Origin of the sequence: Halalkalicoccus jeotgali B3 (assembly GCF_000196895.1) — an archaeon.
In the GTDB taxonomy this organism is placed as follows: Archaea; Halobacteriota; Halobacteria; order Halobacteriales; family Halalkalicoccaceae; genus Halalkalicoccus; species Halalkalicoccus jeotgali.
Window position 1 is genome coordinate 939,164 of record NC_014297.1, and the last position, 48,928, is coordinate 988,091.

Annotated in this window: 68 protein-coding genes and 1 tRNA gene (1 of these 69 only partly in view); 46 read left to right on the forward strand and 23 right to left on the reverse strand. The window is 65.7% G+C overall.

From position 1 onward, the window contains the following. Positions 1 to 137 precede the first annotated feature (137 nt). Complete coding sequence (locus tag HACJB3_RS04640) at positions 138 to 566, forward strand: VOC family protein (RefSeq protein ID WP_008414435.1); 429 nt, start codon at positions 138 to 140, stop codon at positions 564 to 566. Position 567: 1 nt separating this feature from the next. Here HACJB3_RS04640 and HACJB3_RS04645 read toward each other — a convergent pair whose 3' ends face one another. Continuing rightward, the gene (locus tag HACJB3_RS04645; RefSeq protein WP_013199396.1) at positions 568 to 1,320 is read right to left on the reverse strand and encodes a potassium channel family protein; all 753 of its coding nucleotides are present in this window, start codon (positions 1,318 to 1,320) and stop codon (positions 568 to 570) included. A gap of 133 nt (positions 1,321 to 1,453) precedes the next feature. Here HACJB3_RS04645 and HACJB3_RS04650 point away from each other — a divergent pair, with 133 nt between their 5' ends. Together HACJB3_RS04650 and HACJB3_RS04655 are read left to right on the forward strand one after the other, a co-directional pair. Then, positions 1,454 to 2,551 carry an ABC transporter substrate-binding protein gene (locus tag HACJB3_RS04650; protein WP_049934300.1) on the forward strand — a complete coding sequence of 366 codons (1,098 nt, stop codon included), beginning with the start codon at positions 1,454 to 1,456 and terminating at the stop codon, positions 2,549 to 2,551. A 7-nt stretch (positions 2,552 to 2,558) separates the two neighbouring features. After that, complete coding sequence (locus tag HACJB3_RS04655; RefSeq protein WP_008414439.1) at positions 2,559 to 3,374, forward strand: ABC transporter permease; 816 nt, start codon at positions 2,559 to 2,561, stop codon at positions 3,372 to 3,374. A 1-nt stretch (position 3,375) separates the two neighbouring features. Here HACJB3_RS04655 and HACJB3_RS04660 read toward each other — a convergent pair whose 3' ends face one another. Genes HACJB3_RS04660 through HACJB3_RS04675 form a run of 4 tightly spaced genes read right to left on the reverse strand, consistent with a single transcriptional unit; the run spans position 3,376 to position 6,477 of the window. Next, on the reverse strand, positions 3,376 to 4,161 hold the full coding sequence (locus tag HACJB3_RS04660; RefSeq protein WP_008414441.1) for an ABC transporter permease: 786 nt from the start codon (positions 4,159 to 4,161) through the stop codon (positions 3,376 to 3,378). Then, positions 4,154 to 4,894, reverse strand: coding sequence for an ABC transporter ATP-binding protein (locus HACJB3_RS04665; protein WP_008414443.1), 741 nt, complete (start codon positions 4,892 to 4,894; stop codon positions 4,154 to 4,156). The genes HACJB3_RS04660 and HACJB3_RS04665 overlap by 8 nt, the downstream gene beginning before the upstream one ends. After that, the gene (locus HACJB3_RS04670; protein ID WP_008414444.1) at positions 4,891 to 6,150 is read right to left on the reverse strand and encodes an ABC transporter substrate-binding protein; all 1,260 of its coding nucleotides are present in this window, start codon (positions 6,148 to 6,150) and stop codon (positions 4,891 to 4,893) included. Before HACJB3_RS04670 ends, HACJB3_RS04665 begins: the two co-directional genes overlap by 4 nt. A gap of 42 nt (positions 6,151 to 6,192) precedes the next feature. Then, entirely contained in the window at positions 6,193 to 6,477 is a 285-nt protein-coding gene (locus tag HACJB3_RS04675) for a DUF4242 domain-containing protein (protein ID WP_008414446.1), read from the reverse strand. A gap of 103 nt (positions 6,478 to 6,580) precedes the next feature. Between HACJB3_RS04675 and HACJB3_RS04680 the strand changes: the two genes are divergently transcribed. The 3 genes from HACJB3_RS04680 (at position 6,581) to HACJB3_RS04690 (ending at position 9,238) form a co-directional block, all read left to right on the forward strand. Then, positions 6,581 to 6,937, forward strand: coding sequence for a hypothetical protein (locus HACJB3_RS04680; protein WP_008414448.1), 357 nt, complete (start codon positions 6,581 to 6,583; stop codon positions 6,935 to 6,937). A gap of 46 nt (positions 6,938 to 6,983) precedes the next feature. Continuing rightward, positions 6,984 to 8,054 carry an archaeosine biosynthesis radical SAM protein RaSEA gene (locus tag HACJB3_RS04685; protein ID WP_008414450.1) on the forward strand — a complete coding sequence of 357 codons (1,071 nt, stop codon included), beginning with the start codon at positions 6,984 to 6,986 and terminating at the stop codon, positions 8,052 to 8,054. A gap of 368 nt (positions 8,055 to 8,422) precedes the next feature. Further along, entirely contained in the window at positions 8,423 to 9,238 is an 816-nt protein-coding gene (locus HACJB3_RS04690; protein ID WP_008414454.1) for a DUF4097 family beta strand repeat-containing protein, read from the forward strand. A gap of 24 nt (positions 9,239 to 9,262) precedes the next feature. Here HACJB3_RS04690 and purQ read toward each other — a convergent pair whose 3' ends face one another. Continuing rightward, positions 9,263 to 9,934, reverse strand: a complete 672-nt coding sequence (gene purQ, locus HACJB3_RS04695) for a phosphoribosylformylglycinamidine synthase I (RefSeq protein ID WP_008414456.1) — start codon at positions 9,932 to 9,934, stop codon at positions 9,263 to 9,265. Further along, positions 9,931 to 10,182 (reverse strand): phosphoribosylformylglycinamidine synthase subunit PurS, encoded by a 252-nt coding sequence (purS, locus tag HACJB3_RS04700; RefSeq protein WP_008414458.1) that lies wholly within the window; start codon positions 10,180 to 10,182, stop codon positions 9,931 to 9,933. The genes purQ and purS overlap by 4 nt, the downstream gene beginning before the upstream one ends. A gap of 153 nt (positions 10,183 to 10,335) precedes the next feature. On the opposite strand from purS, the gene HACJB3_RS04705 reads away from it, so the two are divergent. Continuing rightward, positions 10,336 to 11,283, forward strand: coding sequence for a formyltetrahydrofolate deformylase (locus HACJB3_RS04705; RefSeq protein ID WP_049934533.1), 948 nt, complete (start codon positions 10,336 to 10,338; stop codon positions 11,281 to 11,283). Here the strand turns inward: HACJB3_RS04705 and HACJB3_RS04710 are convergent. Further along, on the reverse strand, positions 11,280 to 12,293 hold the full coding sequence (locus HACJB3_RS04710; protein WP_008414462.1) for a phosphoribosylaminoimidazolesuccinocarboxamide synthase: 1,014 nt from the start codon (positions 12,291 to 12,293) through the stop codon (positions 11,280 to 11,282). The two genes, HACJB3_RS04705 and HACJB3_RS04710, sit on opposite strands and share 4 nt — an antisense overlap. Positions 12,294 to 12,421: 128 nt before the next feature. On the opposite strand from HACJB3_RS04710, the gene HACJB3_RS04715 reads away from it, so the two are divergent. Further along, positions 12,422 to 12,655, forward strand: a complete 234-nt coding sequence (locus HACJB3_RS04715; RefSeq protein WP_008414464.1) for a hypothetical protein — start codon at positions 12,422 to 12,424, stop codon at positions 12,653 to 12,655. A 38-nt stretch (positions 12,656 to 12,693) separates the two neighbouring features. Further along, positions 12,694 to 13,440 carry an NAD-dependent protein deacylase gene (locus HACJB3_RS04720; RefSeq protein WP_008414466.1) on the forward strand — a complete coding sequence of 249 codons (747 nt, stop codon included), beginning with the start codon at positions 12,694 to 12,696 and terminating at the stop codon, positions 13,438 to 13,440. Here the strand turns inward: HACJB3_RS04720 and HACJB3_RS04725 are convergent. Beyond that, positions 13,437 to 14,240, reverse strand: coding sequence for an N-acyl homoserine lactonase family protein (locus tag HACJB3_RS04725; protein WP_008414467.1), 804 nt, complete (start codon positions 14,238 to 14,240; stop codon positions 13,437 to 13,439). The genes HACJB3_RS04720 and HACJB3_RS04725 overlap by 4 nt on opposite strands. A gap of 70 nt (positions 14,241 to 14,310) precedes the next feature. Here HACJB3_RS04725 and HACJB3_RS04730 point away from each other — a divergent pair, with 70 nt between their 5' ends. Then, positions 14,311 to 15,270 (forward strand): LLM class flavin-dependent oxidoreductase, encoded by a 960-nt coding sequence (locus HACJB3_RS04730; RefSeq protein WP_008414469.1) that lies wholly within the window; start codon positions 14,311 to 14,313, stop codon positions 15,268 to 15,270. Here the strand turns inward: HACJB3_RS04730 and HACJB3_RS04735 are convergent. After that, complete coding sequence (locus HACJB3_RS04735) at positions 15,267 to 15,917, reverse strand: HAD family hydrolase (RefSeq protein ID WP_008414471.1); 651 nt, start codon at positions 15,915 to 15,917, stop codon at positions 15,267 to 15,269. The genes HACJB3_RS04730 and HACJB3_RS04735 overlap by 4 nt on opposite strands. 105 nt (positions 15,918 to 16,022) lie before the next feature. Here HACJB3_RS04735 and cofH point away from each other — a divergent pair, with 105 nt between their 5' ends. Continuing rightward, positions 16,023 to 17,369: a 7,8-didemethyl-8-hydroxy-5-deazariboflavin synthase subunit CofH gene (cofH, locus tag HACJB3_RS04740; RefSeq protein ID WP_008414473.1), complete on the forward strand. Its 1,347-nt coding sequence runs from the start codon at positions 16,023 to 16,025 to the stop codon at positions 17,367 to 17,369. A 64-nt stretch (positions 17,370 to 17,433) separates the two neighbouring features. After that, entirely contained in the window at positions 17,434 to 17,997 is a 564-nt protein-coding gene (locus HACJB3_RS04745; protein WP_238532827.1) for a metal-dependent hydrolase, read from the forward strand. Here HACJB3_RS04745 and cofG read toward each other — a convergent pair. The 4 genes from cofG to HACJB3_RS04765 all read right to left on the reverse strand — a co-directional run bounded on the left by cofG (position 17,966) and on the right by HACJB3_RS04765 (position 21,914). Next, a complete protein-coding gene (cofG, locus tag HACJB3_RS04750) occupies positions 17,966 to 19,039 on the reverse strand; it encodes a 7,8-didemethyl-8-hydroxy-5-deazariboflavin synthase subunit CofG (protein WP_008414476.1) in 1,074 nt (357 codons plus the stop codon). The genes HACJB3_RS04745 and cofG overlap by 32 nt on opposite strands. A 37-nt stretch (positions 19,040 to 19,076) precedes the next feature. Continuing rightward, positions 19,077 to 19,688 carry a 2-phospho-L-lactate guanylyltransferase gene (gene cofC, locus HACJB3_RS04755; protein ID WP_008414478.1) on the reverse strand — a complete coding sequence of 204 codons (612 nt, stop codon included), beginning with the start codon at positions 19,686 to 19,688 and terminating at the stop codon, positions 19,077 to 19,079. 46 nt (positions 19,689 to 19,734) lie between these two features. Continuing rightward, positions 19,735 to 20,916, reverse strand: a complete 1,182-nt coding sequence (locus tag HACJB3_RS04760; RefSeq protein ID WP_008414479.1) for a tubulin/FtsZ family protein — start codon at positions 20,914 to 20,916, stop codon at positions 19,735 to 19,737. Between the two features lie 128 nt (positions 20,917 to 21,044). Next, positions 21,045 to 21,914: a complex I NDUFA9 subunit family protein gene (locus HACJB3_RS04765; RefSeq protein WP_008414481.1), complete on the reverse strand. Its 870-nt coding sequence runs from the start codon at positions 21,912 to 21,914 to the stop codon at positions 21,045 to 21,047. 91 nt (positions 21,915 to 22,005) lie between these two features. Between HACJB3_RS04765 and tmk the strand changes: the two genes are divergently transcribed. Next, entirely contained in the window at positions 22,006 to 22,584 is a 579-nt protein-coding gene (tmk, locus tag HACJB3_RS04770) for a dTMP kinase (protein WP_008414482.1), read from the forward strand. Here the strand turns inward: tmk and HACJB3_RS04775 are convergent. Next, on the reverse strand, positions 22,581 to 22,892 hold the full coding sequence (locus tag HACJB3_RS04775) for a hypothetical protein (protein WP_008414484.1): 312 nt from the start codon (positions 22,890 to 22,892) through the stop codon (positions 22,581 to 22,583). The genes tmk and HACJB3_RS04775 overlap by 4 nt on opposite strands. Before the next feature lie 71 nt (positions 22,893 to 22,963). Here HACJB3_RS04775 and HACJB3_RS04780 point away from each other — a divergent pair, with 71 nt between their 5' ends. Further along, positions 22,964 to 24,013 (forward strand): thiamine pyrophosphate-dependent dehydrogenase E1 component subunit alpha, encoded by a 1,050-nt coding sequence (locus HACJB3_RS04780; protein WP_008414485.1) that lies wholly within the window; start codon positions 22,964 to 22,966, stop codon positions 24,011 to 24,013. Between the two features lie 11 nt (positions 24,014 to 24,024). Here the strand turns inward: HACJB3_RS04780 and HACJB3_RS04785 are convergent, their stop codons facing one another. Next, complete coding sequence (locus tag HACJB3_RS04785) at positions 24,025 to 24,255, reverse strand: Lrp/AsnC family transcriptional regulator (RefSeq protein ID WP_008414487.1); 231 nt, start codon at positions 24,253 to 24,255, stop codon at positions 24,025 to 24,027. 74 nt (positions 24,256 to 24,329) lie between these two features. Further along, a complete protein-coding gene (locus tag HACJB3_RS04790; protein ID WP_008414489.1) occupies positions 24,330 to 24,734 on the reverse strand; it encodes a DoxX family protein in 405 nt (134 codons plus the stop codon). A 59-nt stretch (positions 24,735 to 24,793) separates the two neighbouring features. Between HACJB3_RS04790 and HACJB3_RS04795 the strand changes: the two genes are divergently transcribed. After that, on the forward strand, positions 24,794 to 25,741 hold the full coding sequence (locus tag HACJB3_RS04795; protein WP_008414491.1) for a VOC family protein: 948 nt from the start codon (positions 24,794 to 24,796) through the stop codon (positions 25,739 to 25,741). Position 25,742: 1 nt separating this feature from the next. Here the strand turns inward: HACJB3_RS04795 and HACJB3_RS04800 are convergent, their stop codons facing one another. Continuing rightward, positions 25,743 to 26,378 (reverse strand): TetR/AcrR family transcriptional regulator, encoded by a 636-nt coding sequence (locus HACJB3_RS04800; RefSeq protein ID WP_008414492.1) that lies wholly within the window; start codon positions 26,376 to 26,378, stop codon positions 25,743 to 25,745. A gap of 126 nt (positions 26,379 to 26,504) precedes the next feature. Here HACJB3_RS04800 and HACJB3_RS04805 point away from each other — a divergent pair, with 126 nt between their 5' ends. The 4 genes from HACJB3_RS04805 (at position 26,505) to HACJB3_RS04820 (ending at position 29,414) form a co-directional block, all read left to right on the forward strand. Beyond that, positions 26,505 to 27,389 carry a fumarylacetoacetate hydrolase family protein gene (locus HACJB3_RS04805; RefSeq protein WP_008414494.1) on the forward strand — a complete coding sequence of 295 codons (885 nt, stop codon included), beginning with the start codon at positions 26,505 to 26,507 and terminating at the stop codon, positions 27,387 to 27,389. A 4-nt stretch (positions 27,390 to 27,393) separates the two neighbouring features. Continuing rightward, complete coding sequence (locus HACJB3_RS04810; RefSeq protein ID WP_008414496.1) at positions 27,394 to 28,389, forward strand: TatD family hydrolase; 996 nt, start codon at positions 27,394 to 27,396, stop codon at positions 28,387 to 28,389. 108 nt (positions 28,390 to 28,497) lie between these two features. Beyond that, positions 28,498 to 29,181 (forward strand): potassium channel family protein, encoded by a 684-nt coding sequence (locus tag HACJB3_RS04815; RefSeq protein WP_008414498.1) that lies wholly within the window; start codon positions 28,498 to 28,500, stop codon positions 29,179 to 29,181. Between the two features lie 2 nt (positions 29,182 to 29,183). Continuing rightward, positions 29,184 to 29,414 (forward strand): Lrp/AsnC family transcriptional regulator, encoded by a 231-nt coding sequence (locus HACJB3_RS04820; protein WP_008414500.1) that lies wholly within the window; start codon positions 29,184 to 29,186, stop codon positions 29,412 to 29,414. Between the two features lie 3 nt (positions 29,415 to 29,417). Here HACJB3_RS04820 and HACJB3_RS04825 read toward each other — a convergent pair whose 3' ends face one another. Further along, positions 29,418 to 29,894, reverse strand: coding sequence for a DUF5813 family protein (locus HACJB3_RS04825; protein ID WP_008414503.1), 477 nt, complete (start codon positions 29,892 to 29,894; stop codon positions 29,418 to 29,420). 37 nt (positions 29,895 to 29,931) lie between these two features. After that, positions 29,932 to 30,189 carry a hypothetical protein gene (locus HACJB3_RS04830; RefSeq protein ID WP_008414504.1) on the reverse strand — a complete coding sequence of 86 codons (258 nt, stop codon included), beginning with the start codon at positions 30,187 to 30,189 and terminating at the stop codon, positions 29,932 to 29,934. Between the two features lie 130 nt (positions 30,190 to 30,319). On the opposite strand from HACJB3_RS04830, the gene HACJB3_RS04835 reads away from it, so the two are divergent. Then, positions 30,320 to 31,672 (forward strand): hemolysin family protein, encoded by a 1,353-nt coding sequence (locus HACJB3_RS04835; RefSeq protein ID WP_008414506.1) that lies wholly within the window; start codon positions 30,320 to 30,322, stop codon positions 31,670 to 31,672. Positions 31,673 to 31,861: 189 nt separating this feature from the next. Here the strand turns inward: HACJB3_RS04835 and HACJB3_RS04840 are convergent. Further along, positions 31,862 to 31,932: transfer RNA gene (locus HACJB3_RS04840), tRNA-Gly, on the reverse strand. A gap of 196 nt (positions 31,933 to 32,128) precedes the next feature. On the opposite strand from HACJB3_RS04840, the gene HACJB3_RS04845 reads away from it, so the two are divergent. Genes HACJB3_RS04845 through HACJB3_RS04970 form a run of 26 tightly spaced genes read left to right on the forward strand, consistent with a single transcriptional unit; the run spans position 32,129 to position 47,929 of the window. After that, positions 32,129 to 32,986, forward strand: a complete 858-nt coding sequence (locus HACJB3_RS04845; protein ID WP_008414507.1) for a putative RNA uridine N3 methyltransferase — start codon at positions 32,129 to 32,131, stop codon at positions 32,984 to 32,986. Between the two features lie 7 nt (positions 32,987 to 32,993). Further along, positions 32,994 to 34,007 (forward strand): 50S ribosomal protein L3, encoded by a 1,014-nt coding sequence (locus HACJB3_RS04850; protein WP_008414510.1) that lies wholly within the window; start codon positions 32,994 to 32,996, stop codon positions 34,005 to 34,007. Positions 34,008 to 34,010: 3 nt separating this feature from the next. Beyond that, complete coding sequence (rpl4p, locus tag HACJB3_RS04855) at positions 34,011 to 34,763, forward strand: 50S ribosomal protein L4 (RefSeq protein WP_008414512.1); 753 nt, start codon at positions 34,011 to 34,013, stop codon at positions 34,761 to 34,763. After that, positions 34,760 to 35,008: a 50S ribosomal protein L23 gene (locus HACJB3_RS04860; RefSeq protein ID WP_008414513.1), complete on the forward strand. Its 249-nt coding sequence runs from the start codon at positions 34,760 to 34,762 to the stop codon at positions 35,006 to 35,008. The genes rpl4p and HACJB3_RS04860 overlap by 4 nt, the downstream gene beginning before the upstream one ends. Next, positions 35,009 to 35,731, forward strand: coding sequence for a 50S ribosomal protein L2 (locus HACJB3_RS04865; RefSeq protein WP_008414515.1), 723 nt, complete (start codon positions 35,009 to 35,011; stop codon positions 35,729 to 35,731). It begins immediately after the preceding gene. Then, the gene (locus HACJB3_RS04870) at positions 35,728 to 36,153 is read left to right on the forward strand and encodes a 30S ribosomal protein S19 (protein WP_008414516.1); all 426 of its coding nucleotides are present in this window, start codon (positions 35,728 to 35,730) and stop codon (positions 36,151 to 36,153) included. Before HACJB3_RS04865 ends, HACJB3_RS04870 begins: the two co-directional genes overlap by 4 nt. Positions 36,154 to 36,163: 10 nt before the next feature. Beyond that, the gene (locus HACJB3_RS04875; RefSeq protein WP_008414517.1) at positions 36,164 to 36,631 is read left to right on the forward strand and encodes a 50S ribosomal protein L22; all 468 of its coding nucleotides are present in this window, start codon (positions 36,164 to 36,166) and stop codon (positions 36,629 to 36,631) included. After that, positions 36,631 to 37,539 (forward strand): 30S ribosomal protein S3, encoded by a 909-nt coding sequence (locus HACJB3_RS04880; RefSeq protein WP_008414518.1) that lies wholly within the window; start codon positions 36,631 to 36,633, stop codon positions 37,537 to 37,539. The genes HACJB3_RS04875 and HACJB3_RS04880 overlap by 1 nt, the downstream gene beginning before the upstream one ends. Further along, on the forward strand, positions 37,539 to 37,760 hold the full coding sequence (gene rpmC / locus HACJB3_RS04885) for a 50S ribosomal protein L29 (RefSeq protein ID WP_008414519.1): 222 nt from the start codon (positions 37,539 to 37,541) through the stop codon (positions 37,758 to 37,760). Before HACJB3_RS04880 ends, rpmC begins: the two co-directional genes overlap by 1 nt. Positions 37,761 to 37,767: 7 nt before the next feature. Continuing rightward, the gene (locus HACJB3_RS04890) at positions 37,768 to 38,115 is read left to right on the forward strand and encodes a ribonuclease P protein component 1 (RefSeq protein ID WP_008414520.1); all 348 of its coding nucleotides are present in this window, start codon (positions 37,768 to 37,770) and stop codon (positions 38,113 to 38,115) included. After that, complete coding sequence (locus tag HACJB3_RS04895; RefSeq protein ID WP_008414521.1) at positions 38,106 to 38,537, forward strand: 30S ribosomal protein S17; 432 nt, start codon at positions 38,106 to 38,108, stop codon at positions 38,535 to 38,537. The genes HACJB3_RS04890 and HACJB3_RS04895 overlap by 10 nt, the downstream gene beginning before the upstream one ends. Next, positions 38,537 to 38,935, forward strand: coding sequence for a 50S ribosomal protein L14 (locus HACJB3_RS04900; RefSeq protein WP_008414522.1), 399 nt, complete (start codon positions 38,537 to 38,539; stop codon positions 38,933 to 38,935). The genes HACJB3_RS04895 and HACJB3_RS04900 overlap by 1 nt, the downstream gene beginning before the upstream one ends. A gap of 4 nt (positions 38,936 to 38,939) precedes the next feature. Beyond that, positions 38,940 to 39,296: a 50S ribosomal protein L24 gene (rplX, locus tag HACJB3_RS04905; RefSeq protein WP_008414523.1), complete on the forward strand. Its 357-nt coding sequence runs from the start codon at positions 38,940 to 38,942 to the stop codon at positions 39,294 to 39,296. After that, positions 39,293 to 40,003 (forward strand): 30S ribosomal protein S4e, encoded by a 711-nt coding sequence (locus HACJB3_RS04910; RefSeq protein WP_013199402.1) that lies wholly within the window; start codon positions 39,293 to 39,295, stop codon positions 40,001 to 40,003. Before rplX ends, HACJB3_RS04910 begins: the two co-directional genes overlap by 4 nt. Next, entirely contained in the window at positions 40,000 to 40,551 is a 552-nt protein-coding gene (locus HACJB3_RS04915) for a 50S ribosomal protein L5 (protein ID WP_013199403.1), read from the forward strand. The genes HACJB3_RS04910 and HACJB3_RS04915 overlap by 4 nt, the downstream gene beginning before the upstream one ends. Continuing rightward, complete coding sequence (locus tag HACJB3_RS04920) at positions 40,544 to 40,717, forward strand: 30S ribosomal protein S14 (RefSeq protein WP_008414535.1); 174 nt, start codon at positions 40,544 to 40,546, stop codon at positions 40,715 to 40,717. Before HACJB3_RS04915 ends, HACJB3_RS04920 begins: the two co-directional genes overlap by 8 nt. Beyond that, positions 40,714 to 41,106 (forward strand): 30S ribosomal protein S8, encoded by a 393-nt coding sequence (locus tag HACJB3_RS04925; protein WP_008414536.1) that lies wholly within the window; start codon positions 40,714 to 40,716, stop codon positions 41,104 to 41,106. The genes HACJB3_RS04920 and HACJB3_RS04925 overlap by 4 nt, the downstream gene beginning before the upstream one ends. A 2-nt stretch (positions 41,107 to 41,108) precedes the next feature. Next, positions 41,109 to 41,693 (forward strand): 50S ribosomal protein L6, encoded by a 585-nt coding sequence (locus HACJB3_RS04930; RefSeq protein WP_008414538.1) that lies wholly within the window; start codon positions 41,109 to 41,111, stop codon positions 41,691 to 41,693. Continuing rightward, the gene (locus tag HACJB3_RS04935; protein ID WP_008414539.1) at positions 41,694 to 42,398 is read left to right on the forward strand and encodes a 50S ribosomal protein L32e; all 705 of its coding nucleotides are present in this window, start codon (positions 41,694 to 41,696) and stop codon (positions 42,396 to 42,398) included. Further along, complete coding sequence (locus tag HACJB3_RS04940) at positions 42,395 to 42,844, forward strand: 50S ribosomal protein L19e (RefSeq protein ID WP_008414540.1); 450 nt, start codon at positions 42,395 to 42,397, stop codon at positions 42,842 to 42,844. The genes HACJB3_RS04935 and HACJB3_RS04940 overlap by 4 nt, the downstream gene beginning before the upstream one ends. Continuing rightward, complete coding sequence (locus tag HACJB3_RS04945) at positions 42,844 to 43,395, forward strand: 50S ribosomal protein L18 (RefSeq protein WP_008414542.1); 552 nt, start codon at positions 42,844 to 42,846, stop codon at positions 43,393 to 43,395. The genes HACJB3_RS04940 and HACJB3_RS04945 overlap by 1 nt, the downstream gene beginning before the upstream one ends. Before the next feature lie 2 nt (positions 43,396 to 43,397). Continuing rightward, entirely contained in the window at positions 43,398 to 44,036 is a 639-nt protein-coding gene (locus tag HACJB3_RS04950) for a 30S ribosomal protein S5 (protein ID WP_008414544.1), read from the forward strand. Next, a complete protein-coding gene (gene rpmD / locus HACJB3_RS04955) occupies positions 44,036 to 44,500 on the forward strand; it encodes a 50S ribosomal protein L30 (RefSeq protein ID WP_008414546.1) in 465 nt (154 codons plus the stop codon). The genes HACJB3_RS04950 and rpmD overlap by 1 nt, the downstream gene beginning before the upstream one ends. A 2-nt stretch (positions 44,501 to 44,502) precedes the next feature. Continuing rightward, positions 44,503 to 45,024 carry an uL15m family ribosomal protein gene (locus HACJB3_RS04960; protein ID WP_008414547.1) on the forward strand — a complete coding sequence of 174 codons (522 nt, stop codon included), beginning with the start codon at positions 44,503 to 44,505 and terminating at the stop codon, positions 45,022 to 45,024. Between the two features lie 3 nt (positions 45,025 to 45,027). Further along, entirely contained in the window at positions 45,028 to 46,494 is a 1,467-nt protein-coding gene (gene secY, locus HACJB3_RS04965; RefSeq protein WP_008414548.1) for a preprotein translocase subunit SecY, read from the forward strand. Between the two features lie 31 nt (positions 46,495 to 46,525). Continuing rightward, complete coding sequence (locus HACJB3_RS04970) at positions 46,526 to 47,929, forward strand: tyrosine-type recombinase/integrase (RefSeq protein ID WP_008414549.1); 1,404 nt, start codon at positions 46,526 to 46,528, stop codon at positions 47,927 to 47,929. Positions 47,930 to 48,283: 354 nt separating this feature from the next. Here HACJB3_RS04970 and HACJB3_RS04975 read toward each other — a convergent pair whose 3' ends face one another. Further along, positions 48,284 to 48,652 (reverse strand): hypothetical protein, encoded by a 369-nt coding sequence (locus HACJB3_RS04975; protein ID WP_008414550.1) that lies wholly within the window; start codon positions 48,650 to 48,652, stop codon positions 48,284 to 48,286. Further along, positions 48,642 to 48,928: the 3' portion of a Holliday junction DNA helicase gene (locus HACJB3_RS04980; protein WP_008414551.1), read on the reverse strand. Its footprint extends 79 nt past the window's final position; only the last 287 of its 366 coding nucleotides appear in the window; its start codon lies off the right edge, out of view; its stop codon occupies positions 48,642 to 48,644. Before HACJB3_RS04980 ends, HACJB3_RS04975 begins: the two co-directional genes overlap by 11 nt.

Consider the following 48,928-nt stretch of genomic DNA (forward strand, 5'->3'; position numbering starts at 1 on the left):
TCGGCTATGTAGGTCGGTACCATATAACCCATACATCGTGTGTGATCGTTCATGGAGAATTATACACGGACGCCATCGTCGGGATCGGGTCCGTCACCGTCGGCGGTCTATTTGTGGGTTCGGCGTCGATACCGGGTATGGACGCTGTCGACCACATCAACGTCGACGTGACCGATCTGGCGAACTGCTACGAGTTCTACCACGAGACGCTCGGCCTCGAACTGCTGCGCCCGCCCGAGGACTTCCAGGGGGCCCACGCCATGTTCCGGGCGGGTTCGACGGTGCTGACGCTCGTCGAAACCGGTCACGCCGACGGCTGGGCAGAGCGGGGTCTGGATCACCCGCTGGATAAGGCTCATATCGCCTTCGAGGCCCCCCGTGGGAAGTACGACGCGCTCTCCGGGGAACTCGACGGTCAGTTCCCCAAACAGGGCCCCTACGACTGGGTGGAGTTCGAGGGGTTCTATTTCCTCGACCCGGACGGCAACCTCCTCGAGGTTATCACCTATGACCCGCCGGCCGGCGAGCGCGAGCGCCCGCTGTTGACCCACGACGACGTCGAGTGAGCTACAGCGACTCGGTCACCCGCTCGCCGCTGACGACCTCCGGGATGACCACCTCGTCTGCGCCCGCCCGCCGGGCCAGCGGTTCGTACATCGCGTCGCCGACACGGACGACGAGGCGCACGGTCGGTGCGATCTGGCCGGCCGTAATCGCGGTCTGGATGTTCGCATTGGAGTCGTCGATGGCCGTCACGAGGGTGCGGGCGTGCTCGATACCCGCCTCGCGGAGCGTCTCCTCGCGCCGGGCGTCGCCCTGTAGGACCAGGACGTCCTCGGCCAGCGCCCCTTCGAACTCCGCCTCGTCGCGCTCGATCACGACGACGCCCTCGCCGTTGCCGTCGAGTCGGTCCGCAATGGTCCGGCCGAAGGTACCGTACCCGCAGATGATCACGTGGTCCCGTGCGTCGTCGATCGCCCTGTCGGTTTGCATGCGTCTGAGTTCCTCCTGTACCTGTCCGCCGAAAGCCGCCGAGAGCACCGTCTCGCCGACCCAGAGTCCCGTGACGACCAGCCCGACGGTCACACCTAGTGCGTAGGCCTTCGTCGCCGTCTCCGATCCGCCCTCCTCGCCGGCGAAGTGCAGTTCGATGCTCGTCGGGTCGGCGAGCCAGAACGTCGCCTCGACCGCGCCGACACCCCCGAGGACGACGAATCCGACCACGCCGGCGACCACCACACCACCGAAAGCCGCAAGCGGCACCACGGCGCGACGGAGCAACGGCCGGTTCGTGAGGGCGACGACGTCCGATCGTGTCACAAGTTACCACACATCCCGGGACATACAAATCTATCCGTCGTGTCATGCTTTGCGAGCGGCATCAGGTTGGTAGTTAAAGGTTTTCCCACATGGTTTATATCGAGAGATTCCCCACTACCCGGTGACAGCTATCATGCAGCATACGAGACGGGCGTTTTTGGGGGCGGCCGGCGCGGCGGCGATCGCGGGCTGTACCGGCGAACGTGATCCGGGGATCGGGGACGACGAAGGATCGAGCGGCGAGGGAGAGGGCGGATCCGGGTCGCCGGACCCCGAGACGACCTCGGTATCGCTCGTGCTCAACTGGCGGATCGGGGGGCTTCACGCGCCCTATTTCGCCGCACAGGAAAACGGCTTCTACGCGGCAGAAGGGTTCGAGAGCGTCGACATCGAGAGCGGGCAGGGATCCGATTTCGCCGCCCAGCAGGTCGGCGTGGGCAACGCCGAGTTCGCGCTCACCAGCAGCGATCAGGTGCTCAACGTCACCAGCAAGGGCCTCTCCCCGCAGTGTGTGGGGGTCGTGATGCAGCGAAACCCGGTCGTCGTCTTCAGTTCGCGCGACTCGTTTGGCGACCCCCTCGAGGGGGCCGACCAGCTCCGCGGGCGCACGCTCGGCAGCGGGCCGGGGATGGTTCGACAGATGACCGAGGCGTACCTCGAGAGCGAGGGCGTCCTCGGCGAGGTCGAGTACGTCGATTCGGGTTTCGATACCGTCCAGCAGCTCCTGACGGGCGAGATCGACGCCGCCGCGGGGGTCTTCAGCGACGTCGTCGATGCCCGACAGCAGGGCTACGAGATCGACACCCTGTCGGTCGCCGAGACGATCCCCTCCTACGGGCACATGATCGCGACCGAATCGGGATTCGGCCGGGAGAACCCCACCACGATCGAATCGTTCCTCCGGGCGACCGCTCGCGGAGCCGTGTGGGCCGACCGGAACCCCGAGGCGGCCATCGACGCCCTCGTCGCGGCCCAGCCGGAACTCAAGGAGGTCCGGGCGAACCAGCGCGAGAAGTGGGAGCTCATGCGCACCGAGTACACCGTCTCGGAGACCGTCCGCGAGGAGGGCTGGGGCGCGAGCGCTCCCAAGCCGTGGCGAGGGACCTACGAGACGCTCGCCGCCGGGGGGTTTTTCGATGACGAGGTCGATCCCGATACGGTCTGGACCAACGAGTACCTCGATACGGGCTCGGAGTACGTCGCCGACTACGCCGACCTAATCGAGGACTGAGCGAGCGATGGTCGACGGCGAACCGGATCGACGCGGTTATCGCGCGGTGTGGGGAGCCACCGGAGGTCCGCTCGTCCGCCACAGCCCAACGGCGCTGCTCGCACGTGCGGGGCCGCCGGTCGCGGTGCTCGTTGCCCTCCTGCTCGCGTGGCAGGCCCTCGTCGTCGTTTACGCGATCCCGGAGCTGATCCTGCCCTCGCCGCTCGACGTCGCCCGCGCGCTCGCCGAGACGTACCCCCGACTGCTCGCGGACGCCGCCGTCACCGCGCTCACTGCGGGGCTCGGGCTGCTCGCCGGTACGGCGATCGGCCTCGTTCTCGCCTTTTCGATGACTGTCTCGCGCTCGCTCGCCCGGACGGTACTCCCGTACGTCGTGGCGCTGCGGATCGCACCGCTGATCGCCATCGCGCCGCTTCTCTTCCTCTGGTTCGGCCGTGGAATCCCCGCGCGGGCGCTGCTCGTGACGTCCCTGACGCTCTTTCCGATGACGATCGCGACGCTTGACGGGCTGCGAAACACCCCCGAGTCGTACCTCGCGTTGCTGGAGTCGATCGGTGCGTCAGACTGGAAGGTTTTCCTCCACGTTCGGATTCCCGCGGCCACGCCGAGCGTCCTCGCCGGCGCCAAGATCGCCGCGACGCTCTCGGTCATCGGCGCGGTCGTCGCGGAGTTCGTCGCGCTGAACGCCGGATTGGGTTACCGGGTGTTCTACACCGCGACCTACCTCCGGACCGCCGAGTCGTTCGCCGCACTCGTCGTCCTCTCGGCGCTGGGCATCGCCTTCTACCTGCTCCCGGTCGCCCTCGAACGGGGCCTGTGGTAGCTCACTCGCTTGCGCTCCAGTGGATCGTCGCCCGCTGGACGAGCGTCACCGCCCCGTAGAGCGCAAGCCCCTCGAGGATGAGAACCGCGAGGGCCGCGAGCATCACGTCGGTCCGGACGTTCTCGGAGGCGATCAGGATCACGAACCCGAGGCCGTTGTCCGCGGCGATCCACTCGGCGATCACCGCCCCGACGACCGACAGCGTGACCGCCTGTTTCAGCCCCGCGAACGCGTCCGGGAGCGCGTAGGGCAGGTCGACGTAGAGTACGCGCCGGATCCGGCCCGCGTTCACCGATTCGAGCAGGTCGTGGTGTCCGGCGGGGGCCTTCGAGAGTCCCGCCGCCGTGCTCAGTGCGACCGGGAAGAAGGCGATCAGCGCGACGAAAACGACCGCCGTGATCGTTCCGGTGCCCAAGTAGATCAACAGGACGGGTGCGATCGCGATCTTCGGGAGGACGCGTGCAGTCACCAGATAGGGATAGATCGCCCGCCGGAACCACGGCAGGTAGGCGACGCCGAGCGCGAGTACGAACCCGACCGCGATCCCGATCATCCCTCCATACGTCACTTTTTCCAGCGTGAACAGCGCGTTTCGGGCGTAGAGTTCCGGGTCGCCCAGTAGCCGGGCCGCCACCGCGTCGGGCGGCGGCAGGAGAAACGACGGGATCCCGGCGACGAGCGTGAGCCCCCACCAGAGAGCGACGGCGACCACCAGCGCCCCGGCCGGGAGGACCAGGTGTCGGGCCCCCGGACGGGTGTGGCGGGCGATCCGGGCGCCCTCACGCATGGTGCTCGTGGAGCGTCCGCCTGACGGCGGCGACCTGTTTCTGGAACGCACGTGAGCCGAGGACCGCCTCGTCGCGGGGGGCGGGGAGGTCCACCTCGACGACCCGCTCGATCCGGCCCGCAACGCCCATCACCACGCAGCGATCCGCGAGGAAAACGGCCTCGGGGACGCTGTGGGTGACGAACACGACGGTCTTTCGCTCGCGGCGCCAGAGGTCGCGGATCTCGACGCCGAGTTCGTCGCGCGTGATCTCGTCGAGTTCACCGAACGGTTCGTCCATCAACAGCACGTCCGCACCGAGGTGGATCGCACGTGCGATCGCCACCCGCTGGCTCATTCCTCCCGAGAGCTCCCGCGGCTTGGCGTCCTCGAACCCCGCCAGTCCGATGCTCGCGAGCAGTTCGCGGGCCTCCTCGCGCTTTGGCTCCTCGCCGGCCATCTCCCGGAGGAAGGTGACGTTCTCCGTGGCGCTCTTCCATGGAAGGAGGGTGTGACTCTGGAAGACGAACCCCAACCGCGCGCCGGCCTGTGCGGCCGAGGGCGGGTCGCCGTCGATCCGCACCGCACCCGCCGTCGGCACTTCCAGACCGCCGATCGCGCGCAACAGCGTCGTCTTCCCACAGCCCGAGGGGCCGACGACGGTGACGAACTCGCCGTCCGCGATACGGAGGTCGACCCCGTCGAGCGCCCGGACGCCCTCGAAATCGACGCCCACTCCGTCGAGGTCGATCACGCGGCCCCCGACTCCGTGAGCAGGCCCCCCTGCTCGAGCGCCGTCCGGAGCCGATTCCACGTCGCCTCGCGCTGCCAGCCCCAGCCGTTCTCCTCGACCGCCTCGTTCGGGCCGAACTCGCGCGAGGCGGTCTCGAACGTCCGGGCGATGCCGTCGGCTGACTCGCCCGACCGGGCGGCGACTCGCTCGGCGGCGGCCGTCGGATCGCGAGTCCCGGCCGCCCACCCGGCGGTCGTTCCGGCCAGCAGGGCCTCGAGGGCCGGCCCGCGCTCGTCGAGTGTCTCCTCGCGGACGACGAGCACCGGTCCGTAGATCGGGAAGTGGTCGGCGACCGCGAGCGTGTCGACGGTCCTCCCCGCGCGCTGTAGGTCGCGCGGGTCCGAAAACGAGCCCGTGGCGACGTCGACCTTCCCCGAGAGCAGTGCATCCCGCTCCTCGCCGCCGGTATCGACGATCCGAACCGAGCCGTCGAGGGCGACCTGATTCAAGAAGAGCCGTCCGAGTATCCCTGTCTCGGACCGGGCGGGCATCCCGATCCGCCGACCGCGGAGTTGAGCGACGCTGGTGAGGGGTTCGCCGAACGTCTCGCGGACCGTATAGAGGACCGCCATCGCGCGCTGGTAGGCGACCGCGATCGACACCACCGGCTGGCCCGCCCGCTGGGCCCGAAGGACCGTCGCGGCGCCGACCAACCCGACGTCCGTTTCGCCCGAGACGAGGGATTCGAGCGCTCGGTGGGACCCCTCGTGGTGCTCGATATCGACTCCGGCGGGCCCTTCTTCCCCCTCGAATGCGGCGTAAAACGGGAGGTGGAGCCCGTTGGGCCGCCAGTTCAGCCCGAAACTGAGCCCGGCCTCGGTTCCCGAACTCGGTTCGGTCGAGCGCTCGAGTCCGTGTCGTTCGCGCGCTCGCTCCAGTAGCGCCGTCGCGTGGTGTCGATAGACCGCCCGTGTCGTGGGCTCGATATCCGCCGCGACCCGCCAGGCCGCCGGCGGCCGTCCGGGTCCGTCGTCGGGGACGGTGGTCCGTTCGACGACGCCGGCCGTCTCGAGGGTCGTTAACGCCGTCGTGATCGCGCCCCGGTTCAGCCCCGTTCCGATCCGCAGCGCCAACTCCGTCGCCGGATCGTCCTCTCTCTCCGAGCGAAGGAGGAGGTACGCGAGCGCGCGGGCCGGGTCGGCACCGATCCCCGGTGCCAACCGGTCGATCATCCCCTGATCGTCCTCGTCGAGCGCCCAGAACTCTCGCGTGCGCATTGATACCGCGTCTTCACCCCCCGTCGATAAAACGGCTCCGCCCTACTCCCCGTCGAGCGAGGGTCCCTTGCGGGCAATCGTGGTCGCGGGCAGACCGGCCCGCTCGGCGTGTTCCTCGACGGCGTCCTCGCTTTCGGCCTCGTAGTGACAGAACGTTCCGACCACGTCACCCTCGGCGTCTGTGAGGACGTCCGACTCGTTCCAGCGGATCTCCGTGCCCTCCTCGCGCATCTCCTCTAACACCCGTCCGGACTCGTCGGCGGCGTCGTCGAGTTCCTGCTGGCTGATCGGCTCGTCGAGCTCCCGATAGATTTCGAACTCTACCATACTGCGTTCTCTCTGTCATGGTTTGTAAGAGTTTCTAATGGTTAAATGGCCGGCACCTCCCGTGGGACTGTTTATGCATCGTGTTGTCCAATCTCGTTGTGATATGCTCGTACATCTCCACCAGTACAAACACGAGGAAGTCGAGTTCGACGACAACCGGACCACCGGCGAGTCCCAGACCGAGGACTCGGTGAACAAGGACGCAGAGGAGTACTTCGGCGAGAACATCCAGGACTTCGACGTCGAGACGTGGGAGACCGTCGAGTACCGGGACGACCCGATCCAGCGTCGAACCTTGACGATCGGCGGGGTCACGGCCGTCTCGGTTCCGCAGGACGACGCCGAGGACGACGACCCGGACCTCCCGGGGCGGACGATACAGGTCCGGACGGGCGGGGACCAAGAGTTCGTTGAGCAGGCCGTCTTCGTCGAAGCCCAAGACGAGAGCCCCGACCAGTAGGCGGGGAGACGAAGCCGCTTTAGGCGGCGGGCGGCTATCGCGTCCAATGAGCAAGCCTACGCCCGAAGTCTACGAGGAGGGCCGCGGGATGGACGCACACAACCAAGTGATGCGTTCGATCCGCGCCGAGAAGGACCGAACCTACGACCCCCACGAGCCCACGCGGGTCTGGCTCGACGAGGACAACACCCCCAACGGGGTCAGGCAGTCGCTGACGATCATCCTCAACACCGGCGGCTGTCGCTGGGCGCGCGCGGGCGGCTGTACGATGTGTGGCTACGTCGCCGAGTCGGTCGAGGGTGGTAGCGTGAGCCACGAGGCGCTGATGGATCAGATCGAGGTCTGTCTGGAACACGAACGCGCGGAGGCCGACGAAAAGAGCCCGCTGATCAAGATCTACACCTCGGGGAGTTTCCTCGACGAGCGCGAGGTCGGGGCGCGCTCCCGGCAAGCGATCGCGGAAACCTTCGGGGACCGCGAGCGCATCGTCGTCGAGAGCCTGCCCGACTTCGTCGAAGCCGAACGGGTCGGCGACTTCACAGAACAGGGGCTCGCAACCGACGTGGCCGTGGGGCTCGAAACGGCCACCGACCGGGTGCGCCGGGACTGCGTGAACAAGTACTTCGAGTTCGCCGATTTCATCGAGGCAAGCGAGGCTGCCGAGGCGGCGGGCGCGGGCATCAAAGCTTATCTACTGCTCAAACCCCCCTTCCTCACCGAAAGCGAGGCCGTCGAGGACATGAAACGGTCGATCCGTCGGTGTGCCGAGTACGCCCACACCGTCTCGATGAACCCGACGAACGTCCAGCGGTATACGATGGTCGACGAACTGTATTTCCGGGGCGGCTATCGGCCGCCGTGGCTCTGGTCGGTCGCCGAAATCCTCGACTCGACGGCCGACGCCGACGCCATCGTCGTCTCGGATCCGGTGGGTCACGGTTCGGATCGGGGGCCGCACAACTGCGGGGAGTGTGACGACCGCGTCCAGCGCGCGATCAAGGACTTCGACCTCCGGCAGGACCCATCGGTGTTCGAGCAGGTCTCCTGTGAGTGTAAGGCGACCTGGGAGGCAGTGATGGAGCGCGAGGCGGGCTATAATATGCCCCTAGCGCGGTGAGTTAACCGCCAACTAAGGACTACTCGGCGGTCATTAACGAAGTACGAAGGGGGCGTAGGGGGACGTACCGTCGGTGACGACGGCGACCCACATGGCATATGAGACAGACGAAGCGGTCGTCCACGCGGACGGCTGGTTCATCATCCGAAACACGGAGAACCCCGCCCAATGGCTCGCGAGTGACGCACCCGTCGACATCCGTCGGTAGGTGTGTCGGGGCTGTACGCGATCGACGCCTCGCTCATCAAACGGGCCGATCTCCCAGAGTAGCCCTCATTGATAGCTCACCGCCCGACGGCCGTCCGGCGGGACTCGACGAGGCCGACGGCCCGAAGAGTAATTACTCCCCCTCGAAACATATTGGGCAGATGGAACGAACCTCCGGTCGACGTGCAGTACTCGGTAGTTGTGGCCTCGCGGTTTCCGCGTTTCTCTCCGGCTGTACCGGCGAACTGACCCTCGGCGGCGACCGGGAGGAGCTGAATCGGACGTTCGAGGCGCCGAACGCGCTCGCCGTCGAAACTGACAGCGGCGCCGTGACCGTCCACCCGACCGGCGCCGATCGGATCGAACTCCACGCGATCAAACGCTCGAAATCGCCGATTTCGGACACCGACGGGACGAGGGTCGAGACGGTCCGCGATGCGGATAGACTCCGAATCGTCGCGGAAACGGGGGGCGGAGCGTGGTTCGGTTCCGCGGGGACGATTTCGCTCGACGTCGGCGTTCCGGCGAAAACGAGACTCGAGCACGCCGCCGCCCAGAACGGCCCGGCCACCGTGACCGACGTGGCCGGCGACGCGCGAATCGAATCGACGAACGGGGCGGTGATCGCTCGCCGTATCGACGGTGCGGTCTCGCTGTCGTCCACCAACGGTGCGATACGCGCACACGAGATCGCGGCACTCGATCGGGCGGAGACGACGAACGGATCGATCGATCTCGCGGTTCCCGCGGTCAGAAGAGACGCCTCGATCACCACGACGAACGGGCCGATAACGGCAGCGCTTGCCCCGGACCTCGACGCCGACGTGATTGCCACGACGACGAACGGCTCGACCGCTACCGACGGGCTCGCGCTGAGCGGAACCGACGACTCCGCCACCGGCACGCTCGGCGACGGAACGTACGAGCTCCTCGTCGAGTCGACGAACGGCACGATCACGCTCGAAGCGCTCGGGTGATCCTGTTCTGTCGGATTCCTCGGTCTAAGCGAACCCGTCGAGGATCCCGCGGCCGTCGGTCCCGCCGACGTCCGCGAGGACGGCGCGTTCGGGATGGGGCATGAGCACCGCGACCGACTCGCGTTTGCCACAGACTCCGGCGACGTTGCCCGTCGAACCGTTCGGGTTCGCCGCCGCCGTCACGCGGCCCGCAGCATCGCAGTACCGAAACAGCACCCGGTTCTCCGCTTCGAGGCGATCCAACTCGGATTCGCTGATCTCGAAGCGTCCCTCGCCGTGGGCGATCGGCAGCGTGATCACCTCGCCCTCTTCGTACCCTCCCGTCCACGGCGTCCCGGCGTTCTCGACCCGTAGGTGAACGCGTTCGCACTGAAAGCGCGCGCTCGCGTTCGTCGTGAAGGCACCGGGGGTGAGGCCCGATTCGCTGCCGATCTGAGCGCCGTTGCAGACCCCGAGGATCGGGACGCCCTCGTCGGCGGCGTCCCGGACCTCGCGTAGGATCGGCGAGCGGGCGGCCATCGCGCCGGCCCTGAGGTAGTCGCCGTAGGAAAAGCCCCCGGGAAGGACGATTCCCGTGGTCTCCTCGGGCAGTCCGTCCTCGTGCCAGACGATCTCGCTTTCGATCCCCATCGCCGAGAGCGCGCGTTCCGCGTCCCGGTCGCAGTTCGAGCCGCCGAACCGGACGATGGTGATCATCGCCGAACGACCTCCACCTCGTAGTCGTGGATCGTCGGGTTCGCAAGCAGGCGTTGGGCCATCTCGTCGGCCCGCCGTTCGGCCGCCGTCTCCGAGTCGGCGTCGAGATCGATCTCGAAGCGGTCGGCCGACCGGAGGTCTTCGAGGTCGAACTCGAGGCGTTCGAGCGCCCGTTTCGTGGTTTCGGCCTCGGGATCGAGAACGCCGCGCTTGAGACGAACGGTCACGATCGCGGTGTAAGCGGCCATACGCGAGAAGCGCGGTCGTGCTCAAAAGCTCTTTCTACTCGACGGGGTCATACACGAACGTGTAGTCGTTCCCGTGGAGGCGGACGGACGGACACGTTTTTGCCCGTGACCCACCGACCGGAGGCTAATGACGCGGACTGTGTGGTGGCGACGATGACGCCGCCGTTGACGGAGATCACGGTCGTCGGCGACGACAAGACGGGGTTGATCGCGCGCGTGACGACGCTGCTGTTCGAGCGCGACATCAATATCGAGGACCTCGATCAAGCCGTCAGGGACGGGCTGTTCCGGATGACGATGCACGTCGACGCGAGCGCGATGACCTGCAGCCGGGCGGAACTCAGGGAGGCCCTCGACGCACTGGGCGAGGACCTCGGCGTCGACGTGCAGGTCCGGTTCCCCTCGGACCGCGAGACACAGGGCATCGCCGTGCTGGTCACCACGGAGAGTCACCCCCTCGAAGCGCTGTTCGAGGCGTGGGCCAACGACGAACTGGGTGCCGACATCTCCGTCGTGATCGGCAATCACCCCGACCTCGAACCGCTCTGTGAGCACTACGGCGTGCCGTTTCACGATATCGGCACCGAGTCGGGGACCGCAAGCGAGGAGCGTCTGCTCGAACTCCTCGAGCGCTACGAGGTCGACCTGATCGTGCTGGCACGGTTCATGCGCATCCTCTCGCCGAACGTCGTCTTTCGTTACGAGGACCGCATCATCAACGTCCACCCGAGCCTGCTACCCGCTTTCCCGGGCGCCGAGGCCTACCGTCAGGCCATCGAGGAAGGTGTGCGCGTCGCGGGCGTGACCGCCCACTACGTCACGACCGATCTCGATCAGGGCCCGATCATCACCCAGCGGGCGTTCAACCTGCCCGACGACACCGATCTCGACGAGATCAAACGCCGTGGCCAACCCCTCGAGGCCGAGGCGTTACTCGAGGCCGTCCGGCTCCACCTGGATAAGGCGATCGCCGTCCACCGCGGGCGCACCGAACTCCGGGGGGCGAGCGACGGGGAGTACCAACTCGGCATGGATCGCGCGGTCGACGAGATAAATCCGGATCGACCGATCGACGGGATCGGGGCGGTGCTAACCGACTAGAGCGACCGGACCCGCTCGATCACCGCATCGATCGGCGGGGCCGCGAACCACTCCTCGTCGGTGTAGGCGTTCGTCCCTGCTGCGTACATCTCGGAGGCCAGATCGACGACTTCTGTAGGGAGGGGCTCGGGATCGCGCCCACAGAGCGCCCGCCAGTCGGCGATGTTTTCGGACTTCGCGTCGTCTTTGGCCGACTCGACCGCCTCGACCCAGTCGGGCTGGGTGCGTTTGTGATACCCTCTGAGGACCTCCTTCGAGAGCTGCTGGCCCGCGTAGGAAAAGCGGTTCTCGTCGAAAGTGCCGACCACGTCCGCGACGCGGACCTCGCCGTCGACGTAACAACACTCGATCTTGCCGTCCTCGTGGACGAACCCGGTCGAGCGCGCCTGTTCGCTCACGACGCGCTCGACCTCGTGGGCGACCGATTCGAGGGCCGCCAGATCCGCTTTTCCAGCTATCGTCTCGGCCTCCTCGCGCGCGAGATATCGGTCGCTTTCCTCGTACTTCGTCGAGAACTCGACGATCGGCTCCTCGAGTTCGACCGGCCGATCGGGCCACTCCTCGAAGTCGAGTCCGTGCTCGCCGGGTTCGCTTCGCCGCCGCAGGCTCGATCCCTCCGGGACCCGGTTCCGAAAGACGATTTCCAGTGGGACGAGGTAGTTCTCGCCCGCCTCGGTGTGGTAAGCGTCGTAGTCGTAGGCGCGCCCCTCGTGGGGCAGTTCGGGTACCTGCACGAGATCGATCGCCATCCGAACGGGTGGGTTCTCGACCTCGGCGAGCGCTCGTGCGTCCTCGCCGACGCCCCGATAGTGGGTCGGCACCCCCGCCGATTCGAGGGATTCGAAGTTGAACGCACCCATCGTACAGAGGCTTGCGCCCTTTCGCGGGATCGCATCGGGCATCCGTCCCCAGTCGAACACCGAGTAGGCGTCCGTGAAGACGAACGCACCCACGCCCGGTTCGGACGCCGTCGGTTCGTGCTCGACATGAAACTCCTTGACGCTCGTCATCGTCTCCCCTCGTTCATGGAGCGAGTCGTTTCGGCCCCGGCATGAACGTTTCCCGTTGATCGCGTTAGCGACGTGCTAATGCTAATTCATGTCTGTATAACTACTATTGGTCATCCCCTCTCGAGCGTATGAACGTCCGGTTCTGCCCCGACTGTGTCTCCCGTGGCGTGGACTGCCCGCTGATGATGTCCGGAGAGTGTACGCACTGTGGCCGCTACGACGCGCCGGTTTCCCGTCAGGTCGCCGACTACGAGTACCGGCTTCGGTTCGCGTGGGACTCGTTTCGGTTCCGACTCGGGATCCCCGCCGCAACGCTCCGCGCCCGCTCGGCCCTCATGCGGTTTCTCGCGTTCCGCCGGTAGATCCGGGTCGTTATTCGCCCGCCCGTCCTACCGGAGTCATGGACGACGCGATCGACCGACTCGCGAGCGCGATCCGTAGAGCCGAATCGACGGTCGCGCTGACCGGCGCGGGCCTCAGCACCGCCTCCGGGATCCCCGACTTCCGGGGCGAGGAGGGGATCTGGAACGCGCAGTTCGATCCCGCGGACTTCCGGATCGAACGTTTTCTCTCCGATCCCGCCGGCTTCTGGACCGACCGGCTGGCTCTTCACGAGGCGATGTTCGGTACGGAAATCGAGCCGAACGTCGCCCACGAGGCGCTCGCAACGATGGAGTCACGGGGACGACTCGACGCCGTAATCACGCAAAACACCGACGGCCTGCACGCCGCGGCGGGTTCTCGGGAAGTGTTCGAACTCCACGGTAACGCCCATAGAGTGGTCTGTATGGACTGTGGGCACAGGGGGGACGCCGAGCCGGTCCGCGAGCGGGTTCGCGGGGGCGAGCGTCCGCCCCGATGTGACTGTGGGGGGCTTCTCAAACCCGACGTGGTGCTCTTTGGCGAGTTGCTGCCCGAGGCGATCATGGCCGAGGCACAGCGCCGCGCCAGGGAAAGCGACGTCTTTCTCGCCGTCGGTTCCTCGCTGACGGTCGAACCCGCCGGCTCGCTTCCGAAGATCGCCGCCCGTGATGGGTTCCTCGCGGTCTGTAACTTCGACCCGACACCCCACGACGATCGGGCGGCTGTCGTCCTCCACGAGGACGTGACCGAAGTCCTACCCGCGCTCGCGGCGCGGCTCGCCTAGCGGAGCCCGCCTTCGAGACGCGAGAGCGAGTCGGGGTCGTGACCGAAAAACAGCGTCGCGTCCTCGCGGCGTTCCAGTTCTTTGAGCCATCGAAGGCTGTCGTACCAGTCCCGTTTGCTCCACAGAAGGGTCGGCCCGAGCGGGAGCCCCTCGGTGTAGTTCTCGGCGACGTAGGCCTGATCGCCCGCGACGATCACGGCCCCGGCTTCGGGAAGCGCCAAGCGAAGCCCCATCAGTCCCGGCGTATGGCCGGGCAGGTGGAGGAATTCGATCCCCTCGACGTGTGTCTCGCGCTCGCCGTGGACGACTTGCCAGTTCAGATCGTGGTCGAAATCCCGAGCGAGATACGCGGGATCGCCCGCGGCGGTCTTCGCGCTGTAGTAGGCGTGTTTCAACTCCTCCTCGTGGACGTAGATCGGGGTGTCGGTACCCGCGAAATTGTGCAGGCCGCCGGCGTGATCCAGATGCAGGTGACTCTGGATCACGGCGTCGATCTCGGGGAGGGAATAGCCCGCCCGCTCTAGATCGTCCTCGAGGGGGTGGTCGTGTGCATCGTAGTGCTCGAAGGCATCATAGAGGTACGCGGGCCAGTAACCGTCGCCGGCCTCGGGATGCGAGCCGGTGTCCCACAGGATCGTCGCCTCGGGGTGCTCGATCACGAGATCGTAGACGGGTGTCTCGACGATCTCGGCGTCGGGGTTCGGGTCGCTCGCACTCGCGAGTTTGTATCCCTCGATCATGTAGTTCTTGTCGGCTCGGACCCGCCCGCGGTCGATCGGCGTGATCGTCGCGTCGATCATACCCTTCGTTGGGACGAGGCGGGCTTATACCCACCTCGGGGTTCATGCCCCACCCGACCGAACGGCCGGTATGTCACGCGGCGTCTTGATTCCCGAAACCGACCCAACCCCCGACTTTGCCGACTGGATCGGCTCCTTGGGGTACGACTCGATCTGGGCCAACGAACTCTGGGGACACGACGCGTTCGTCACGCTCGCGGCGATCGCGCCCCACACCGACGCGGCGCTCGGGACCGCCATCGTTAACGTCTACTCCCGGTCGCCGGCGGTACTCGCGGGCGCGGCCTCGTCCCTCTCGACGCTCGCCTCCGGGCCGATCAGACTGGGCATCGGCCCGAGCACGTCCAAGGCGATCGAGGACCTCCACGGCCACGAGTTCGACCGGCCCGTCCGCCGACTGCACGAGACGGCTGAACTCGTCCACGCGTTCACCGCGGGCGAGGGGCGCGTCGAGTACGACGGGGAGGTCATTTCAGTCCGGGATTTCCCGGCACTCGACGGCGATGTATCCGTCTACGCCGCCGCACTGGGTGAGACGAGTCGCCGCGCGACCGGGCGAACCGCCGACGGCTGGCTGCCACACATGATCCCGTTCGACGAGCTGGAAAACGCGTTCGAGACCGTCCGGCAAACCGCCCGCGAGGCCGGCCGGGACCCCGCGCTCGACGTCTCGCCGTACGTCCCCGCGGCGGTCGCCGAGGACCCCGAAGCAGCGCGCGAGGCGATCCGCGGCCACGTCGCCTACTACGTCGGTAGCGGCGAGGGCTATCGCCGGGCGGTCTCGAAACGCTTCCCCGACGAAGCCGACCGGATCGCGACCGCGTGGGCGGCGGGCGAGCGCGGACGTGCCCGCGAGGAAGTCACCGACGGGATGGTCGAGGCGCTCGGGGTGGCAGGAACTCCTGAAGGGGCACGCGAGCGGTTCGAGCGGGTCGCGGGGACGGCCCCGATCACCGAGCCGATCGTCGTGGTGCCCTCGAACGCAGGAAGAGAACTGGCCGAGCGAACGATCGAAACACTCGCGCCCTAAACGAGGGCAGGGATCTCCCGGAGGTCCGCGAGTCGGTGATCGACCGCCGGCCCGTCCTCGGCGCCGTAGATCGCCGTCCGCAGTCCGACCGCCTTCGCACCCTCGATGTCGTGGCGATACCGGTCGCCGACCATCAGCGAGCGCTCGGGAACGGTTTCGGACTTTCCGAGAGCCGTCTCGAACATCGCCGGATCGGGTTTCGTCCACCCGACCTCCTCGGAGATGGTGACCGAGTCGAACGCCTCGCGAACGTCGAACGTATCGAGGATCCGCCGCCCCTCTTCGGCGTCGACGTCGCTGATCACGCCCAGATGGACCTCGTGTCCGGCGAGCGTCTCGACGGCCTCGACCGCTCCGGGGTTCGGTTCGATCGTCTCGGCCAGCACACGCTCGAAAGTCGACTCCCACTCCCCGTCGACGCCGAGCGCATCGATCGCTCGCTCGTAGCCCGCCCGCGCGGATCGGAACTCCGTCCCCTCGCGCTCGCGGAAGTGCGCACCCAACTCCGTGCGCCACGTTTCAAGGGCGCTCTCGGGATCGTCGACCTCGCTGCGGGCGTACAGGTCGCTGACGAAGCGCTCGTGGGCCTGCCGGACCGTGGCCGAATCGAGGAGCACGCCGCCGATGTCGAAGAACACGGCGTCCATGATGAGGGGCTACCGACCATCGGTGCTTATCGCTGTCGATGGCCGAGACTCCCGTCGAGCGCCCCATCGATCAGGTTTTTGTTCCTGCGGGGCGGCCATACGGTGATGGCCGTCACGCCCGCGGTCGAACGGGAGTTCGCGTTCGATCACCGACCGGAGACCGACCAGTCCTTCGAGAACGCGCTCGCGAAGGCACGCGCGGGCGAGCGGCTCTCCGTCGCGGACGCGACCGAACTGCTGACGACCGGATCCGAAAGCGCGGGAATCGACCCCGACCGGAAGGAACTGGTACTGGAGGCGGCCGACACACGGCGCGCGGAGGTCGTCGGCGAGGAGGTCACGTTCGTCACGAACCTCAACAACAACCTCACCACGGCCTGTAATACGGGCTGTCTGTTCTGTAACTTCAAGGACACCGCGAGCAACTTCGAGCGCGGTTCGGACGTCGAGCATCCCGGCTTTACGAAAACTCCAGCAGAGTCCCGGGAGATCGTTTCCGAGGCCCTCGAAATGGGGATCTACGAGGTCTGTTCGGTCTCCGGGCTCCATCCGGCCTTTGCGCTCGACGCCGAGCACCTCGAAATACTGCAAAGCGCGGACGAGGGCCCCGAACTGAACTTCAAGCAGCCCGAGCTCTACGCCACCGATCCGCATACTTACGTCAAGCAGATCGAGGCGATGGCGGTCGGGGACGTCCACGTCCACTCGATGACGCCCGAGGAGGCGTATCACGCCCGCCGGGGCACCGACTGGAGCTACGAGGAGGTCTACGGGCGACTGAAGGAGGCGGGACTCGACTCGGTTCCGGGAACCGCCGCGGAGATCCTCGTCGACGAGGTCCGCGAGGTGATCTGTCCGGGCAAGATCGGCTCCGACGAGTGGGAACGCGCGATCGAGGCTGCGGCGAACGTGGGACTCGATACGACCGCGACGATCATGTATGGCCACGTCGAGAACGAGGCCCACCGGGCGATGCACCTAAAGCGGGTCCGGGACCTCCAGGACCGGACCGGCGTCATCACCGAGTTCGTGCCCCTGTCATTCATTCATCAGTCGACGCCGCTGTACGAGCGCGACGTGGTCACGGGCGGGGCGAGCACCCACGAGGACGAACTCATGATCGCGGTCTCGCGGCTCTTTCTCGACAACGTCGAGAACATTCAGTCCAGCTGGGTGAAGTACGGCGACGAGCAGGGCCTGAAGATGCTCTCGTGTGGCGCCAACGACTTCATGGGGACGATCCTCTCCGAGGAGATCACCAAGCGCGCGGGCGGGGAACACGGCGAGTTCCGGGACGTCTCCGATCTCGTCGAGATGATCGCCTCGGTCGGGCGAGTGCCGGTCGAGCGCTCGACCGACTATCGCGAGAAACGCCGGATCGATCCCGGCGAGGGATCCCACGGGCCGCTGCTGGGCCCGCGGGCCGACGGGTCGCCCATGGTCGTCGAGTGACCGACGCTAGCTAATCACACGCTTCGGAACGCCTATGCCTTCCGCGACGTAGTGTAGGGGGATGATGAACACCACTCACGGCGCCATCGGGGTGGCGATGGCGTCCGTGACGGTCCTCGTGTTGCCGGAGTTCGCGGTCGTCGCCGCCGTCGCCGCCCTCCTCGGGAGTGTCTTCCCCGACCTCGACCTCCTCGTCGGAACCCACCGAAAGACGCTTCACTTCCCGATCGTCGGCTGGGTCCTCGCCCTGCCCGCGACCGTCTGGGCCGCCCTTGCGCCCTCCCTCGTGAGCGTCGGGGCGGCGTTTTTCGCCCTCGGGGCGACCGTCCACGCCGTGACCGACGCCGTGGGCGCGGGCCACGAACTCCGCCCGTGGGAACGGACCTCCCAGCAGGCGGTCTACGCCCACGCGCTGGGGCGCTGGATCACCCCCCGGCGGTGGGTCCGCTACGACGGCGCGCCCGAGGACCTCGCGCTGATGGGTGTGGTCACGCTGCCTGTGCTTGCCCTCTACGACGGGGTCGTCAGGAACGTCATGCTCGCGGCGCTCGGGGTGTCGGTCATCTACACGGCGATCAGAAAGCGCATGCCCGAGCTCACGCCCGACTGGATAAAGGACTCCGAGTGAGTACGTCGATCCCCCGACGCACCCGCTCGGAGATCCACTCCGACTCGACGTAGCGGTCGTAGACCGGCAGGCGCTCCTCGAGGGGGACGCCCGCCCCGTCGGCGATGTCCTCTAGCTCCCTGAGCGCGGGCCAGGCGTAATCGGGGTTGACGTGGTCGGTGGTGACCGGCGAGACGCCCCCTAAATCGTCGATCCCGCAGTCGAGCAACTCCCGTACCGGCGCGAGGTTCGGGGGGACCTGCACCGAGACCTCCTCGGGCAGGGTCGCACGCGCCATCGCGACGGTTCGGCGCATCGTTTCGAGCTCCGGCGAGCCCTCGCGCCACCGTTCGTTGTTCGAGACGGGCTGGACGATTACCTCCTGGACGTGCCCGTAGCGCTCGTGAAGCTCGCGGATCGCGAGCAGACTTTCGGCCCGATCACGCCACCCCTCGCCGATCCCGACGAGGATTCCGGTGGTGAAGGGGACCCCGAGTTCGCCCGCGGTGCGGATGGTCGCGAGCCGTTGACCCGGCGACTTCGCCCGGGGACCGCCGTGGGCCTGCACGTCGGCGGTCGTCTCCAACATGACGCCCATGCTCGCGTTCACCTCGCTGACCGCGGCCATCTGTTCTTCGGTCTGATCGCCGGGATTCGAGTGGGGCAGGATGCCGACGTCGAGTGCGAGGTCGCACATCTCGCGCAGGTAGGCGTGGATCGAATCGTGGCCCCACTCGGCGAGCTGGTCGTGAACCGCGGTGTAGCGGTCGTCGGGATCGTCGCCGAAGGTAAACAGCGCCTCCGTACAGCCCGCCTCGACGCCCCTCTCGAGAATCTCTCGTACCTCCTCGCGAGAGAGGAGCGTCGCCCGACCGGGCGGGTCGTAGTACGTACAGTACGTACACGTATAGCGACAGGCCGTCGTCAGGGGAACGAAGACGTTGCGCGCGAAGGTGAGCGTCGGGGCCGGCGAGACGTCTTCGGGGCCGACGGAGAGCGCCTGATCGATCTCGCGCTCGTCGAATGTGAGATCGACGTCGTGTTCGGCCGCACCCGGGATCATCGTTTCTCACTACTCATCCAGCGACAAAAACCCACGGCTACCGGCCGTCCGGCGCTCGATCGACCGCCAGTCGACTCTCCGTTCGAACCAGGGAGAACCCCGCCTCCCGGAGCCACTGGACTGCCCGCCCCTCGCCGTGGATCAACACCTCGACGAGGTCGGCGGGTTCGTCGATGTCGGTCGCGAGCCGATGGGAGTCGACGACCCCCACCGATCCGATCTCCGACGCGCTCGCGCGGTGTTTGAGAAACGAGCCGCCGTGGTAGTCGACCCGGAACTCGGGTTCCCTCGACAGGAGGGCGTTCGTCCCGCCGCCGCGGCCCGGCGCGAGCACGACGTCGCCGGGGGTCTCGAACAGCCCTTCGATTGTTTCGGCGGTGAGGAGCGGCAGGTCGGCCATCACGACCGCAGTTTCGGGTTCGAGGGCCGCATTGACCGCCTCGGTCAGCGGCCGGTCGTCGACGGTCGCGGGAGTGTCAACGTCGAGGGGAGCGGTCGCGAGCACTTCGGGCTCGCCGCCCGCTTCCCGAACCGACTCCAGTACGTCCCCGAGCATCGCTCGCGAGAATTCGCGTCGCTCCTCGGGATCGAGTGGCCCCGAGAGTCGAGTTTTCGGATCGACCGTGGCAAACGGGACGACGACGCGCATCGCTGGCGAATCGGCCGCGGGAGCTAATAAGGGGGTGGGGTTCGATCTAGAACAGCGGATCGAGTTCGTCGCCGTCGTCGGTGACCAGCCCTTCGAGGTTCGTATCGCGCTCCGAGCGGATGTCCTCGATGTTGTCCTGTGCCTCGACGGCGACCCGCTGGAGGTCGCGGATCCGGGGCACGTCGTTGATGCCCGACAGGAGGAGGACAGCCGAAACCTCCGATGCGCCAGACACGGGGTAGTCACCGCCCCGAACCTCCATGCTACCGGTCTGCTGTTCGATCCACTTCCGGCCGCGTTCGATCCCCTTGCGGTTGAGATACCGGGGCGGACCGGCCATCACGAGCAGGGCGCGTTCGGTCCCCTCGATCTCGCAGGGAAGCGTCAATCGGCCGAGTGCAGCCTTGCGGACCAGACTCGTGATCCGATTTGTCGTGTGAGCGGTATCGATCTCGGGTTCGTTCCCGCCGGTAAAGCGCGAGAGTAACCCGCCGCCACTCGACTCCTCCCGGCTGAGGGCCTCCGATGCGTAGCCCACCGTCGAGACCCCGCCCCCCGAAAGGGTGTTGATGATCTCCGAGGAGTCGACGACGCTCTCTGCGATCTCGTCGCCGGCGCCGACCTCGCCGGCGCCAAAGAGGATGCCAAAGCGGGTAACGATCTCCTCGTTGATCTCACGATAGCCGCCCTCGACGGATTCGCCGGTCTTGCGCCACGAGTCGTTGTCGAAGACCATCAGATTGTCCACCTCGCGGACGAACGTCTGGAACGACCGGGCGGCGTTGAGCGTGTAGATCCCGCCCTCGTCGCTGCCCGGCAGGACGCCGAGCCCGTAGACCGGTTCGGTGTAGATGCGTTTGAGGTGGCGTGCGAGGACGGGCGCGCCGCCGCTTCCGGTCCCACCGCCCATGCCCGCCACGACGAGGAAGGCGTCGATCTCGTGGGTGGGGATCCCGTCGATCGCGCCCTGGATCTCGCCGATGTCCTCCTCGGTGACCTCCGCACCGAGTTCGTTGTCAGCGCCGACGCCGTGGCCCTTTACTCGTGCTTGGCCGATCAGTACGCGGCTCTCTTCGGGGACGTGTGTGAGTCCGAGCAGGTCCGCCTTGGCGGTGTTGACCGCGATCGCCGCACGGACGATCGCACTCCCGGTGCGGTCGTCGTACGCCAGGAACCGATCGACGATCTTTCCGCCGGCTTGCCCGAACCCGATCATCGCGAGTTTCATATTTCAGACAATTCTCCGTTGGACTAAATGGTCGCATCGAGTACATATGTCTTATGATAAAAATAGGATTAAATTAATACTAGATCGATAGTACACGACGGCGAACCGCTCGACCGGGTCGAAACGGCCTATCGACCGTTCAGGTACTCCTCGAGAGTCAGCAAGTCGGCCTCGTTCACGCCGAACGCTCCGAGGTCGTTCTCGCGGGTGGTGTTGTCGAACTCGAGCGACCGGACCTGATCGGTTCCAAAGGGGATGAAGGGCAGCGGGTCGATCGCTGCGGATCCGATCTTGGCGAACGCCATCGGGATCGGGACGACCGTCACCCCGCCGCCCCGGGAGAGTTTCGCCACCTCCGCCATCGTCAGCACCTCGGGGCCGCCGATCTCGTAGGTCTCGCCGACGTGGCGCTCGTCTTCGACGGCGTCGGCAAGCAGCGATGCGATATCCTCGACCCAGATCGGCTGGAATCGCGTCCGGCCCCCGCCGGGCAGCGGCGCGATCACGGGCGGGGTGAGTTTCCGCGTGAACTCGACGAACTCCCCGCCGTCGCCGAACACTACCGAGGGCCGGAAGATCGTCCAGTCGAGCTCCGACGCCTCGACGACGCGCTCGGCCTTGCCCTTCGCGCGGATGTACGCCGTCGGCCCGTCGGGATCGGCACCGAGTGCGCTCATCTGTACCAGCCGCGAGACGCCCGCCGCCTCGGCGGCGTCGACGACGTTTCGCGTCCCGTCGAGGTGGACCGATTCGTGGGTCTTCTCGCCTTTCGGTTCGAACAGCGGCGAGAGCGCGACGAGGTTCACTACCACGTCCTGGCCCGCGAAATCGAGCGTTCCGCGGTCGGTGACGTCTCCCCGTTCGACGGCGACATCCGCCGGGAGGGAACTCGCGTCCGGCGAGCGCGCGAGTGCAGTCACGTCGTGGCCCCGCTGTGCGAGCTTGGCACAGAGATGTCGTCCGATGAATCCCGTCCCGCCGGTTACGAGAACCTTCATATTTCGTATCTGTGTCCGCGCCGTCGTAAACCTACCCCCGTCCGGTCGGCGACTCCGACAGACTATACTGCGCCTCGGTGAAACGGTCGGTATGCTCCTCACGCTCGAAGGCCTCGACGGCAGCGGCAAGAGCACCGTCCACGAGGCCCTCCAGGACACATACCCCGACGCCGTCTTCACCCGCGAACCGACCGACTCGTGGTACGGCGAGGCGGTCGCGCGCTCGATCTCCGACGCCGAAGCCGACCCGCTTGCCGAACTGTTCCTCTACACCGCCGACCATGCCGATCACCTCTCGCGGGTCGTCCGGCCGGCCCTCGACGCGGGGAAACTGGTGATCTCCGATCGGTACTCCGATTCGCGCTACGCGTATCAGGGCGCGGCGTTGGCCGGCGCCATCGATCGCCCGATGGAGTACGTCCGGGGGGTTCACTCGCCGTTTACCCGTTCGCCCGATCTGACGATCTACCTCGACGTCGATCCCGAGACGGGCGCGAGACGCAGCGGTGCGAGCAACAAATTCGAACAGTCCGAGTACTTGGGGCGCGTCCGGGCGAACTACGAGCGACTCATCGACGCCGAGCCCGGGCGGTTCGTCCGGATCGACGCCACCCGCTCGCCCGAAACGGTCCTCGATCGGGTCGAGGGGGTCCTCTCGGAGGTGCTCTAGGTCCGCCGAGCGAGATCGACCTCCTCGGGCGAGGGCATCCAGAACAGGTCGATCGCAAAGCCCAACAGAAGCGGCATGAGGATCGTCACCAGGAACACCGTCCCGCGGTCGATCGCCCCGAAGATCGGTAACTGACCGAAAAACAGGAGCGACATCCCCAGGACGAGGGGAACGAGAAACAGCGAGAACACCACCATCCCCCCGCGGGTGTCGAGGCGCAGCCGGAAGAAGCGAATGAGGACCGACGCCACCACGGTGTGGACCCCGACGATGACCGCGAGCCCGACGACCGCTCCGAGGCTGACCATGGCCGTCGTAGGGGGGCCACGCCCTTTTCGGTATCGGAATCGCTTTGCGTTCGCCGCGAGTCGATCCGGCCATGTATCGCGTTATCGACGACCATCCCCTCGCCGCGACCGACATCGACGAGGAGCGCGCGCGGGCACTCTACCGGGACATGGTTCGCGCGAGGCGCTTCGACGAGCGCGCGATAGCGCTCCAGCGCCGCGGTTGGATGAGCGGTTATCCGCCCTTCGCGGGCCAGGAGGCCTCGCAGGTCGGCGCGGCCCACGCCATGGCCGAACGCGACTGGCTGGTGCCGACCTACCGACAGAACGCCACCCAAATCGCCCGCGGCGTCCCGATGAGCGACCTGTTTCGCTTTCGGCGGGGCCATCCCGAGTTCGCATCCGATCACGACCTCCCGACGCTTCCCCAGACGGTTCCGATCGCCTCCCAGCTCCCCCACGCGGTCGGTCTGGGGATGGCGATCGACTATCGGGACGACGAGGGGGCGGTGCTGTGTTGTTTCGGGGACGGCGCGACCAGCGAGGGGGACTTCCACGAGGCGCTGAACTTCGCGGGCGTGTTCTCGACACCGACGGTCTTCTTCTGTGAGAACAACGGGTGGGCGATCTCCCTTCCCCAAGAACGCCAGACCGCAAGCGACTCCATCGCGATCAAGGCCGACGCCTATGGCATCACCGGCACGCGAGTCGACGGCAACGACCCGCTCGCGGTCTACGCCGTCGTTCGTGAAGCCCTCTCGAAGGCCCGGGAGGGCGAACCGGTGCTCATCGAGAGTCTGACATACCGCCGGGGCGCCCACACCACCAGCGACGACCCCTCGCGCTATCGCAGTGAGGACGCGGCGGACCTCCCCGAGTGGCGCACGGCCGATCCCCTCGAACGCTACGAGACGTACCTCCGCGAAGAAGGACTCCTCGACGGGGCGTTCGTCGAGGGGGTCGAGGCGGACGCCGACGAGGAGCTCCGGGGGGCGGTCGAACGGGCCGAGTCGGGGTCCGAAGCTCGCCCGGAAGCGGTGTTCGATACCGTCTTCAAGGAGGTCCCGCCCCGACTGGCGAGACAGCGCGACTGGCTGCTCGAACACGCTCGAAAACACGATTCAGGACGTCCGGACCGATAGCGAAGGACGGCTCAATCGAGCGAGATATAGGTCTTGGTCTCGGCGACGCCGTCGAGGCCCTGCAGCTCCGTGGAGGCCGTGTGTAACACGTCGTAGACCTCCTCGGTATCGACCTCGGCGATGACGTCGTAGTCCCCCGCGACGATGTGTGCCTCCACGATCGCCGCGACCTCACGGGCGGCGTCGACCGTCGCCTCGGCCTTCCCGGCGTCCGTCTTCACCATCACGAATGCGTGAACCATCTAGCATGACATTCGATGGCACGAATCAAAAGCCTTTGCACGCCGGTACGTTCGGAGCTCGCTGTCGAGCCCGCTTACTCCTCCCGGCAGGCCCGATAGAGGTACGAAAGCGCCCCGCCCAGCATGGCGCCGTTCTTGATGAAGTGGTTCAGTTCGTTCTGTCGCTGCTCGTCGGGAGCGTTCCAGAAGTCGTGCATCGTCGGGGTCACGCCCGCGAGGAACGTGGCGGCGGCGCCGGCCGCGAGTCGCGGAAATCGCCAGAGTGCGATTCCGATCCCCCCGAACGCGAGCATCCCGCTCGTGAACGGAACGAGGTAGTTCGCGTACTCGATGTCTTTCGATTCGGCGTAGGCGATCTGTCCTTCCATCCCCCGGAAGGCGTTGATCGCCGCGGCGAGCAACATCCCGCCGAACAGCAGTCGGCCGAGCAGTGCCGGTGGGTTGCGCTTCCTCGCCGCGGAGTCCTGTCTCTGGCTCATACGAGTCTCTATGGCCGGTAGGTATTTATAGATTTACCACTTGGTAAGACCGTGCCATCATGGGACAGATCAACGGCTTACACCACGTGACCGCGTTCGCGAGCGACGCACAGGAAAACCTCGATTTCTTCCGGAAGGTGCTGGGACTACGGTTCGTCAAACGGACCGTTCGCTTCGACATCCCCGAGGAGATCTATCACTTCTACTACGGCGACGAGGTGGGGACTGCGGGCTCGATCGTGACCTTCTTCCCGATCACGGACATGCCCGAGGGGAGCGTCGGAAAGGGCCAACTCAGCGCCGCCGGGTTGGTGATCCCCGAGGGATCGGTCGAGTATTGGACCGACCGCTTCGAGGAACACGCCGTCGAACACACGGTCGAACAACGGTTCGACGAGACGGCCATCGGCTTTACCGACCCCGACGGAACGCCGTTCGAACTCGTCACGGGCGAGTCGGATATCGAGGCGTGGGGTGACGGCCCGGTTCCCGAAGAACACGGGATTCGGGGGCTCCACAGCGTCACGGTCCACTCGAACGACCCCGCGGGGAGTTTCCGGGCCTTGGAGACCATGGACTGGGACCGGGTCGGGCGCCACGACGAGCCACAGGCCGGCGACCGCGTCCGGTTTCAGGCGCCCGGCGAGGGCAGGGGTGCGGAGTTCGTCGACGTGCTGATCCGCCCGAACGCCCCGCAGGGCGTGATGGGAACGGGAACCTTCCTCCACGTCGCGTTCGACGCCGGCGAGAAATGGGAGCAGAAGGAATGGAGCGAGCGCTTTCGCGACGCCGACCTGATCACCACCTCTCGAAAGGACCGCGATTACTTCTGGTCGATGTACTTCACCGAACCCGGCGGATCGATCTTCGAGTTCGCGACGACGGGGCCGGGCGTCACCCTCGACGAGGACGTCTCCGAACTCGGCGATACCCTCCGAGTCCCCGACTGGCTCGATGTCGATATCGAATACATCGACGAACAGCTGCCCGATATCACCGTCGACTGAATTACTCAGTCGTCGGAATCTCGACGCTGACGTTCGGAACGAGACGCGGGAGGACGAACCGGTCGATCGCCGTGCGCGCCTGTTCGGGGGCATCGTTCTGTCCCAGCGAGATTCGGCGTGCTCGCGCCGAGTGAATGACGTCAGTCAGTAGCTGGGAGAACTCCATGGCGTCGACCTCGGCGAAGGTCCCGTCGTCGATTCCCGCCTGAAGTACGTCCGCGAGTCCGACGACCATTCCCTCGTAGTGTTCGTTGAACAACTCCCTGTGAGTCTCGTTGTGCTGGGCCTGCGAGAACAGCTCGTGATATACCGTCATTCGCTCCCAGTGGTCGAACCCGTCGATATCCGGGCCGAACATACACTGGTCGATCCTGATTCCGAGGTGGTCCCAGTGGTCCTCGGCGTCGATCGTGTCGTCGTCTTTGTACTGGGCGATGACGTACTCCAGAAACGACGAGATCAGTTCGTGTTTGCTGTTGTAATGATAGTGGATCACTGGCCGGGTCATCTCGAACTCCTCGCCGATATCGCGCATCCGGAGGTCGGCGTAGCCGTGCTTGCTGAGTGCGCGGAAGGTCGCCTCCATGATCGCCTCTCGCGTCTCCTCCGAGGAGGTTCGCCCATCGGGACTGCTCATGTAGGACGAATCGCGACTCGAAGGCTTATACTCACTGTCGCGAGGGACCTACCAGATGGTAAAAGGTATGTGGCTGTACGTCTCATGGTGGGCCATGAGTACCAGTGGCGAACACGAGGCGAAACGATGAGGCTCGGACAGTTCGAATCGGCGGCGAGTACTGCACCGTGGGCGGGCGTCGAGAGCGAGGGGGACGTCGTCCGACTCGACGAGGCGGCCGACGCCGCCGGTGTCTCGCTCCCGGCGGACCTTCGTAGGATCCTCAGCGAATGGGAATGGAGTGAGAAGGTCGATCTCGCGCTCGCCCACGCCCTCGAAACCGGAACCGGTCTCTACGACCGGGCGAAACTCACCCAGCGCGAGCCGATCACCGACCCACAGAAGGTGATCTGTGTCGGACTGAACTACGCCGATCACGCCGACGAGGGCGGGTTCGACGCGCCCGACGAACCGGTCCTGTTCTCGAAGTTCCCCCAGTCGATCGTCGGCCCCGACGAACCGGTCGAGTGGGACCCCGAACTCACCTCGGAAGTGGACTACGAGGCCGAACTCGTCGCCGTGATCGGCGAACGGGCGCGAAACGTCGACGAGAGCGAGGCCTTGGAGTACGTTGCGGGCTACACGGTCGGCAACGACGTTTCGGCACGTGACCTCCAGATGGCCGACGAGCAATGGGTCAGGGGCAAGAGCCTCGATACGTTCGCACCCCTCGGACCGGACCTCGTCACGCCCGATGAGATCGACGATATCGACGCCCTCGACATCTGGGCGGAGGTCAACGGCGAGCGACTGCAGGACGCGAACACCCGCCATCTGATCTTCGATATCGCCGACCTCGTCGCGTTCTGTAGCCGGGCGTTCACCCTCGAACCGGGCGACCTGATCTACACGGGCACGCCCGACGGCGTGGGCTACTTCCGCGAGCCACAGGTCCTCCTCGAGGACGGCGATACGATGACGATCGGTATCGAAGGAATCGGCGAGCTGACCAACACCTGCCGGCACACCTGAGACGATGGCGCAGTATCCCACTCGACGACCGACGGATCGCGATCACCGTCCCGACGAGGCTGCGGCCGACCTCCCGGCCGAACTGACGACCATCCCGTGGATCGATATCCACAACCACGCCCACACGCTCTCGTGGAACGACCGCGAGAAGTTCGCGCTGAGCGGCTGTCATTCGATGGTGATGATGGCCGCCGCCTACTACTGGACGCCCTACAAACCCGTTGGGCCCGAGGACGTCCGCTACCTCTGGGACGACGCGCTTGCCCGCCTCGGGCCGATCCGCGACGCCCACCCCTTCGACGCCTCGCTCGGGATCGGGATCCACACCGGCGCGCGCGTCGAGAACTACGAGGAACTTCTCGACGTGATGCCCGAGTACTGCGAACTCGACGAGGTGAGCGCGGTCGGCGAGATCGGGATCACCGAATCACAGCACGTCTCCGGGTGGGATCTGGACGGCCAGAAGGACGTGACCCGCCGCCAACTGGCGATCGCCGCCGACCACGATCTGCTGGCGATCCTGCACACGCCCGCGGACCTCAGGGACGTCGAGTTCCCCGACCGGGTTCACGGCTCGATTCCCGGCTACGAGGTCGACGCCTCGCTCGGAACCGAGCCGGTGCTTACGGGCGAGAACCCGAAACGCGAAGCGATCGAGATCGACGTCGGTCTCGCCACGGAGGCGGGATTACCCGAAGAGCGGATGGTGCTTTCACACGCCGACAAGACGGTCGCCCCCTACGTGCTCGAACACACCGACTGTCAGCTGAGCTTCACCGTCAGCTATCCGTGGCTGCTCGGCGTCGAACCGCACCACGTCGCCGAGGTCGTCGCCGAATACGGCCCCGAACGAATTCTCGTTGAAACGGACAGCGCGGGCATCCTTCGTAGCGACGTCTTCGCGTTCAAGCGAACGGTCTTCGAGTTGTACCGAATGGGCCTCGACGTCGAGACGATCCGGCAGGTCGTCTACGAGAACCCCCGCGAGCTGTTGGGTTGACCGGGGTCGGGGGACGATCCACGGGGGACGATCCGTGCGGTCGGGTCGGTGGGTGGTGCCATGTCGTATGGGGTAACATTATTCATACCCCCCGGCGTATGGTGGCTCATGCGATTCGTTATTATCGGTGCCGGTAGGGTCGGGTTGCGCACGACGCGCGTGCTCTCGGCGGAGGGCCACGACGTGGTGCTCGTCGAGCGCGACGCGGATATGGCGGATCGCGCCCGGACGGAGGGCTACGAGGTCGTCGAGGGCGACGGCTCCCGGGAATCGATCCTCGAGGAGGCCGGGATCGACCGTACCGATGCGCTCGGCGCGCTCACGAGCGACCTCAACGCGAACTTCGCGGCGTGTATGATCGGCAAACACTACGGTTGTCGGACGATCCTCCGGATCGACGAGGACTACCGCGAGGGGATCTACCGGAAGTACGCCGACGAGGTCGACGAGATCATCTACCCCGAGCGGCTGGGCGCGATCGGCGCGAAAAACGCGCTTCTGGGCGGGGACATCCGCGCAGTCGCCGACATCGCCCAGAACCTGCAGGTGGTCGAACTTACCGTTCAGCCCGACTCGCCGATGAAGGGCTATACGATCAGCGAGATCTCGTTGCCCGCCGACGCGACGCTGCTCGCGTTCGGGAAAAACGACGGTCCGCTGACGATCCCCTCGCCGGACGAGTCGCTCGAAGCGGGCGATCGGCTCGCGGTCCTCGCGGACTTCGAGGTGCTCGACGACGTCCGGCAACTGGTCGTCGGCACCACCGAACGCGCCCCCGCAGGAGGTCTCTAAACATGGTCACAGCATACGTCATGGTCAAAGCGAACACGGGAGAGGCGGATCGACTCAAGGACGCCATCGAGGACATCAGCGGGGTTTCGGAGGCCCACATCGTCGCCGGGGACGTCGACATCATCGCCAAACTCGGCGTCGACTCCCCGGCACAGGTAAAGGAGATCTCCGCCGACGGCATCCAGGGGATCTCCGGCGTCGAGGACACCCGCACCTACATCGCGATGGACTGACCCTTACGTGTCGTCGTAGTTCCGGCTCGCCCGATCCAGCAGCGACGCCGCCGGTTCGCCGTACTCGTAGCCCGGGACGATCCCCTGGACCCACGTCCCCTCGACGTACTCGGTCAGCGCCTTCGCGTTCTCGGCGGCGCGCTCGGGGTTCGCACTCGAGAAGGCCATCTCGACGCGGACCTCGCGTCCGTCCCGGGATACGTCCGTGTCGATCGATTCGAGACCGGTCGTGACCCCTTCGGGGTCGTCGAGACGGAGTGTCAAGGTGTCGAACCAGCCGTCCTCGACGACCCCGGCGACCGTCTCGCCCTCGACGACGGCGTCCAGCGTCGGCACCCGGACCACGACGCGATAGCGCGTCTCTCCGTCCTCGTCGTCGGTCTCGACGACCGCCTCGAACGGGGTCGTCGTCAGTTCGTGGCCCGTCGCCGCCGGCTCGTAGGCCGCGTGCCCGGTGAGCGCGTCGTCTGGATCGGTCATGGTCGAACCGAGGGGACCGGCGAGTAAGGGGGTTACGTTAGGCGGTCTCGTCGTCGGGCTCTCTGGCTGCCCCCATCGCGTCGACGTCGTAGCTGTCGCGTTCCTCGATCGCCCGGAGGTGCTGATCGATCTCGGCCTCGATGGCCTCGGCGCGTTCCTCGTCGACGCTCCCGTCGTCTTCGAGCGCGGCGAGTTCCTCTCGGGCGCGTTCGAGTCGCTCGTGGGCACGGTCGTCGTCCTCGGTTTCGCTCGCCTCCGCGAGGGTCGTCTCGATCTCGTCGAGTGAGTTCGCCATACTCGATCGAGGATCCCGAGGGTGATGTAGATGGGGGCCGACGCCAGCGTTTTGTGATCCGGTCGTCTACGTCGGCCATGTCGCTACTCGACGGTCGCGTTTCCGGCTCGACGGGTTCTCGGAGGATCGCATGGTAGATCTCCTGTTCTCGGTGGGCGGGTTGCTCTTGGCACTGTTTCTCGTGGTGTTGAACGGCTTTTTCGTGGCCTCGGAGTTCGCATTCGTGCGGATCCGATCGACGGCAGTCGATACCCTCGTCGAGGACGGCCGGACGGGCGCCGACACGCTGGCCGAGGCCGTCGACAACCTCGACGACTACCTCGCGACGACCCAACTGGGCATCACCATCGCCTCCCTCGGGCTTGGCTGGGTCGGCGAGCCCGCGGTCGCGGCGCTCATCGAACCCGTTCTGGAATCGGTACTTCCCGAGAGCGCCATCTCGCTGATCGCCTTCGGGGTCGGCTTCGGGTTCATCACCTTCCTGCACGTCGTCTTCGGTGAACTCGCGCCCAAAACCGTCGCGATCCAGAAGGCAGAACGGATCGCGCTGCTGGTCGCCCCGCCGATGAAGCTCTTTTATTACCTCTTCCTGCCGGGGATCGTCGTCTTCAACGGTACCGCCAATTTCTTCACCCGGCTGGTTGGCGTCTCCCCCGCTTCCGAAACCGAAGAGACCCTCACCGAGGAGGAGATCCTGCTGGTGCTGACGCGCTCGGGCAAGGAGGGCGCCGTCGAAATGGAGGAAGTCGAGATGATCGAGCGGGTCTTCGACCTCGACGACACCGCCGTCCGTCAGGTCATGATTCCCCGTCCCGACGTGGTGTGGCTTCCGGCCGATCTCCCGCTTTCGGGCCTACGCCCGCTTATCGTCGAGGCGGGTCACACCCGCTATCCCGTTCTAGAGGGCGAGAACGACGACGAAGTCGTCGGGTTCGTCGACGTCAAGGACGTGCTCCGAGCGATCGAGCGAGGCGAGGAGCCGACCGCCCGCGACCTCGCGCGCGAGGTGATCATCATCCCCGAGACGGGCCGTATCGACGACCTTCTGGCCGGGTTCCAGCGCGATCGCAGCCAGATGGCCGCGGTGATCGACGAGTGGGGCTCCTTCGAGGGGATCGTGACCATCGAGGACATCGTCGAGGAGATCGTCGGTGACATCCAAGACCAGTTCGACGTCGAGGTCGAACAGCGCGAACCCTCGGTCGAACGCCGTGAAGACGGTGCGTACGCGATCGACGGCGGGGTCTCGCTCTCGAACGTCAACGACGCGCTCGACGCCGACTTCGAACGCGCGGAGTACGAGACCATCGGTGGACTGGTGCTCGACCGGCTGGGACGAGTCCCGGAGGTCGGTGACGAAGTCGCGGTCGAGGGCTATCGCCTGACGGTCGAGGAGATCGACGGGACACGGATCTCGACGGTCGCCGTCCGGGAGCCAGAGGAGCCGGCGGACCCGGAGGGGGAACCGGAGCCCTCGAACTGATCGGTGCAGTCGCTCGCGGTTTGACGTTCGACAGAAATGCGCTGGCTGGGATTTGAACCCAGTCGTTCCGCTCCCTCGCGCTCGCTTCTCTCCCTGCTCAAACCCAGGGTCCCGCATTCACGACTCACGTCGTGGACAGCGCGCCTCACTACCGCTCGCCGTCGCTGTCCGAGTTGTTCGTTGTAGAAATGCGCTGGCTGGGATTTGAACCCAGGTTGTGACCATGGCAAGGTCACGTGATACCACTACACTACCAGCGCCCTGTTGCACTTTCGGGTATTCCGGATAGGAGTATAAGGCTTCCGGATCAGGGACGAAACGCCGGCCCCGAAACCCCGCGAACCGGCGTTCTAGAGAGTGTGAAACCCACACAACCGTCAGTGGAAACGCTACCCTTTTAGGGTCGGATGCGGTACCTTCGCCACAGTCTAGTGCCACGGCGAGAAAGTGGCTGGCATGACCGTCAGCATACTCGTGCCGTCGTCCGTGGTCCGGGAAGCCGAGGACAAACGCGAGGCGACTCGCAAACTCGGCTACGTCGCCCGCGCGGCGACCGTCTTCCGGGCCGACCGCCTGATCGTCTTCCCCGACCGCGATGGGGAACGCAGGTGGGGCGGCGGGTTCGTCGAAGCGGTACTGCGGTACGCCGCAACGCCCCCGTACCTCCGAACAGAGGTGTGGGGGATGCGGGACGAACTGGAGTATGTCGGGGTCCTGCCCCCGCTTCGCGCCGTGTCACGGACCGGCTCCGGATCGAACGGTTCGGGGTCGTTAAGACAGGGACTCGTGACCGAGGTCGGACCTGAAGGGCGCGTACGGGTCAATTGCGGACTGCAACACCCACTCTCCCTCATAACGCCTCCCGGAATGGAGGTCCAGCAGGGGGAACGCGTGACCGTCAGGATATCTTCGCGACGACCGGTCCGTGCAAAGCTCACCGAGGAGCCTGCGGGGCTCGAAGTCGAGCGCACGGACCTTCCGGCAGCACTCGGCCGCCCCGACGCGGGCGTCCGGATCGCGACTTCTCGCTTCGGCGAGGAGCTCACGACCGGACGTCTGCCGGGGCTTTCGGCGCGCATCGAAGCCGACGGAACGACCGTCGCCTTCGGTTCGCCGGGCCGCGGCCTGCCGGACATACTGGACGTGAACGCCGAGGCCGTCGGCGACCAGCCGGCGGACGGTGTCGAACCCGGTTCGGACGGATCCGAACGGTTCGACCTTTGGCTCAACACGATCCCGCATCAGGGCAGCGAGACGGTGCGAACGGAGGAAGCGATGTTCGCATCCCTCGCGTGCCTGACACTCACGGAGTGAGAGTCACATGCCACAACCAAGCAGACCACGCAAAGGCTCGTTAGGGTTCGGCCCACGGACGCGCGCAACCAGCGAGGTGCCGCGCTTTAACTCGTGGCCGGACGACGACGGACAGCCAGCGCTGCAGGGATTCGCCGGCTACAAGGCCGGTATGAGCCACGTGGTGATGGTCAACGACGAGGCCAACTCGCCGCTTGAAGGCACCGAGCAGACGGTGCCCGTCACCATTGTGGAGACCCCGCCCATGCGGGCGGTCGCTCTGCGCGCGTACGAACAGACAGCCTACGGGATGCAGCCCCGTGGTGAGGTCTGGGCCGAGGAGTTCGATGACGAACTCGATCGCGCTCTGGACCTCCCCTCGGAGGCCGACCCGTCGGCCCGAGACGACCTCGAAACGGCGCTCGAAGAGGGCAAGGTCGATGACCTCCGGGTCATCACCCACACCTCGCCCGCGTCGCTTCGGGGCGTCCCGAAGAAGAAACCCGACGTCATGGAGACCCGCGTCGGCGGGGGCTCGCTCGCAGAGCGAGCCGAGTTCGCGTTCGGCCTGCTCGACGAGGGCGGGGAACACGAGGCGACAGACGTGTTCCGCGCCGGCGAGTACCTCGACGTCTCGGGCGTCACGAAAGGAAAGGGCACCCAGGGCCCCGTCAAGCGCTGGGGCGTCCAGAAGCGAAAGGGCAAACACGCCCGCCAGGGCTGGCGCCGACGCATCGGCAACCTCGGCCCGTGGAACCCCTCGCGCGTGCGCTCGACGGTCCCCCAGCAGGGCCAGACCGGCTACCACCAGCGCACCGAACTCAACAAGCGCCTGCTCGCGCTCGGCGAGGAGGACGACGTCAACCCCGACGGCGGTCTCGTCAACTACGGCGAGGTTTCGGGCCCCTACACGCTGATCAAGGGCTCGCTGCCGGGGCCCGACAAGCGGGTCCTCCGGTTCCGCCCCGCGATCCGGCCGAACGACCAACCGCGACTGGACCCCGAGGTCCGGTACGTCTCGACCAGTTCGAACCAGGGATAACCCATGCAAGCAACAACACTCGACCTGGACGGCGAGGAGGCGGGCGAGATCGACCTGCCGGAGGTCTTCGAGACGACCTTCCGGCCGGACCTGATCAAGCGCGCCGTGCTGGCCGCTCAGGCAAACAGACAGCAGGACTACGGCGCGGATCCCTTCTCGGGCAAGCGCACCTCGGCCGAGTCGCTCGGCACGGGTCGCGGGATGGCCCGCGTGCCCCGCTCGAACGGACAGGGCAAACGCGTGCCCCAGGCCGTCGGCGGCCGGCGGGCACACCCACCGAAAGCAGAGAAGGACCGCACGCTCGATATCAACACCAAGGAACGAAAGCTCGCGACCCGAAGCGCCATCGCCGCGACGACGGACACGGACCTCGTCGCGGAGCGCGGTCACCGCTTCGGTGAGGACGTCTCCTTGCCGCTAGTGGTAAGCGACGAGTTCGAGGAGCTCATCAAGACCAAGGAGGTCCTCTCGTTTCTCGAATCGGTCGGAATCGCCGACGACATCGAGCGCGCCGAGGATGGCCGCTCGGTCCGTGCGGGTCGCGGAAAGACCCGCGGTCGGAAGTACAAACAGCCCAAGTCGATCCTCTTCGTCACCTCCAGCGAGGCCGGCCCGTCGAAGGCCGCACGCAACCTCGCCGGCGTCGACGTCGCGACCGCACGCGAGGTCAGTGCCGAGGACCTCGCGCCCGGGACGCACGCGGGTCGACTGACGGTCTGGACCGAAAGCGCGATCGAGGAGGTGGCGGGTCGATGACGATCCAGCACCCCCTCATCACGGAGAAGGCGATGAACGACATGGACTTCGAGAACAAGCTCCAGTTCATCGTCGACATGGACGCGACTAAGCCACAGATCCGTGAGGCCATTGGCGAGCAGTACGACGTCGCGGTCACCAAGGTAAACACGCAAGTAACCATGAACGGAACCAAGAAGGCGACCGTCCGACTCTCCGAGGACGACGACGCACAGGAAGTCGCCTCCCGAATCGGGGTGTTCTAGATGGGGCGACGAATCAGAGGCCAGCGGCGTGGCCGGGGTGGATCGGTGTTTCGCGCACCCTCCCACCGGTACAAAGCGGACCTCTCCCACCGACGCGCGGAGGACGGGGACGTGCTCACCGGGACGGTCGTCGGCATCGAACACGACCCCGCACGCAGCGCGCCCGTCGCGGACGTGGAGTTCGAGGACGGCGACCGGCGCCTGATCCTCGTTCCCGAGGGCGTGGGCACCGGCGAGGAGATCCAGATCGGCATCAGCGCGGAGATCAAGCCCGGTAACACCCTGCCGCTTGCTGAAATCCCCGAGGGAGTTCCGGTCTGTAACGTCGAGTCGAAAGCCGGCGACGGCGGTCGATTCGCGCGGGCGAGCGGCGTCAACGCGACGCTGATCACCCACGACCGGGACGCCGCAGTGGTCCAGCTTCCAAGCGGCGAGGTCAAACGGCTCTCACCCGAGTGTCGGGCGACGATCGGCGTCGTCGCGGGCGGCGGACGGACCGAAAAGCCGATGGTCAAAGCCGGGAACAAGTACCACAAGATGAAAGCGCGCGGGAGCAAGTGGCCCCGCGTCAGCGGCGTTGCGATGAACGCCGTCGACCACCCGTTCGGTGGCGGCGGCCGCCAGCACCCCGGGCGGCCCAAAAGCGTCTCCTCGGACGCACCGCCGGGACGGAAAGTCGGCGATATCTCGTCGAAACGGACGGGCCGAGGTGGTAACAAATGAGTTCATCAGATTACAGGACCGGACAAGAAGGCGAGTTCACCTTCCGCGGTCACACGGTCGACGAGCTGCAGGAAATGGAGCTCGAGGAAGTCGCGGAACTGCTGCCCGCACGCCAGCGGCGAAGTATCGAACGCGGTCTCTCGACGGAAAAGCAGAAACTGCTCGAGAAGGCCGAGGGACGCGATTCGGAGGAGAGCGCGAACAACCCGATCCGCACGCATCTGCGCGATATGCCGATCGTGCCGGCGTTCGTCGGCAAGACGTTCGCCGTCTACAACGGACAGGAATTCGAGCGTGTCGAGGTCCGCCCTGAGATGCTCGGGCATTACCTCGGCGAATTCCAACTCACGCGCCAGTCCGTCGAACACGGACAGGCCGGGATCGGCGCGACCCGCTCCTCGAAGTTCGTGCCACTGAAATGAGGTGACCAGAATGGGAATCAGCTACAGCGTGGACGCGGACCCGGAGAAAACGGCGAAAGCCATGCTCCGAGAGCGTCCCATGAGCCACAAGCACAGCAAGGAGGTCGCCCGCGAGATCAAGGGCAAGACCGCCGGCGAGGCCATCGAGTACCTCGAAGCGGTCGTCGCCGAGGAGCAGTCGGTCCCCTTTAAATCGCACAACAGCGGTGTTGGCCACCGTAGCGACGTCGACGGCTGGGACGCCGGTCGCTACCCGAACAAGGTCTCGAAGGCGTTTCTCGACCTGCTCGGAAACGCCGTCGGGAACGCCGACCACCAGGACTTCGACGCCGAGTCGATGACGATCATGCACGTCGCCGCCCACAAGGTCGGCGAGAGTCCGGGCCGAAAGCCCCGCGCGATGGGGCGTGCAACGGCGTGGAACACCCCACAGGTCGACGTCGAACTGATCCTCGAAGAACCGGAGGAGGAGAACTAATGGCAGACGAACACCAGTTCATCGAAAACGGGATGCAGCGCTCCCAGATCGACGAGTTCTTCGCGACGGAACTCGAGCGCGCCGGCTACGGCGGCATGGAGGTCGCAAAGACCCCGATGGGGACCCAGATCGTCCTCAAAGCCGAAAAGCCCGGTATGGTGATCGGCAAGGGCGGAAAGAACATCCGCAAGGTGACCCGCCAGCTCGAGGAGCGATTCGACCTCGAAGATCCCCAGATCGACGTTCAGGAGGTCGACGAACCCGACCTGAACGCCCAGATCGTCGCCGACCGACTCGCGAACGCCCTCGAACGAGGGTGGTACTTCCGCAAAGCCGGTCACACCACGATCGACCGGATCATGGACGCCGGAGCGCTGGGCGCGGAGATCGTCCTCTCGGGCAAAGTCACGGGCGCGCGCTCGCGCGTCGAGAAGTTCAACCGTGGCTACGTCAAGCACAACGGCGAGCCCGCCGAAGACATCGTCGATAAGGGTCTCGGCACGGCCGTGATGAAACTCGGCACTATCGGCGTCAACGTCAAGATCATCCCGCCGGGTGCACAGTTGCCCGACGACTTCGAGATCCACGACGACGCCGAGGTCGAGGACCTGATCGCCGAGACTGCCGACACCGACGAGGGCGTCGAGGAGATCCTCGACGACGTCGCCGACGACGTGCCCGAGGAGGACCAGGTCGCCGAAACCGCAGACACCGAGGGCGAGGTCGAAGCGACCGAGATCGACGAGGAGGTCGTCGAAGAGGAACCCGTCGACGAGGAGACCGTCGAGGAGAGCAGCGAGGAGGCCGAGGACGAGGAAGACCTCGAACTCGAGGAGGACATCGAGGCCGAAGCGGCCGAACTCGTCGCCGAGATGGAAGCCGAAGAGGAGGGGGAGGGCGATAACTGATGGCCATCCTTCACCCCGCGGAGATCCGCGACATGACGCCCGCAGAGCGCGAGGCCGAAGTCGAGGAACTCCGGACGGAGCTGCTGAACATGAAGGCCGTGCAGGCCGCGGGTGGCGCACCCGAGAATCCCGGACGGATCGGGGAGCTCAAGCGCACGATCGCCCGCGTGAAGACGATTCAGGGCGAGGAAGGCGACGACACCGACAGCACCGAAGCATAACCGAACCATGGCACTCACACCCGAGACCATCGCGCGACACGAACTCAACGGCCTGTGCGTACGGGTCGTTGCTGCCGATAGTCCCGACTCCGTCGGGATTGCCGGCCGTGTCGTCTCCGAGAGCGAGAAGACTCTCGTGATCCGCGATACTCGGGACAAGCGAGTGCCGAAATCGGGCACGACGTTCGAGTTCCGACTCGACGCCACAGATGAAGCCGCGGGTCCCCGCAAGGGGGCCGAGACCGCCGGGAAACACGCACGCGACCCGGTGGCTTACGTTACGGTGGATGGCGACAGACTGCTCTCACGACCCGCCCGACGCACCGAAACCACAGGTGATTCACCATGGCGATAGGATTAGACGTAGAAACACCACCAGAACCGGACGATCCGGACTATGATTACGAGAAGTGTCCGTTCTACGGCGAGCTTCCCGTTCGAGGACAGGTCCTCGAGGGAATCGTCGCGAGCGCGGACATGGACAAGACCGTGATCGTCGAGCGAGAGTACGACGTCTTCGTACCGAAATACGATCGGTACATGAAGCGTCGATCGCGCGTCCCGGCCCACGTGCCGGGCGTGCTCGATCACGTCTCGGTCGGCGACCGCGTGAAGATCGCAGAGACACGCCCCCTCTCGAAGACGAAAAGCCACGTCGTGGTCGAAGTCACGGCGGACGAGCTCGAGCTCGGCCCCGTCGACCCGACGGAGGCGGCCGACGAGGCAGAAAGCGAGGACGGGGACGTAACCACCGAAGCACCAGCGGGTGAGCAGTGATGGAGGCGCTGAAAGCCGACGTCACGAAGGGCCTGTCGAAGGGCGCGCTCATCAACTGTGCGGACAACAGCGGTGCCCGCGAGCTGAAGCTGCTCAGCGTCTCGGGCTACTCGGGCGTGAAAAACCGCCAGCCACAAGCGGGAGTCGGTGATAAGGTCACCGTCTCGGTCACGAAAGGGACCCCCGAGATGCGCCGGCAGGTCCTCGAAGCGGTCGTCATCCGCCAGCGGAAATCGATCCGCCGGCCCGACGGCACGCGCGTAAAATTCGAGGACAACGCGGCCGTCATCGTCGACGATGCGGAGGACCCCCGTGGGACCGAGATCAAAGGCCCGATCGCACGCGAGGTCGCAGAACGCTTCGGCAGCGTCGCCAGCACGGCGACGATGATCGTATAGAACCATGAGCAAGCAACCACGCAAACAGCGAAACGACGCACAGAACGCGCCGCTGCACGAACGACACAAGCAGCTGCACGCGACGCTCGACGGCGACCTCCGTGAGGAACACGGCACCCGTCGAACCCGCGTCAACGTCGGGGACACCGTCCAGATCATGCGCGGCGATTTCGCCGGCGAGACCGGCGAGGTCGTCGCGGTCGATCTCAAACGTGGCGTCGTCCACGTCGAGGACGCGGTCCTCGAGAAGGCCGACGGCGAGGAGGTACCCCGACCGATGGAAGCGAGCAACCTCCGGATCACGGCGCTCGACCTCGAGGACGAAGTCCGCGAGGCGCGACTCACGGGTGATACTGAATGAGCAGACACCAGAAACGACTCTCGGTGCCGGACTCGTGGCCGGTCGAGCGGAAAACCGCCACCTACACCGTCAAGGCCCGTGCGGGGCCCCACGGTGAAGAGGGCGTTCCGCTCTTGATCGTGCTACGGGACGTACTCGGGTACGTCGACTCGAAGAAGGAGGCAATGTACGCCACGAACGAGGGCAACGTCCTCGTCAACGGCGAACCGGTGAGCGACGTCCGGCGTCCCATCGGGATGTTCGACATCCTCGGGTTCGAGGAGCGCGAGGAGTTCTACCGCGTGTTCCCCGACGAGGGGGGCCGGCTCGCGCTGACACCCATCGAGGAGGGCGACGCCGACGGCAAACTCGGCAAGATCGCCGATAAGCGTCAGGTCCCCGGTGGCGAGACCCAACTGCAACTGCACGACGGGCGTAACCTGCGCGTCGACGACGGCACGCAGTACTCGCCCGGCGACTCGGTCGTCATCGACTGGGACAACGAGATCCTCGCACACTTCGTCTACGAGGAAGGTGCGCTGATCACCGCGGTACAGGGCCAGCACGCCGGCGACATCGGACGCGTCGAGGAGATCTCCGTGATCGAATCGAGCGCGCCGAACACCGTCACCGTCGAGACCGACGACGACGGCTTCGAGACGATCGCGGAGTACGTCGTCGTGATCGACGAGAACTTCGTGAGCGACGAGGGAGGTGCTGAGGAATGAGCGAGAGCCAACAGGAAGCCGAAGGCGAGTTCCACGAAATGCGCGAGCCCGTCGTCGAGAAGGTCGTCGTCCACATGGGCGTCGGCACCGGCGGGCGCGAACTCGCGAACGCCGAGGAGATCCTCGAGGAGATCACCGGCCAACAGAGCGTCCGGACGGAGGCAAAACGGACGAAACCCGAGTTCGGGATCCGTCAGGGCGACCCGATCGGCGCGAAGGTCACCCTCCGCGCCGAGACCGCAGCCCAGTTCCTCGAGACCGTACTCCCGCTCGCGGAGATCTCGGGCAACCAGTTCGACCAGACGGGCAACGTCAGCTTCGGGATCGAAGAACACACCGAGTTCCCCGACCAGGAGTACGACCCGAACATCGGGATCTTCGGGCTCGACGTGACGGTCAACCTCGTGCGCCCGGGCTATCGGGTGAAAAAACGCGACATCAGGTCTCAACAGATCCCGTCGACCCACCGACTCGACGCGGCGGCGGCGATCGCGTACCTGAACGAGGAGTTCGACGCCGGTATCGGCCAGGAGGACACGAATGAGTGAATCAGAGACGGAGACGGGCGAGCACGCCACGAAACGCACCGGCCAGCTCGAAGCTTGCCAGCGCTGTGGCCGCAAACAGGGCCTCGTCGGCAAGTACGACATCTGGCTGTGTCGACAGTGCTTCCGCGAGATCGCCCGCAACATGGGGTTCAAGAAGTACAAATGACGACGAGTGATCCGTTCAGTAACGCGCTCTCGGGAATCGACAACGCCGAGGGTGTGGGACACCTGACACACACGATACAGCCCGCTTCGAACCAGATCGGCTCCGTGCTCGAGGTCTTCTATGACCGCGGGTACATCGACGGCTTCGAGTTCGTCGAGGACGGCCGAGCAGGCACGTTCGAGGTCGAACTGAAAGGCGCGATCAACGAGTGTGGCTCGGTCAAGCCCCGCTATTCGGCGGGCGCAGACGAGTTCGAGCAGTGGGAGAAGCGATACCTCCCCGCCCGTGACTACGGGACGCTCGTCGTGACGACCAGCCACGGCATCATGAGCCACTACGAGGCCCGCGAACAGGGCATCGGTGGCCAGGTGATCGCGTACGTCTACTAACAATGCCACGAACAGAAATCACACTACCCGACGACGTCGACTGTGAGATCGATCACCTCGACGTGACGATCGCGGGGGCCGACGGCGAGGTCACTCGCCGTCTGTGGTACCCCGACGTGACCGTCCGAGTCGAGACCGTCACCGAAGCGGTCGAAACCGACCAGGGCGAGACCGACGACCGGGAGGTCGAGGCGGTCGTCATCGAGAGCGAGACCGACGACGCGAAGACCAACGCCACGATCGGCACCTTCGAGAGCCACGTACGCAACATGGTACAGGGCGTGACCGAGGGCTGGGAGTACCGCATGGAGGTGCTTTACTCTCACTTCCCGATGCAGGTGAACGTCGAGGGCGAGGAGGTCGTCATCGAGAACTTCCTCGGCGAGCGTGCCCCACGGCGGACGACGATCCGTGGTGACACGCGTGTCGAGGTCGACGGCGAGGAGGTCGTCCTCTCGGGGCCCGACAAGGAGGACGTCGGCCAGACGGCCGCGAACATCGAACAGCTCACACGCGTCAGCGGCAAGGACACACGGGTGTTCCAGGACGGCGTGTACATCACCGAGAAACCGAAAGGAGGTGCCTAAATGGCCGACAACGAGACCGAACTGACCGACATCAGCGGTGTCGGCGACTCGAAGGCCGACGCGCTCCGCGCGGCCGGCTACGAGGACGTCGAGGACGTCAAGGCTGCAAGCCAGGACGACCTCGCGGAAGTCGAGGGGATCGGAAACGCGCTCGCAGCGCGGATCAAGGCCGACGTCGGCGGTCTCGAGGTCGACGAAGAGACCGAGGCGGAGGTCGAAGACGAGGGTCGAGAGGACGCAGACGAGGAGGCCGAAGACGTCGAAACGGATCTTCGACCCCGCGGCCTGACCGAGAAGACGCCCGAGCTCGACGACGAGAAGGCGCGTCTGCTCGGCGAGCGCGCACGCGTCGGCAAGCCGGCGTTCAAGCGCCAGGACTACCACAAGAAAAAGCGCACGCCCGAGTCGTGGCGTCGCCCCCGTGGTGGCCTCTCGAAGCAGCGCCGACGGTTCAAGAGTCGCGGTCCGGTCGTCGAGGCCGGCTTCCGAACGCCCACCGAGGTCCGCGGACTGCATCCCAGCGGCTTCGAGGAGGTCCGCGTCGAGAACACGTCCGACCTCGAGGGAGTCGACGGCGACCGACAGGCGGTGCGGATCGGTTCCTCGGTCGGCGCACGCAAACGCGAACGCATTGAGGAGGAAGCAGAGAGCGCGGGCATTCGCGTTCTCAACCCCACCTACGTCGAAGTCGAGGTAGACCGATGAGCGACCTGAAAGCACAGAAACGACTGGCGTCCGACGTACTGGACGTCGGGAAGAACCGCGTCTGGTTCGATCCCGAGGCCCAGGGCGAGATCGCCGACGCGATCACGAGAGAAGAGATCCGCGAGCTGGTCTCCCAGGGTCTGATCCAATCGAAGGAGGCCCGGAGCAACTCCCGCGGTCGAGCGCGCGAGCGAGAGGAAAAGCGTGCCTACGGCCACCAGAAGGGAGCGGGCAAACGCCGGGGGAAAGCCGGCGCCCGACAGAACGAGAAAGACCAGTGGAAAGACCAGATCAGAGCACAGCGACGGAAACTGCGCGAACTTCGCGACGAGGGCGAGATCGACTCGACCCAGTACCGCGAACTGTACAACAAGTCCGGCGGCGGGGAGTTTCGCAGCATCCGGTACATGACGAACTACATCGACAGCGAATACGGTGACGAATAATGGCAACAGGACCACGATACAAGGTGCCGATGCGGCGTCGGCGCGAAGTCCGAACCGACTACCATCAGAGGTTGCGCCTGTTGAAATCCGACAAGCCCCGGCTCGTTGCTCGACCGAGCAACAAGCACATCAGGGCGCAGCTGACCACGACCAGTCCGGAGGGCGACGAGATCCTCGCAAGCGCACACTCCAGTGACCTCGCCGAGTACGGCTGGGAGGCACCGACGGGCAACCTGCCCGCGGCGTACCTGACCGGCCTTCTCGCGGGGACCCGCGCGGTCGAGGCCGGCCTGACGGAGGCCGTATTGGACATCGGCCTGCATACGGCGACGCCCGGCAACAAGGTGTTCGCCGTCCAGGAGGGCGCGATCGACGCGGGACTCGATATCCCGCACAACGACAGCGTCCTCGCTGACTGGGATCGGACTCGCGGCGAGCATATCGCCGAGTACGCAGAGAGTCTCGACGAGTCGCTTTACAGCGGCGAGTTCGATGCAACGACGCTTCCCGAGCACTTCGATTCGGTTCGGGAGACCATTATGGAGGACTAACAATGGCACGAAACAACGGATGGGAGCCCGTGACACGTCTCGGCCGACTCGTCCGCGACGGCGATATCGAGACGATGGACGAGGCGTTGAACTCGGGACTACCGCTGAAGGAGGTCGAGGTCGTAGACCAGCTCCTTCCCGGTCTCGAGGACGACGTACTCGACATCAACATGGTCCAGCGGATGACCGACTCGGGTCGCCGGGTCAAGTTCCGCTGTGTGGTCGCCGTGGGCAACCGCGACGGCTACGTCGGCTACGCGGAGGGCCGGGACGACCAGGTCGGCGGCGCCATCCAGAAGGCGATCGGTATCGCGAAACTGAACATCATCGACGTCTCGCGGGGCTGTGGGTCATGGGAATGTGGCTGCGGTCGGCCCCACACCGTCTCGCTGCGCACGACCGGAAAGGCCGGTAGCGTCGAGGTCGAGCTGTTGCCCGCGCCGCGCGGGCTCGGGCTTGCGGGCGGGGATACCGTCCGTAGCGTCCTCGAACTCGCCGGCATCGAGGACGCCTGGACCCGGTCGTCGGGCCAGACTAGAACGACTGTAAACTTCGCGAAGGCGACGTTCAACGCGCTTCGCAACACTGCCGAGGCCCGCGTCCCCGAACACGCCGCCGCCCAGCGCGAGGTGATCGAGTGATGCAGGCGGTCGTCCAACTGCGCGGCGAGGTCGACATGAGCTATGACGTCGAGGACACCCTCTCGATGCTCAACCTCCACCGGGTCAACCACTGTGCGTTCGTTCCCGAACACGAGACGTTCCGCGGGATGGTCGCGAAGGTCAACGACTACGTCGCCTACGGCGAGCCGAGCCAAGAGACCGTCGAGACGCTGCTCCGGACGCGCGCAGAGCCCGACGAGGGCAGCGGCGACATCGACGACGAGTGGCTCGCGGACAACACCGAGTACGACTCGGTGGCGGCACTCGCCGAGGCGCTGCTCGAAGAGGAGACGACGCTCAAAGAACAGGGGCTGACGCCCGTGCTCCGCCTGCACCCGCCGCGGGGCGGCCACAGGGGGCTCAAGCACGTCACCGCCGAGGGCGGTCAGCTGGGCAAACACTCGACCGAGGGGATCGACGAGCTCCTCGTCGCGATGCGATAACCATGACAAACAAGAAAAAACGCCAACGCGGTTCGCGGACCCACGGCGGCGGCACCCACAAGAACCGACGGGGCGCCGGCCATCGCGGTGGGCGCGGTGCCGCCGGACGCAGCAAGCACGAGTTCCACAACTACGGGCCGCTCGGCAAACACGGCTTCAAGCGACCCGAAAAGGCAAAAGAGACGGTCCTCACGATCGACGTCCAGAAGCTCGACGAGGACGCGGCGATCTTCGCCGCCGACGGGCTCGCCGAGGAGACCGACGGCGGCTACAGCCTCGACGCCCGCGATATCGTCGAGGACGGCTACGACGCCGACGCCGTCAAGGTGCTCGGCGGCGGCCAGGTCCGCAACGCCCTCTCGGTTACCGCGGACGCCTTCTCGGCGAGCGCGGTCGAACTCATCGAGGAGAACGGGGGCGAGGCGGTCGTCTCCGAGCGCGGTCAGGTCGACGAAGAGGAGGAGCCAGCCGACGATGGCGAATCAGAACCGGAAGATATTGAAACAACGGCTGACGAAGCGTAATCAATGAGTTGGAAGGAAGCCGCCGAACCGGTTCTCACACGAATGCCTGGGGTCACCCGCCCCGAGGGGCACGTCCCCTTCAAGCGCAAGCTGGCGTGGACCGCGGGCGTCCTCGTGGTGTACTTTTTCCTGACCAACGTCTACCTGTGGGGGCTCCCGTCCGCCGAGGCGGGTCAGGACATCTTCGGGCAGTTCCGCTCGATACTGGCCGGCAGTCAGGGGACGATCCTGCAGGTCGGGATCGGACCGATCGTCACCGCGAGCATCGTCCTGCAACTGCTCGGCGGTGCCGGGTTGTTAGGTCTTGACACCAACGACCCGCGCGATCAGGTGCTCTATCAGGGCCTCCAGAAGCTGCTGGTGATCGTAATGATCGCCCTGACCGCGTTCCCGATGGTGTTTCTCGGCGGTTTCCTTCCGGCGAGTCCCGAACTGGCCGCGACCTACGGCCAGACGACGGTCCAGACGATCATCTTCGCACAGGTCTTCGTCGGCGGGATCTTCGTCCTCTTTCTCGACGAGATCGTCTCGAAGTGGGGTGTCGGCAGTGGGATCGGGCTGTTCATCATCGCCGGCGTGAGCCAGCGCCTCATCGGCGGACTGTTCGCCTGGAGCGGGCTTCCCGGCGAGGCCGGGATCGTTCCGACGTGGTTTTCGATCCTGCTCGGGCAGGCGTCTTTCCCCTCGTTGCTGACAAGTGAGGGGCTCCAAGAGCTGTTTCTGGGCCAGGGCGCGCTGTTGGCGATCCTCACCACGATCTTCATCTTCGTCGTGGTGGTCTACGCCGAGTCGGTTCGCGTCGAGGTGCCGCTCTCGCACGCCCGCGTGAAGGGCGCTCGGGGTCGGTTTCCCGTAAAACTGATCTACGCGAGCGTCCTGCCGATGATCCTCGTTCGTGCACTACAGATGAACGTCCAGTTCGCCGGCCGGATCCTGGACGCCCGCTGGGCGGGGATGCCCGCGTGGCTCGGTGTCTACAACAGTCAGGGCCAGCCCACGGGCGGATTGTTCTACTACCTGAACCCGATCCAGGCCCCCGAGGAGTGGATGTGGTGGCTCGGCGAGGCCAGCCAAGCCGTCTGGCAGATCATGCTCCGGGTCGGGATCGACCTCGCCGTGATGGTCATCGGCGGGGCGGTGTTCGCGATCTTCTGGGTCCAGACGACGGACATGGGTCCCGAGGCGACTGCCAGACAGATCCAGAACTCGGGGATGCAGATCCCCGGCTTCCGTCAGAACATCGGCGTCTACGAGAAGGTTCTGGGACGATACATCCCGCAGGTGACCGTCATCGGCGGGGCGCTCGTCGGCCTGCTCGCGGTGATGGCGAACATGCTCGGGACCATCGGCGCGGTCTCCGGCACCGGTTTGTTGCTTGCGGTCTCGATCACCTACAAGCTCTACGAGGAGATCGCAGAAGAGCAGATGATGGAAATGCATCCCATGATGCGCCAGATGTTCGGAGACTAACGCCTATTATCTGGGCCTCTGTCGAACCAGTATGGCCGACGTCAACGACACGGGAAACGTGCTCGGGCAGCTCCAGAACGCTTGGCGAAACTTGGACGCTGCCACTGTCGACCCCCACGACGAGCAAGCGGTCGATGCCTTTGTCGCCGATCGTTACGACCAGCACCCCTCGAGTGCGCAGATGCGCATCCTCGAATCGGAGTCCATCACCCAACGCGAGCGTGACGCGATCGCCGATTTCGTCGACCATCGCGAGCACGTCGAGGACCGCGCCGAAACGACGCTGATCTCCGACCTCGGCAACCTCCGACGAGCGGCTGCGTGGAGCGACACCGAGCTCGTCGAGATGGATATGCGTGACATCCGATCGCTGCTTCGGCATCTGTTCGCCCCTTCGGATCGCGGTGGGCGGGGCCTCGACCCGGATGGAACAGCAGCGTTTGGCTACAAGCGCACATTGCGCTTGTTCTTCCGCTTTCTCAACGACGAACCTACCTACGACGAGTTCGACTTCGCCGAACGGATCGAACTCCCTGATGTCTCGCCCGAATCGACCGACGTCAGTGACGAGAAGATGCTCTCCACTGACGATATCGCGGCACTGAAGGAGGCCGCCTACGGCACTCGCGATCCCGTCCTGATCGAGTTCCTCGCCGACGTCGGTGGACGAATCTCGCTCGTCTCGCAGCTGCGATATGGCGACATCTACGACATCGAAACCGACCGCCCCTACTTCGTCCCCAACGAGAGTGGACTCGCTCAAAAGTCGGTGCCCGTCGACCAGTATCCGATCATGAACAGCCGCGCAGAACTGCGGGTCTATCTCAACCGCTATCACATTGACCGCCGAGACGACGCGCCCCTCTGGCCCGTCGACCAGCGCCACTACGATCATGACGATCCTAGCTCTGGAGCGGTCAGTGGCGATCGCATCCGCGATATGCTCAACGAGTGCGCGTCTCGGGCTGGCATCGAGCGGACGGTCCACCCGCATATGTTCCGCCATACTGCCGCGACTCGACTCTCGTCGTCTGACCGCCTCACGCCCCAGGAGATCGTCCACGTGATGGGCTGGTCCGATGACCGAATGCTCGAGATCTACGACGAGACGACCGCCGCAGAACGCAACGAGGGCATCCATCACGCTCTCGGGTTCGCCGACGAGCCCGATGACTCGGATACGCCCCGGAGTAAGCCGGTCCCGTGCACGAACTGCCACACTGCCCTCTCGCCGGACGAGCGTTACTGCCCGAACTGCGGGACAGCAACCTCGCTCGGCGCTCGTGAGGACATGACTGAACTTCGATCGTCGATCTTCGACCGGGCGATCAGCGAGACCGATGAGGAGGTCGTCACCCTCTTGCGCGATCTCAACACCGCCCTCGATAACGATCCTGAGACACGGCGACTCGTCGCCGACGTGCTTTCGGAATGACTTGCCCCGGCCGTCGAAGCCGAAGCAATTAACTACACTCTCCGCCTTTGTCCGCTTGCTTCCTAGCATCGTGTTATCACCGTAGGAAGCACTGACCCCGGCAGCAACCGGGGTTTCCTTCGGAGAAGGAACGTGCTTCTTAGCTAAATCTATCCCATCCCACTGGCTTAAAACCACCGGATAGGTGTCCGTAGCGTTACGAATCATCGGTTTGCGTCATCTCGTCGTCATTGATAAGTCGCCGTGCGATCTCGCCGAGTCGACTGTCTTCATCTGCCAGCCGGTGCAGCGCGCTCGAGTGCCTCTCTTGGAGCGTATCCCTATCGAGATCTCTGTCTGGACTTTCGTGTTGACTCACTGCGCGTCACCCCAGACGGTCCACAGATGCGCCCGGATCGTCGTCGCGACGACCCTCTCGGCGAGCAGGACGGTTCGGACGACGCCCTCCCGAATCGGGAAGATCGCGAGATAGGGGTACCACACGTCCGTGAGATCCGACTGGCCGAAGATCCGGACCTCCTCACATCGGAAGTACTGCCGGACTCCCTCCCGACCGACGGCAACCGACTCGCGAAGCGCTCGGTCGGGGCTCACCGAATCGTGCGGCGTGCGTTCGTCCCAACGCTCGATCGAGTGGTCGTACTCGTCCCAGCGGAGTTGCGTTCCGGGGACGGGTTGCCCGACAGACGCTGGGCACTCGAGGACAACCGACCTACTCGCCATCGTCGAACACCTCCTCGAACGACGGGCCGGGGAGCATATCCTGCGTAACGCTTCTCGACTGCTCGTTTTGATTCAGTGCTGCCGGCTCGAAGAACGACCACGGCTCGCGGTCGGGCCGGACGGCCACGAGTGGGCGCGCACCGAATGCGAGTGCGTAGCGACAGAGCCCCTCGATCTCCTCATGTGCGAGTGTGACGGACCCTGTCTTGCTGGCCTTGGCTTCGATCGCGTAGACGCGTGCAAGTGGGCGCACTGCACTCGGAACGCCGAGTCGCC

Excerpts from the sequence above, each read along its gene's own strand:
- rpl4p (WP_008414512.1), top strand. The coding sequence starts at position 34,011 with ATGCAAGCAACAACACTCGACCTGGACGGCGAGGAGGCGGGCGAGATC.
- HACJB3_RS04745 (WP_238532827.1), top strand. The coding sequence starts at position 17,434 with ATGAACACCACTCACGGCGCCATCGGGGTGGCGATGGCGTCCGTGACG.
- HACJB3_RS04685 (WP_008414450.1), top strand. The coding sequence starts at position 6,984 with ATGAGCAAGCCTACGCCCGAAGTCTACGAGGAGGGCCGCGGGATGGAC.
- HACJB3_RS04800 (WP_008414492.1), bottom strand. The coding sequence starts at position 26,378 with ATGAGCAGTCCCGATGGGCGAACCTCCTCGGAGGAGACGCGAGAGGCG.
- HACJB3_RS04680 (WP_008414448.1), top strand. The coding sequence starts at position 6,581 with ATGCTCGTACATCTCCACCAGTACAAACACGAGGAAGTCGAGTTCGAC.
- HACJB3_RS04725 (WP_008414467.1), bottom strand. The coding sequence starts at position 14,240 with ATGATCGACGCGACGATCACGCCGATCGACCGCGGGCGGGTCCGAGCC.
- HACJB3_RS04640 (WP_008414435.1), top strand. The coding sequence starts at position 138 with ATGGACGCTGTCGACCACATCAACGTCGACGTGACCGATCTGGCGAAC.
- HACJB3_RS04915 (WP_013199403.1), top strand. The coding sequence starts at position 40,000 with ATGAGCGAGAGCCAACAGGAAGCCGAAGGCGAGTTCCACGAAATGCGC.
- HACJB3_RS04795 (WP_008414491.1), top strand. The coding sequence starts at position 24,794 with ATGGGACAGATCAACGGCTTACACCACGTGACCGCGTTCGCGAGCGAC.
- HACJB3_RS04710 (WP_008414462.1), bottom strand. The coding sequence starts at position 12,293 with ATGACGAGCGTCAAGGAGTTTCATGTCGAGCACGAACCGACGGCGTCC.
- HACJB3_RS04815 (WP_008414498.1), top strand. The coding sequence starts at position 28,498 with ATGCGATTCGTTATTATCGGTGCCGGTAGGGTCGGGTTGCGCACGACG.
- HACJB3_RS04715 (WP_008414464.1), top strand. The coding sequence starts at position 12,422 with ATGAACGTCCGGTTCTGCCCCGACTGTGTCTCCCGTGGCGTGGACTGC.
- HACJB3_RS04910 (WP_013199402.1), top strand. The coding sequence starts at position 39,293 with ATGAGCAGACACCAGAAACGACTCTCGGTGCCGGACTCGTGGCCGGTC.
- HACJB3_RS04960 (WP_008414547.1), top strand. The coding sequence starts at position 44,503 with ATGACAAACAAGAAAAAACGCCAACGCGGTTCGCGGACCCACGGCGGC.
- HACJB3_RS04970 (WP_008414549.1), top strand. The coding sequence starts at position 46,526 with ATGGCCGACGTCAACGACACGGGAAACGTGCTCGGGCAGCTCCAGAAC.
- cofC (WP_008414478.1), bottom strand. The coding sequence starts at position 19,688 with ATGCGCGTCGTCGTCCCGTTTGCCACGGTCGATCCGAAAACTCGACTC.
- HACJB3_RS04875 (WP_008414517.1), top strand. The coding sequence starts at position 36,164 with ATGGGAATCAGCTACAGCGTGGACGCGGACCCGGAGAAAACGGCGAAA.
- HACJB3_RS04935 (WP_008414539.1), top strand. The coding sequence starts at position 41,694 with ATGGCCGACAACGAGACCGAACTGACCGACATCAGCGGTGTCGGCGAC.
- cofH (WP_008414473.1), top strand. The coding sequence starts at position 16,023 with ATGGCCGTCACGCCCGCGGTCGAACGGGAGTTCGCGTTCGATCACCGA.
- HACJB3_RS04805 (WP_008414494.1), top strand. The coding sequence starts at position 26,505 with ATGAGGCTCGGACAGTTCGAATCGGCGGCGAGTACTGCACCGTGGGCG.
- HACJB3_RS04775 (WP_008414484.1), bottom strand. The coding sequence starts at position 22,892 with ATGGTCAGCCTCGGAGCGGTCGTCGGGCTCGCGGTCATCGTCGGGGTC.
- HACJB3_RS04950 (WP_008414544.1), top strand. The coding sequence starts at position 43,398 with ATGGCACGAAACAACGGATGGGAGCCCGTGACACGTCTCGGCCGACTC.
- HACJB3_RS04825 (WP_008414503.1), bottom strand. The coding sequence starts at position 29,894 with ATGACCGATCCAGACGACGCGCTCACCGGGCACGCGGCCTACGAGCCG.
- HACJB3_RS04940 (WP_008414540.1), top strand. The coding sequence starts at position 42,395 with ATGAGCGACCTGAAAGCACAGAAACGACTGGCGTCCGACGTACTGGAC.
- HACJB3_RS04820 (WP_008414500.1), top strand. The coding sequence starts at position 29,184 with ATGGTCACAGCATACGTCATGGTCAAAGCGAACACGGGAGAGGCGGAT.
- HACJB3_RS04720 (WP_008414466.1), top strand. The coding sequence starts at position 12,694 with ATGGACGACGCGATCGACCGACTCGCGAGCGCGATCCGTAGAGCCGAA.
- HACJB3_RS04780 (WP_008414485.1), top strand. The coding sequence starts at position 22,964 with ATGTATCGCGTTATCGACGACCATCCCCTCGCCGCGACCGACATCGAC.
- secY (WP_008414548.1), top strand. The coding sequence starts at position 45,028 with ATGAGTTGGAAGGAAGCCGCCGAACCGGTTCTCACACGAATGCCTGGG.
- HACJB3_RS04865 (WP_008414515.1), top strand. The coding sequence starts at position 35,009 with ATGGGGCGACGAATCAGAGGCCAGCGGCGTGGCCGGGGTGGATCGGTG.
- HACJB3_RS04705 (WP_049934533.1), top strand. The coding sequence starts at position 10,336 with ATGACGCCGCCGTTGACGGAGATCACGGTCGTCGGCGACGACAAGACG.
- rpmC (WP_008414519.1), top strand. The coding sequence starts at position 37,539 with ATGGCCATCCTTCACCCCGCGGAGATCCGCGACATGACGCCCGCAGAG.
- HACJB3_RS04920 (WP_008414535.1), top strand. The coding sequence starts at position 40,544 with ATGAGTGAATCAGAGACGGAGACGGGCGAGCACGCCACGAAACGCACC.
- HACJB3_RS04945 (WP_008414542.1), top strand. The coding sequence starts at position 42,844 with ATGGCAACAGGACCACGATACAAGGTGCCGATGCGGCGTCGGCGCGAA.
- cofG (WP_008414476.1), bottom strand. The coding sequence starts at position 19,039 with ATGATCCCGGGTGCGGCCGAACACGACGTCGATCTCACATTCGACGAG.
- HACJB3_RS04880 (WP_008414518.1), top strand. The coding sequence starts at position 36,631 with ATGGCAGACGAACACCAGTTCATCGAAAACGGGATGCAGCGCTCCCAG.
- HACJB3_RS04860 (WP_008414513.1), top strand. The coding sequence starts at position 34,760 with ATGACGATCCAGCACCCCCTCATCACGGAGAAGGCGATGAACGACATG.
- HACJB3_RS04845 (WP_008414507.1), top strand. The coding sequence starts at position 32,129 with ATGACCGTCAGCATACTCGTGCCGTCGTCCGTGGTCCGGGAAGCCGAG.
- HACJB3_RS04675 (WP_008414446.1), bottom strand. The coding sequence starts at position 6,477 with ATGGTAGAGTTCGAAATCTATCGGGAGCTCGACGAGCCGATCAGCCAG.
- HACJB3_RS04835 (WP_008414506.1), top strand. The coding sequence starts at position 30,320 with ATGGTAGATCTCCTGTTCTCGGTGGGCGGGTTGCTCTTGGCACTGTTT.
- HACJB3_RS04690 (WP_008414454.1), top strand. The coding sequence starts at position 8,423 with ATGGAACGAACCTCCGGTCGACGTGCAGTACTCGGTAGTTGTGGCCTC.
- HACJB3_RS04810 (WP_008414496.1), top strand. The coding sequence starts at position 27,394 with ATGGCGCAGTATCCCACTCGACGACCGACGGATCGCGATCACCGTCCC.
- HACJB3_RS04655 (WP_008414439.1), top strand. The coding sequence starts at position 2,559 with ATGGTCGACGGCGAACCGGATCGACGCGGTTATCGCGCGGTGTGGGGA.
- HACJB3_RS04870 (WP_008414516.1), top strand. The coding sequence starts at position 35,728 with ATGAGTTCATCAGATTACAGGACCGGACAAGAAGGCGAGTTCACCTTC.
- HACJB3_RS04900 (WP_008414522.1), top strand. The coding sequence starts at position 38,537 with ATGGAGGCGCTGAAAGCCGACGTCACGAAGGGCCTGTCGAAGGGCGCG.
- HACJB3_RS04735 (WP_008414471.1), bottom strand. The coding sequence starts at position 15,917 with ATGGACGCCGTGTTCTTCGACATCGGCGGCGTGCTCCTCGATTCGGCC.
- HACJB3_RS04850 (WP_008414510.1), top strand. The coding sequence starts at position 32,994 with ATGCCACAACCAAGCAGACCACGCAAAGGCTCGTTAGGGTTCGGCCCA.
- HACJB3_RS04895 (WP_008414521.1), top strand. The coding sequence starts at position 38,106 with ATGGCGATAGGATTAGACGTAGAAACACCACCAGAACCGGACGATCCG.
- HACJB3_RS04650 (WP_049934300.1), top strand. The coding sequence starts at position 1,454 with ATGCAGCATACGAGACGGGCGTTTTTGGGGGCGGCCGGCGCGGCGGCG.
- tmk (WP_008414482.1), top strand. The coding sequence starts at position 22,006 with ATGCTCCTCACGCTCGAAGGCCTCGACGGCAGCGGCAAGAGCACCGTC.
- HACJB3_RS04975 (WP_008414550.1), bottom strand. The coding sequence starts at position 48,652 with ATGGCGAGTAGGTCGGTTGTCCTCGAGTGCCCAGCGTCTGTCGGGCAA.
- HACJB3_RS04930 (WP_008414538.1), top strand. The coding sequence starts at position 41,109 with ATGCCACGAACAGAAATCACACTACCCGACGACGTCGACTGTGAGATC.
- HACJB3_RS04890 (WP_008414520.1), top strand. The coding sequence starts at position 37,768 with ATGGCACTCACACCCGAGACCATCGCGCGACACGAACTCAACGGCCTG.
- HACJB3_RS04660 (WP_008414441.1), bottom strand. The coding sequence starts at position 4,161 with ATGCGTGAGGGCGCCCGGATCGCCCGCCACACCCGTCCGGGGGCCCGA.
- HACJB3_RS04830 (WP_008414504.1), bottom strand. The coding sequence starts at position 30,189 with ATGGCGAACTCACTCGACGAGATCGAGACGACCCTCGCGGAGGCGAGC.
- HACJB3_RS04670 (WP_008414444.1), bottom strand. The coding sequence starts at position 6,150 with ATGCGCACGCGAGAGTTCTGGGCGCTCGACGAGGACGATCAGGGGATG.
- HACJB3_RS04925 (WP_008414536.1), top strand. The coding sequence starts at position 40,714 with ATGACGACGAGTGATCCGTTCAGTAACGCGCTCTCGGGAATCGACAAC.
- HACJB3_RS04790 (WP_008414489.1), bottom strand. The coding sequence starts at position 24,734 with ATGAGCCAGAGACAGGACTCCGCGGCGAGGAAGCGCAACCCACCGGCA.
- rplX (WP_008414523.1), top strand. The coding sequence starts at position 38,940 with ATGAGCAAGCAACCACGCAAACAGCGAAACGACGCACAGAACGCGCCG.
- rpmD (WP_008414546.1), top strand. The coding sequence starts at position 44,036 with ATGCAGGCGGTCGTCCAACTGCGCGGCGAGGTCGACATGAGCTATGAC.
- HACJB3_RS04760 (WP_008414479.1), bottom strand. The coding sequence starts at position 20,916 with ATGAAACTCGCGATGATCGGGTTCGGGCAAGCCGGCGGAAAGATCGTC.
- HACJB3_RS04730 (WP_008414469.1), top strand. The coding sequence starts at position 14,311 with ATGTCACGCGGCGTCTTGATTCCCGAAACCGACCCAACCCCCGACTTT.
- HACJB3_RS04765 (WP_008414481.1), bottom strand. The coding sequence starts at position 21,914 with ATGAAGGTTCTCGTAACCGGCGGGACGGGATTCATCGGACGACATCTC.
- HACJB3_RS04785 (WP_008414487.1), bottom strand. The coding sequence starts at position 24,255 with ATGGTTCACGCATTCGTGATGGTGAAGACGGACGCCGGGAAGGCCGAG.
- purS (WP_008414458.1), bottom strand. The coding sequence starts at position 10,182 with ATGGCCGCTTACACCGCGATCGTGACCGTTCGTCTCAAGCGCGGCGTT.
- purQ (WP_008414456.1), bottom strand. The coding sequence starts at position 9,934 with ATGATCACCATCGTCCGGTTCGGCGGCTCGAACTGCGACCGGGACGCG.